This is a genomic window from Pseudomonas sp. PvP100 (assembly GCF_017833055.1).
Lineage (GTDB): Bacteria > Pseudomonadota > Gammaproteobacteria > Pseudomonadales > Pseudomonadaceae > Aquipseudomonas > Aquipseudomonas syringae.
Genome location: NZ_JAFIBO010000001.1, coordinates 461,373 through 519,043, shown reverse-complemented (window position 1 = coordinate 519,043; position 57,671 = coordinate 461,373). Strand labels below are relative to the sequence as shown.

The window sequence follows — 57,671 nt, the reverse complement described above, 5'->3', positions numbered from 1 at the left end:
CAAGCCAATAAGGTCGATGTCGAAGACCTGCAACGCTGGAACAAGCTGACCGGCAAAAAGCTCAAGGTCGGCCAGACGCTGGTCATGCAGGACACCAGCAAGCCTGCCGGCAAAGCGGCCAGCAAGGCGGTCGCCAGCACCGGTGGCAAGGACAGCGAAAAGAAATCCATGCAGTACAAGATCCAGAAAGGCGACTCGATGTACCTGGTCGCCAAGCGCTTCAACGTCGAGATGCAACATCTCAAGCGCTGGAATCCGCGTAGCGGTCAGGCTCTCAAACCCGGCCAGACCCTGACCGTTTACCTGCCACATTGATGAGCGCGGCCACTTGCCCTTCAACAACCTTGGGGCGGGTGGCCGACGCAGCCCTGGCAGCGCCATCACCTGCAGTCTTTTTCCAGCTGGAACAAGCTGTTACTGTTAGCGACCCGAAAGCCCAAGCCGCCTGGATCGTGATACGTCCCTTCCTGCTAACCCTCAGCCTGGCCTTGAGCTTCTGCGCCAACGCATCCATCACTGAAAGTCATGGTTACGCGCAGTTTGGTGTTCTCAAGTACCCGGCCAGCTTCACTCATTTCGACTGGGTCAATCCCGAGGCGCCGAAAGGTGGCACCCTGAGAATGATGGCCTTCGGCACGTTCGACACGCTCAACCCCTACACATTCAAGGGCAGTAGCCCGGTCTCGACCGGCAACTTCCTGCAGTATGGCGTCAACGAGCTGAACGAACCGCTGATGGTCGGCACAGGCCAGTACGACCCGTCCGGCGATGAACCAACCTCCAGTTACGGGCTGATCGCCCAGTCCGTGGAATATAGCGAGGACCGCAGCTGGGTGGTGTTCAACCTGCGCCCGCAGGCGCGCTTCCATGACGGCAAGCCGATCACCGCCTACGACGTGGCGTTTTCCTACCGGACACTGCTTAAGGACGGTCACCCTCAATACCGCACCGCCTTGCAGGAAGTGCAGCGCGTCGACATCCTTAATCGTCATCGCATCCGGTTTGTCTTCAAGCGCTCCGGCAACCCGCTGCTGATCCTGCGCCTGGGCGAACTGCCGGTGTTGCCGCAGCACTACTGGAAGGACAGGGACTTCAAGGCGACCACCTTCGAACCGCCGCTGGGCAGTGGCCCCTACCGCATCACCCGCGTGCAGCCGGGTCGGCAACTGGTGTTCGAGCGGGTCAAGGATTACTGGGGCAAGGACTTGCCGGTCAACCGCGGCAAATACAATTTCGATCGGGTCGAGGTCGAGTTCTACCGCGACAGCGACGTGGCGTTCGAAGCGTTCAAGGCGGGTGAATTCGACATCTACATCGAGCATCAGGCCAAGAACTGGGCCAATGGCTATGACTTCCCCGCAGTCGCCAGCGGTCAGGTGATCAAGGCGCAGATTCCGCACCGCATACCAACCCAGACCCAGGGCCTGTTCATGAACACCCGGCGCGCCGCCTTCGCCGACATCCGCGTGCGCGAGGCCTTAGGGCTGCTGTTCAATTTCGAATGGACCAACCGCACGCTGTTCAGCGACGCCTATGACCGTTCGACCAGTTACTACCCCAACAGCGAATTTTCCGCGACGGGCCTGCCGACCGGGGCCGAATGGCTGCTCTTGGCACCCTACCGCGATCAGTTGCCCGCCAGCCTGTTCACCCAGCCGTTCAGCCCGTCAAAAACCGATGGCGGCGGGATCCCGCGCGAAACCTTGCGCAAGGCCCTGAAGCTGCTTGCCGAGGCTGGCTGGACACTCTCGGACAAGGGTTTGCTCAATGCCGACAAGCAACCGTTGCGCTTCGAGATCCTGCTGGTCAACCCCAACCTCGAACGCATTCTGCAGCCCTACATCGAAGACCTGCGCCGCCTGGGGATCATTGCAGGGCTGCGCACCGTCGACCGCGCCCAGTACAAGCAACGTCTGGACCGTTTCGATTTCGACATGATTCTGATGACCCTGCAGCAGACCCTGAGCCCCGGTCTGGAGCAGTGGCAGTACTTCCATTCCAGTCAGGCCGCGATCAACGGCAGCAAGAACTACGCGGGTATCGCCAACCCGGTGGTCGATGTCCTGCTGAACAAGCTGCTGGCCGCGCAGACCCGGGACGACCAGGTCGCCGCAGCGCGGGCGCTGGACCGTGTCCTGCTGTCTCAGCACTACAGCATTCCCAACTGGTACCTGAACAATCATCGGCTTGCCTATCGCAACCGATTCGCCATGGTCACTACCCCGCCCTACACCCTGGGGCTGCGTGCGTGGTGGCTCAAGACTCTGGAGAAGCCCCGATGAACCCTCTGCACTCCCTGCGCTCGCAGGCAGTCGGCCTGCTGCTGGCCAGCCTCGCCTGCACGGTACAGGCTGCGCCTCAGCATGGCGTGACACTGTATGACGAAGCGCCGAAGTACCCGGCTGATTTCAAACATTTCGACTACGTGAACCCGGATGCCCCCAAGGGCGGCACGCTGCGCCAGGCAGGCTTCGGCGGCTTCGACAGTCTCAACCCGTTCATCAACAAAGGTGTACCGGCAGACGACATTGGTCTGATCTACGACACCCTGGCCCGCTCGAGCCTGGATGAACCGTTCACCGAATACGGACTCGTCGCCGGCAAGATCGAGAAATCCCCGGACAACAGCTGGGTGCGTTTCTATCTGCGCCCCGAGGCGCGTTTTCATGACGGTCACCCGATCCGCGCCGACGATGTCGAGTTCAGCTTCAAGACCCTCATGGAGCACGGCTCGCCCATGTACAAGGGCTACTACGCCGACGTCGATCAGGTCATCGTCGAAGATCCGTTGCGCGTGCTGTTCAAATTCAAGCACAAGGGCAGCCGCGAGTTACCGTTGATCCTTGGTCAGTTGCCAGTGCTGCCCAAGCATTTCTGGGCTGATCGCGACTTCAGCAAGGGCAACCTGGACTTCCCGCTGGGCAGCGGACCTTACAAGGTCGCCGACGTGAAGGCCGGTCGTTCGGTGAGTTATGAGCGGGTCAAGGATTACTGGGCAAAGGACTTGCCGATCAACAAGGGCTTCTACAACTTCGACGTACTGACGACCGACTACTACCGCGACAATACGGTAGCGCTGGAGGCCGGCAAGGCCGGGCAATTCGACTATTGGATCGAAACCAGTGCCAAGAACTGGGCGACCGCCTACGACACGCCCGCAGTGCGCGACGGCAGGCTGATCAAGGAAGAGCTGCCCAACGGCAACCCGACCGGCATGCAGGGTTTTGTCTTCAACCTGCGCAAACCTGTGTTTCAGGACGTCAGGGTCCGCGAGGCGCTGACTCTGCTGCTGGACTTCGAGTGGACCAACAAACAGCTGTTCAACGGCTCGTACAGCCGCACCAAAAGCTATTTCGACAACTCGGAAATGGCCGCCAGCGGCCTGCCGTCTGCGGAAGAACTCAAGCTTCTCGAGCCATTGCGCGGCAAGATTCCGGATCGCGTGTTCAGCGAACCCTTCACCCTGCCGGTTACCGATGGCAGCGGCATGATCCGGCCGCAGCAGCGTCGGGCCTTCCAGCTGTTGCAGGAAGCGGGCTGGAAGATCGTCGACGACAAGATGGTCGACGCGCAGGGCAACCCGATAAAAATCGAGTTTCTGATTGCCCAGACCGAGTTCGAGCGCATTCTGCTGCCTTACAAGCGCAACCTGAGCGACCTGGGTATCGAACTGGTGATTCGTCGTGCCGACGTGTCGCAATACATCAACCGCCTGCGCTCGCGCGACTACGACATGATCGTCACGGGCTATCCGCAGTCCAGCTCGCCCGGTAACGAGCAGCGCGTGTACTTCGACTCGTCCAGCGCCGACAACCCGGGCAGCCGCAACTTCATGGGCCTCAAGGACCCTGCGGTGGACTCGCTGGTCAACGGCCTGATCAACGCCGACTCACGGCAAAGCCTGATCACCCATACCAAGGCGCTGGATCGTGTGCTGCTGTGGGGCTTTTACGTTGTCCCGAACTGGCACATCAAGACCTGGCGCGTGGCTTACTGGAACCACCTTGACCATCCGAAGGCCAAAGCGCTTTCCGATATCGGTCTGATGACCTGGTGGGCCAGGCCGGATGTCAAACCGGCGACCGCGACCCCGTCAGCCCCTGATCAGGCCAAGCCTGCGAACGCGGAGCAATAACATGCTGGCTTATATTCTGCGACGGCTGCTGCTGATCATCCCTACCCTGCTTGGCATCCTGATCATCAACTTCGTCATCATTCAGGCTGCGCCCGGTGGCCCGGTCGAACAGATGATCGCCAAGATCGAAGGCTTCGATGGCGCCACCAGCCGGATTGCCGGAGGCGGCGCCGAAGTATCAGTGGCCGGCTCCAACTACCGCGGCGCGCAAGGCCTGGACCCGGCACTGGTCAAGGAAATCGAACGCATGTACGGTTTCGACAAGTCGGCGCCGGAACGTCTGTGGATCATGATCAAGAACTACGCCACGCTGGATTTCGGCGACAGCTTCTTTCGCGATGCCAAGGTCATCGACCTGATTGTCGAGAAGATGCCGGTGTCCATTTCCCTCGGGTTATGGAGCACCCTGATCATGTACCTGGTGTCGATCCCGCTGGGGATTGCCAAGGCCACGCGCCACGGCAGCCAGTTCGACGTATGGACCAGTTCGGCAATCATTGTCGGCTACGCCATTCCAGCGTTCCTGTTCGCGATTCTACTGATCGTGGTGTTTGCCGGGGGCAGCTACTTCAATTGGTTTCCACTGCGCGGGCTGACCTCCAACAACTACGACGAGCTGAGCACGCTGGGCAAGCTGTTCGATTACTTCTGGCATCTGGTGTTGCCCGTCACCGCGCTGGTGATTGGCAACTTTGCCACCATGACGCTGCTGACCAAGAACAGCTTTCTCGACGAAATCAGCAAGCAATACGTGACCACGGCCAAAGCCAAGGGCCTGAGCAACCACAAGGTGCTCTACGGCCATGTGTTTCGCAACGCAATGCTGCTGGTGATCGCCGGCTTCCCGTCAGCGTTCATCGGCATCTTCTTCACCGGCTCGCTGCTGGTGGAAGTGATCTTCTCGCTGGACGGCCTGGGCCTGATGAGCTTTGAAGCCGCGATCAACCGCGACTATCCGGTGGTGTTCGGTACGCTGTTCATCTTCACCCTGCTGGGGCTGGTGGTGAAGCTGATCGGTGATATCACCTACACACTCGTGGACCCGCGCATCGACTTCGAAAGCAGGAAGCATTGATATGAAGCTGTCTCCTCTCAATCGCCGTCGCTTCGAACGCTTCAAGGCCAACAGGCGTGGCTGGTGGTCATTGTGGCTGTTCCTGATTCTGTTCGGCCTGAGCCTGGGCGCCGAACTGATCGCCAACGACAAACCGCTGGCCGTGCGTTATGACGGCAGTTGGTACTTCCCGGTATTCGAGCGTTACCCGGAAACCACCTTCGGCGGTGAGTTCCCGCTGGAAGCCAACTACAAGAGCCCGTACATCAAGGAACTGCTCGCCGCGAAGGATGGCTGGACCCTGTGGGCGCCCATCCCGTTCAGCTACCAGAGCATCAACTACGACCTGAAAGTCCCTGCCCCGGCGCCGCCTTCGCGGGAGAACCTGCTGGGCACCGATGATCAAGGCCGTGACGTGCTGGCACGGGTGATCTACGGTTTCAGGATTTCGGTACTGTTCGCCCTGACCCTGACCATCCTCAGCTCGATCATCGGCGTCATCGCCGGTGCCTTGCAGGGCTTCTATGGCGGCTGGGTCGACCTGCTGGGCCAGCGCTTCCTCGAGGTCTGGTCGGGTCTGCCGGTGCTGTATCTGCTGATCATCCTCGCCAGCTTCGTACAACCCAACTTCTGGTGGTTGCTGGGCATCATGCTGCTGTTTTCCTGGATGAGCCTGGTGGACGTGGTGCGCGCCGAGTTCCTGCGTGGCCGCAATCTGGAATACGTAAGGGCCGCGCGGGCGCTGGGCATGGAGAACGGCGCGATCATGTTCCGCCACATCCTGCCCAACGCCATGGTGTCGACCATGACCTTTCTGCCGTTCATTCTCACCGGCGCCATCGGCACCCTGACGGCGTTGGACTTTCTGGGCTTCGGCCTGCCCGCCGGCTCGCCGTCTCTGGGCGAGCTGGTAGCGCAGGGTAAGTCCAACCTGCAGGCACCCTGGCTGGGCATCAGCGCCTTCGCTGTGCTGGCCATCATGCTGAGCCTGCTGGTGTTCATCGGCGAATCCGCCCGCGATGCTTTCGACCCAAGGAAATAAGATGAACAATGACAATCTGATCGAAATCCGCGATCTGGCGGTCGAGTTCGTGACGGGCGACTCACGGCAACGCGTGGTCGAGAACATCAGCTTCGATATTCGCCGCGGTGAAACGCTTGCGCTGGTCGGCGAAAGCGGTTCGGGCAAGTCAGTGACCGCGCACTCGATCCTGCGCCTGCTGCCCTACCCCATCGCCAGCCACCCGAGCGGCACGATCCGCTACGCGGGTGAAGACCTGCTGAAAGTGGAAGAGAAAAAACTGCGCACGATCCGTGGCAACCGGATCGCCATGATCTTCCAGGAGCCGATGACCTCGCTCAACCCGCTGCACTCGGTGGAAAAACAGATCAACGAGGTACTGGGCCTGCACAAGGGCCTGACCGGCAAGGCGGCCACCGAGCGCACGCTGGAGCTGCTTGAACTGGTTGGCATCCCTGAGCCACACAAGCGCCTCAAAGCGCTGCCACACGAGCTGTCAGGTGGCCAGCGTCAGCGCGTGATGATCGCCATGGCCCTGGCCAACGAACCCGAGCTGCTGATTGCCGATGAACCGACCACCGCGCTGGATGTGACGGTACAGCTGAAGATCCTCGAATTGCTCAAGCAGTTGCAGGCTCGCCTGGGTATGGCACTGCTGCTTATCAGCCACGATCTGAACGTCGTAAGGCAAATAGCCAATCGAGTATGTGTCATGCAGCGCGGTTGCATCGTCGAACAGGCATCGTGCGAAGAATTGTTCCGTTCGCCGCAACATCCTTACACCAAAGTGTTGCTCAGCGCCGAGCCCAGCGGCGGTCCTTCGACCAACCCCGCGGGTGCTCCGCTGCTTGAAATCGAGGACCTGAAAGTCTGGTTCCCGATCAAAAAAGGCCTGCTCAAGCGCACGGTCGACCACGTCAAGGCGGTGGACGGCATACGTTTCAGCCTGCCGGAAGGGCAAACGCTGGGTATTGTGGGGGAAAGCGGTTCGGGCAAATCGACGCTGGGCCTGGCGATTCTCAGGCTGATCGGCAGTCAGGGCACCATACGGTTCAAGGGCAACGCGCTAGAATCCTTGTCGCAACAGCAGATCCGTCCGCTGCGCAGGCAGATGCAAGTGGTTTTTCAGGACCCGTTTGGCAGTTTGAGTCCGCGTATGTCGGTGTCTGAAATCGTTGGCGAAGGCTTGCGAATCCACGGCATGGGTACGGCCGCCGAACAGCAGACGGCGATCATCGAAGCGCTCAAAGAGGTTGGTCTGGACCCGGATACCCGGCACCGCTACCCTCACGAGTTCTCCGGTGGCCAGCGCCAGCGGATCGCCATTGCACGTGCGCTGGTCTTGAAGCCGGCGCTGATTTTGCTGGACGAGCCGACCTCGGCCCTCGACCGGACCGTACAGCGTCAGGTCGTCGAGTTGCTTCGCTCGCTGCAAACCAAGTACAACCTGACGTATTTGTTCATCAGCCATGACCTGGCTGTCGTCAAAGCGCTAAGCCACCAGTTGATGGTGGTCAAGCAAGGCCAAGTGGTCGAACAGGGTGCAGCGCAGGATATCTTCGCCGCACCGCAACATCCTTATACACAGCAGCTGCTGGAGGCCGCCTTTTTGGCGCCGGTAGCTGTCGATTAACCTGAAGAGGAACAACACATGGGTTTTCTCGCCGGTAAGCGCGTCCTGATCGTCGGTGTCGCCAGTAAACTGTCCATCGCATCCGGCATTGCCGCCGCCATGCATCGTGAAGGCGCAGAGCTTGCCTTCACCTACCAGAACGACAAACTCAAGGGTCGTGTGGAAGAGTTCGCCGCAGGCTGGGGTTCGGGTCCTGAGCTGTGCTTCCCTTGCGACGTGGCCAGCGACGAAGAGATCAACAAGGTCTTCGAAGAGCTGAGCAAGAAATGGGACGGCCTGGACGTGATCGTTCACTCGGTCGGCTTCGCGCCTGGCGATCAGCTCGATGGCGACTTCACCGAAGCCACCACGCGCGAAGGTTTCCGCATCGCTCATGACATCAGCGCCTACAGCTTCGTGGCCCTGGCCAAGGCCGGTCGCGAAATGATGAAGGGCCGTAATGGCAGCCTGCTGACCCTGTCCTACCTGGGCGCAGAGCGCACCATGCCCAACTACAACGTCATGGGCATGGCCAAGGCCAGCCTGGAAGCCGGCGTTCGTTACCTGGCCGGCAGCCTCGGCCCGGAAGGTACTCGCGTCAATGCTGTATCGGCCGGCCCGATCCGCACCCTGGCCGCGTCAGGCATCAAGAACTTCCGCAAGATGCTGGCTGCCAACGAAGCGCAGACTCCCCTGCGCCGCAACGTCACCATCGACGAAGTCGGCAACGCCGGCGCGTTCCTGTGCTCTGACCTGGCGTCGGGCATCAGCGGTGAAATCATGTACGTCGACGGCGGCTTCAACACCACCGCGATGGGCAGCATGGACGAGTGACACGGTAAACGCCGCTCCTCGCGAGCGGCACTTTCCCGGACTCGAAAAAAAGGCCGCTCAATGAGCGGCCTTCTTTATTTGCGCGTTTCGAGATTAGAACTTCTCGATCTTCGCCTTGCTTTCCAGCTGTGCACGGTACGCCGCGAAATCCTGTTGCCCCTCGCGGGAAGCAAGGAAGCGACGATATTGTGCCTTCTCGGCATCGGTCGGCGCAGCCGCCTGATTGACGCCATTGAGACGGACGATCACGAAGCTGCCATCCGACGCAGTGATGCTGGCGAACTCCGGCTTGTCCTTACCTGTCGGCTTGGGCATGCGGAACAGCGTCTGCAGCACTTGAGGGTCAACCCCTTCCTGACTGCGAGTGACCGCTTCCATCATCTTCCAGTCACGACCTTCCTGCTTGGCCGCCAACGGGATCTTGCCGTCACGCAGACCGGCCAGCAGCGCCTCGCCCTTGGCCTTGGCAGCGGCCGAAGCATGCTCCTTGACCAGTTGAGCGCGAATCGAGCTGGCAACGCTCTCAAGTGGCAACTGCTGCGGTTGCAAGTGCTCTTTGGAGCGCACCACCACAACGGTTTCCGGATCCAGCTCAAGCGTGTTGCTGTTTGCGCCTTCTTCCAGCACTTCAGGGCTGAATGCCGCCTGGATGACCGCGCGGTTGGCCGTCAGGCCTTCGCCGCCTTCACGACCGAACGGTGCAGTGGTCTGAACCTTCAGGCCCAGGTCCTGTGCCGGCTGGGACAAGTCCGACGATTCAAACGCCGAGTCTTCCAGTTGCTTGGTCACTTCGACAAACTTCTGCTCGACCAGCTGCGATTTCAAATCGTTGGTCAGCTTGCCTTTCAGACTGGCAAAGGTCGGCACCGAAGGTGCTTCAACGCCCAGCAGCTTGATCAGGTGCCAGCCGAAGTCGGTACGCACCGGCTGCGAAACCTGGTCCTTGTTCAAGGCATACAGCGCCTCTTCGAAAGCCGGGTCATAGACACCCTTGCCTGCGTAGCCCAGATCACCGCCCTTGTTAGACGAACCAGGGTCCTGCGAGTATTCCTTGGCCAGTGCCGCGAAATCCTCACCCTTGGCCAGACGCTGCTGAATTTCTTCAATCTTCGCCTTGGCCTGCTCGTCATTCAGCTTGTCGTTCACTTCGATCAGGATGTGTGCCGCACGACGCTGTTCGGACAGATTGGCTATTTCCTTCTGATAAGCCGCCTGCAAGTCCTCGTCCTTGACCTGCACCTTGTCGAAGAAGGACGACTTCTTCAATTCGATGTAGTCGAGTACGACCTGCTCAGGGCTCATGAACTCCTTGGCATGCTCGTCGTAGTGAGCCTTGACTTCGTCATCGGTCACCTTGACCGCCGAGGTATCGGCAGGCAGGGTCAGCGACGCAAAATCACGGGTCTGCTTTTCGAGGCGTGCGAAGGCTTCAACCTGTGCGTCGGTTACAAAGGCACTGCCGGCAACACCTGCACGCACCTGACCAATGAGCATTTCCTGACCCAGCATCTGGCGGAACTGCAGACGGCTGTAACCCAACTGGCGAATGACCTGATCGAAACGGTCTGCGCTGAATTTGCCATCCACCTGAAACTCAGGCGTCTGCAAAAGCTGCTGATCCAGTGCCGCGTCGGAAAACGAGAACTTGGCATCCGCCGCGCCTTGCAGCAGCAGCTTGCGGTCGATCAGGCCCTTGAGCGCTGATTCGCGCAACAGCTTTTCATCCAGCATGGCAGGATCGAAATCCTTGCCCAACTGTTGCGAAAGCTGTTGAGCCAACTGGCGGCGCTGCATGTCGACGGCCTGGCTCAACTCATTCTGAGAGATGTCCTCGCCGTTGACTTCAGCCGCGTTCTGCTTGTTGCTGGTAGCGGTAAACATCGCTTCGATGCCGGTGAAGGCCATCAAGGCGATGATGAGTCCGATAATTGTCTTGGCAATCCAGCCTTGTGAATTGTCCCTGATGTTCTGCAGCATTGCGTCCCCCAAAACGGTTGTACTGACTAACCAACCGCGGAGCGTGGGTAGAAAGCGGATAGAAGAAAGGCGCATCCGAGGATGCGCCTTCTCGTAACTGACGAAGCGGTAGGGCTCGAACCCTTCGGTGTCGCAACCGAATGCACCACCGCTCCGCTACTGGATCAGGACAGGCCCGATCCAGCGGGCAAAGGCATCGAGAGGCTTAGTTGACAGCTTCTTTGAGAGCTTTACCGGCTTTGAAACCTGGTTTCTTGGCAGCAGCGATTTCCAGCGTCTTGCCGGTCTGAGGGTTGCGACCGATGCGAGCAGGACGATCAGTCACGGAGAACGTACCAAAGCCAACCAAAACAACCGAGTCGCCAGCCTTCAGAGCGCCAGTGACGGATTCGATCACTGCGTCCAGCGCACGGCCAGCAGCAGCTTTCGGGATATCAGCAGATGCAGCGATAGCATCAATCAGTTCCGACTTGTTCACTCTAAGTCCCCTTATCTCTATTTTGAGTATGTTTCTAAGTTTTAGGTGTTAAGCAAAACGAGCGCTGGAAGGCTTGCCGGTGATTGCTTTAAAGAGCCGCTTTATAACAAGGGCTCTAAAAAGCTGTCAAGGAAGCCTGCCCAGACTTAATGCGTGCTAATTCTGTCCTTAGAGTCAGACTCGCGCTTCTCTTCCTTGGCGACCAGATCTGTAGCCACGTCCGGCAAAGGCTCCGGCGCGTATTGCAGCGCAATTTGCAGGACTTCGTCAATCCATTTAACGGGCTTGATCTGCAGATCCTGCTTGATATTGTCAGGAATCTCCTTCAAATCACGCACGTTTTCTTCTGGAATGATCACCGTCTTGATTCCACCACGGTGTGCGGCCAGAAGTTTTTCCTTCAAACCACCAATCGCCAGCACTTGACCACGCAGGGTAATTTCGCCCGTCATTGCCACATCTGCCCGCACAGGAATCTGTGTAAGCGCCGAAACAAGTGCGGTGCACATGCCCACGCCAGCACTCGGTCCATCCTTCGGCGTGGCACCTTCCGGCATGTGGATATGCGTGTCGTGTTTCTCGTGGAAATCAGCGGGGATGCCCAGGCTACGGGCGCGGCTGCGAACCACTGTCTGGGCTGCGGTAATGGATTCGACCATGACATCACCCAGCGAACCGGTCTTGATCAACTGCCCCTTGCCCGATACGACCGCCGCTTCGATGGTCAGTAGTTCGCCGCCCACCTGAGTCCACGCCAGGCCGGTGACCTGACCGATCTGATCCTGCTGCTCTGCCAGCCCGTAGCGGAACTTGCGCACGCCCAGGAAGTGCTCGAGCATGTCGGCAGTGACCTGCACCGCGAAACGTTTTTCCATCGCGTGCTCTTTGACCGCCTTGCGGCAGACCTTGGCAATCTGCCGCTCAAGCCCGCGCACACCCGCTTCACGGGTGTAGTAACGGATGATGTCGCGGATCGCTTCCTCGTCAAAACTGATCTCGCCTTTCTTCAAGCCGTTGGCCTGAATCTGCTTGGGCGAGAGGTACTTGACGGCGATGTTGATCTTTTCGTCTTCGGTGTAGCCCGGCAGGCGAATGACTTCCATCCGGTCCAGCAGCGCTGGCGGAATGTTCATCGAGTTCGACGTGCAGAGAAACATCACGTCCGAAAGATCGTAGTCGACCTCAAGGTAGTGATCGTTGAAATTGTGGTTCTGCTCGGGATCAAGCACCTCGAGCAGTGCCGACGCCGGATCGCCACGCATGTCACTGCCCATCTTGTCGATTTCGTCAAGCAGGAACAGCGGGTTGCGAACGCCCACCTTTGTCATCTTTTGTATCAATCTTCCTGGCATCGAACCGATGTAAGTCCGGCGATGACCACGAATTTCAGCCTCGTCACGCACGCCACCCAGTGCCATACGCACAAATTTGCGATTGGTCGCGTTGGCGATGGACTCCGCCAGGGAGGTTTTACCTACACCTGGAGGACCTACCAGACACAGCACAGGGCCGCGAATCTTCTTCACGCGCTTTTGCACAGCGAGGTATTCGAGGATGCGTTCCTTGACCTCGTCCAGACCATAATGGTCGGCATCGAGAATCGCTTCAGCGCGCGCAAGGTCCAGACGTACTTTGCTTTGCGCCTTCCACGGCACCTGAACCAGCCAGTCGATATAGGAGCGAACCACAGTCGCTTCGGCCGACATCGGCGACATTTGCTTGAGCTTGTTCAGCTCGGCATTCGCCTTGGTCAGAGCGTCCTTGGGCAGGCCGGCAGCGTCGATGCGCTTTTTCAGCTCTTCGATCTCGTTGTGGCCTTCGTCGCCATCGCCCAGTTCCTTCTGAATGGCCTTCATCTGCTCATTCAGGTAGTACTCGCGCTGGCTGCGCTCCATTTGCTTCTTCACACGACCGCGAATGCGTTTTTCAACCTGCAGCAGGTCGATTTCGGCATCCAGCAAGGCGAGCACGTGCTCGACACGGGCTGACAGGTCGATAATCTCGAGGATTTCCTGCTTCTGCTCGATTTTGAGCGCCATGTGCGCTGCCATGGTGTCGACCAGGCGGCCAGGCTCATCGATGCTGTTAAGCGACGACAGGACCTCTGCCGGGACTTTCTTGCCCAGTTGCACGTATTGCTCGAACTGAGCCAGCAGGCTGCGCACGAACACTTCGGATTCACGATCCGGTGCGTCGACTTCTTCGATCAGCGCGACGTCTGCTCGGTAGTGACCATCGACTTCGATGAAACGCTCTACCGAACCACGCTGCTCACCTTCGACCAGCACCTTGACGGTGCCATCGGGCAGCTTGAGCAATTGCAATACGGTGGCAATGGTGCCGACGCTGTACAGAGCCTTTTCATCAGGATCGTCGTCAGCCGGATTTCTTTGCGCGAGCAGCAGGATCTGCTTGTCGCCTGTCATTGCCGCTTCAAGGGCTTCGATAGACTTCTCGCGCCCCACGAACAGCGGGATAACCATGTGCGGATAAACCACGACATCACGCAATGGCAAGAGAGGCAATTCAATAGTGGTCTTCATGATTTCGCCTCTACGGCGGCCAATTGGCCGGGACAGATGGAATTAGCTTGAAGCCAAGATGGGGGTAGCGTCCAAAAAAAACAAGCTCTAGAGGCGCGACCCGCCAAGATCAGTTTCTTCATACAAAACGAATGAGCGGCTTAAAAATGCAAAAGGGGACCAAAAAGGCCCCCTTCAGTATTACTTCACGCCTATGAACATGCGTTTATGCGTCGGGAGCAACCTTGGCAGGCGGCTCGCTGTTTTCGTAGATCAACAGCGGCTTGGACGTGCCATCGATAACGCTTTCGTCGATCACCACCTTGCTCACATCGCTCTGCGACGGGATTTCGTACATGGTGTCGAGCAGCACGCCCTCGAGAATCGAACGCAGGCCACGGGCACCGGTCTTGCGCTCCAGCGCGCGACGGGCAACCGATTTCAGCGCATCGGTACGGAACTCGAGGTCCACACCTTCCATCTCGAACAGCTTGGCATACTGCTTGGTCAGCGCGTTCTTCGGCTCGGTGAGGATCTGTATCAACGCAGCCTCATCCAGCTCGTCCAGCGTCGCAAGCACCGGCAGACGGCCCACGAACTCGGGGATCAGACCGAACTTGACGAGATCGTCAGGCTCGACTTCACGCAGCGACTCGCCAACCTTCTTGCCCTCCTCCTTGCTGCGAACCTCGGCGTTGAAGCCGATGCCGCCACGGGTGGAACGGTTCTGAATGACCTTTTCCAGGCCCGAGAAGGCGCCACCGCAGATAAAGAGGATATTACGCGTGTCCACCTGCAGGAATTCCTGCTGCGGGTGCTTGCGACCACCTTGAGGCGGAACGGAAGCCACGGTGCCCTCGATCAGTTTCAGCAAGGCTTGCTGCACGCCTTCACCGGACACGTCACGAGTGATTGAAGGGTTGTCGGATTTGCGCGAAATCTTGTCGATTTCGTCGATGTAGACAATACCCATCTGGGCCTTCTCGACATCGTAATCACATTTCTGCAACAGCTTCTGGATAATGTTTTCGACGTCCTCACCCACATAACCGGCTTCGGTCAGGGTGGTGGCGTCAGCAATGGTGAACGGCACGTTAAGCAGGCGAGCCAGTGTTTCGGCCAGCAGCGTCTTGCCGGAGCCCGTAGGGCCGATCAGCAGGATGTTGCTTTTGCCCAGTTCGACGTCGTCGTTCTTCTTGTCACGCTGATTCAAACGCTTGTAGTGGTTGTACACCGCTACTGCGAGAACCTTTTTGGCACGTTCCTGACCGATGACGTACTGGTCAAGGATGCCGCTGATTTCTTTAGGCGAAGGCAATTTATGCGCGCTGCTTTCGGCCTGGGCTTCCTGCACCTCCTCACGGATGATGTCATTGCACAGGTCGACGCACTCGTCGCAGATAAAGACCGAGGGGCCGGCAATCAATTTGCGCACTTCATGCTGGCTTTTGCCACAGAAGGAGCAATAGAGCAATTTGCCGTTGTCCTCGCCGTTGCGGGTGTCAGTCATTCGATCGATCCAATCCGGTAGGCTTGCAACACAAGATGAAGGCTATTGCGGGCTTTTTCAAGTCCGCAGGCGGTCGGTTGTGCCGACCCCCTACATTTTGAGCCGCTTAGGCAGGCATTTGACGCTTGTTGATCACCGAGTCGATCAGGCCGTATTCGGCTGCACGCTCTGCGCTCATGAAGTTGTCACGCTCGGTATCGCGCTCGATGGTTTCGAGGCTCTGGCCGGTGTGATGCGCCAGCAGCGAGTTGAGACGATGACGAATGTGCAGGATTTCCTTGGCATGGATGTCGATGTCCGACGCCTGGCCCTGGAAACCGCCCAGCGGCTGGTGAATCATCATCCGCGAGTTGGGCAGGCAATGACGCTTGCCTTCTGCACCGCCGGCCAGCAGGAATGCACCCATGCTGCAAGCCTGACCGATACAGATGGTCGAAACGTCCGGCTTGATGAACTGCATGGTGTCGTAGATCGACATGCCTGCAGTCACCGAACCGCCCGGCGAGTTGATGTAGAGATGGATATCCTTGTCCGGGTTTTCCGCTTCAAGGAAGAGCAGTTGTGCCGCGATAAGGTTGGCCATGTAGTCCTCTACCGGACCAACCATAAAGATGACTCGCTCCTTGAGAAGGCGCGAATAGATGTCATAGGCGCGTTCGCCACGGGCGGACTGCTCGATAACCATCGGGACCAGGCCGCCAGCGGCCTGGATGTCAGAGTTCTGCTGAATATAAGAATTGCGGGACATGTCCTGCATTCACTCCCAAATAGTCGAGTCTTGAATACGCACAAGCCAGCGCGAAGGCTGGCTTGTGGGTGTTTTCGCACGAAAAGAGAAATCAGTCGGCTTTTGGAGCTTCCACCGGCTTGACAGCTTCTTCGTAGGAGACCGATTTGTCGGTCACGCTAGCTTTCTGCAAAACAGTATCTACAACTTGCTCTTCAAGCACAACAGAACGTACCTCGTTCATTTGCTGCTCGTTCTTGTAGTACCAGGCAACGACCTGCTCAGGCTCCTGATAGGCGGAGGCCATTTCCTGAATCATTTCGCGAACGCGAGCGTCATCAGGCTTGAGGTCGAACTGCTTGACGACCTCGGCAACGATCAGACCCAGCTCGACGCGGCGCTTGGCCTGCTCTTCGAACAGCTCTGCCGGCAGCTGGTCAGGCTTGATGTTGCCGCCGAACTGCTGAACGGCCTGCACACGCAGACGGTTGACTTCGTTTTCCAGCAGCGCTTTAGGCACTTCGATCGGGTTGGCGGCCAGCAGACCGTCCATGACCTGATTCTTGACCTTGGACTTGATCGCCTGACGCAGCTCGCGCTCCATGTTCTTGCGAACTTCGGTGCGGAAGCCTTCGATACCGGTTTCCTTGATACCGAACTGCTTGAAGAACTCTTCGTTCAGCTCAGGCAGCTTTGGCTCGGAAACGGTGTTGACGGTCACGGTGAACTCGGCAGCCTTGCCGGCCAGCTCGAGGTTCTGATAGTCCTCAGGGAAGGTCACGTTCAGAACGCGCTCTTCACCGGCCTTGGCGCCAACCAGACCGTCTTCGAAACCAGGGATCATGCGGCCGGAACCCAGAACCAGCTGGGTGCCGGTAGCGGAACCGCCAGCGAACACTTCGCCGTCGACCTTGCCGACGAAATCGATGTTCAACTGGTCTTCGTTCTGGGCAGCACGATCAGCCACTTCGAAACGAACGTTCTGCTTGCGCAGCACTTCAAGCATGTTGTCCAGATCGCTGTCAGCCACGTCGGCAGACAGGCGCTCTACGGAGATGCTGTCGAAGCCGGCAACGGTGAATTCCGGGAATACTTCGAAAGTAGCCACGTATTCCAGATCTTTGCCTTTTTCGAACGACTTGGGCTCTACTGCAGGAGCACCGGCCGGGTTCAGCTTCTGCTCAACCACAGCTTCATAAAAAGTAGCCTGAATCAGATCGCCCAGTGCTTCCTGACGTGCGCCGTCCTCGTAACGCTGACGAATCACGCTCATAGGCACCTTGCCAGGGCGGAAGCCCGGGATCTTGGCTTTGCGCGCGGTCTGTTGCAGACGCTTGTTGACTTCAGTCTCGATGCGTTCGGCAGGCACGCCAATGGTCATGCGGCGCTCAAGAGCGGAAGTGTTTTCAACAGAAACTTGCATGGATATTCCTCGTTGCACAGACGTTAGCCGGCCGTTTCCGACCCCAGAATCAAGGGCATGCATTCTAGTGGGTCATACTCAAGAAGTCACCCTACTGAAAAAGGGCGGATTTATAGGACGAGAGCGGAGCGCAGCGGCGCAAGGAAGAACAGAGCCTTGCACCCTCGGCGACGCGTCTGGCACGGCTTCTATATAAAGAAGCATCAGCACCGGAGACGACCGACCCCGTCCATGTAGCGCGCCCCACTCGACCGACGGCGAAAAGGCCAGTCGACCAGCGAGACGGTAAAGCGAATACGCTGAAACAAAAAAACCGCTCGAGGCGGCTTTTTTCTCGCGACCCGAGCACTCACTCGACGTCACATGTGTCATGGCGAACGGAGAGTACAAAACGAAATCTCCAGAAACCTGCCACGCCAGGCTCCAGCCTTGACGCCTGAAATCAATGCATTTTTTGATGTACTGATTCAATGGCGCAAGGCAGCTTCCAGCCTGATTCAACCCGGCGCGCATCGTACACAACGTGGCGATGACGCGCCACCCATTGCAAGCATTTGACGGGACTGACAATTTTTTATGCAAATAAGTCCTTTGATCAACCGCCAGAAGGTGTGTATCGAATGCGACGTCAATGCGTAATCGAATGCCACCGCCAACCAGAGAAATCGTCTGTGTCTGCCAGGTTTTACACACGCCAAACGCAGCGATAGAAGCACCGCACGCTGTCGAAAGGAACGGCAGCATCCCAGAGCAGAGCGCCTGGCTGGATACGACTGCATGGGGAGAAGGAAGCGCCGGGGCGCCTCCTGTGCTCAAGGCAGCGCCTTGTACAGCACTGTCAACCGCTACATAATCCGGCCAGATTCCAGCAGCAAGGACAGAGACCCGCGCGATTGGCGAATCGTACAATTTCGCGCTGCGTCGATAGCGCGGTAGAGCGTTTAAATATTCAACAAATCAATGCCCTACACATTGATACCCCTCAGGAAAAACCATGTACAAGATGATTGCTGCATTCAGTTTTCTGGCTATAGCCTCAGCAACAATGACCGGGTGCAATGATAAAGAAGGAAGCCAGGGAAGCGCAGCAACCACCAAAACCAATTATTATTCATCAGACAAATGCAATATTGACTCAATTGCTGGACAGATTAGCGCAGGAACAGGAGCGAGCATTTATGTACCGCGAGGCGTCGCTGTGTTCAACGGCTGGGCGATCGACACTGCCAACCAGGACGCCCCAAAGGAAATGAGACTTCGCCTGACGGGCTACAAAGGAACTCCCACTGTATTCAAGGCCCCCGCCATCGTTGATCGCATTGACCTGGTAAAGACCTATAACAATGAAAAACTCTTGAAATCAGGCTTTTCATTCACGGCAGATTTATCCTCCATGGAGCCCGGCGGCTACAGCGTAGCCATCGAGATCCCTGGAGCGAATTCGTCTCTCCTGTGCCAAGGCAAGGTATTGCTGGTTATTGAATAATCAGAAAAACCGCTTCCTGCCTTGAGACAGCAGCACATCGCGGCGCGAGCAAGAGCATCCTGCTCACGCCGTTGCCGCTCAACAATCTTCAGACCACAGAAATACTAAACCCGAGACAACAAAAAGCCCGCACTTGGCGGGCTTCTCTTGGCTTTCGCGGTGCTCACTGGAACCCGGCGAAAGTACATCTGGTGCGGACGGAGAGACTCGAACTCTCACACCTTGCGGCGCTGGAACCTAAATCCAGTGTGTCTACCAATTCCACCACATCCGCATTTCAGACTTTTAAAGCAAAGGCGCCAGACTATGAATCTGGCGCCCTTCTTAATATGGGGTGGACGATGGGGTTCGAACCCACGACCGCAGGAGTCACAATCCTGTGCTCTACCAACTGAGCTACGCCCACCATATTGCGCGTGACGATACAACCTACTTGCTGTGCCAAAGCTGCCTTTAATGGCGCACCCGGCAGGACTCGAACCTGCGACCATCCGCTTAGAAGGCGGATGCTCTATCCAGCTGAGCTACGGGCACTTATATAATTTGTACTCTTGCGATAACAAACTAAAAGGCTTTCAATCAATCACACCGAGCTGATTTGCAACTCTGCCTGACCGAATCAACCAGTGCTAGCTTAACCAGTGCTGGGCTCTGCCCGGCAAGTGCGACGAATCTTATAGACGCCCCCTGGGGTCGTCAACCTTTTTTTGAAAAAAATTCAGCTAGATAAAGGAGTTAGCTGAATATGCAAAGCAATCGCCTTTGCCCTCGCGCCATGTCATGAGAGAATGCGCGCTCATTTTTTTCCTCTCGATGGTTAATCACGCGTCATGACTGCAAAACTAATCGACGGCAAGGCGATCGCCGCCAGCCTGCGCCAGCAGATCGCCAAACGTGTCGCCGAACGTAGCCAGCAAGGTCTGCGTACGCCGGGCCTCGCGGTGATTCTGGTCGGCAGCGACCCCGCCTCCCAGGTCTATGTCTCTCACAAGCGCAAGGACTGCGAGGAAGTCGGTTTTATCTCCCAGGCTTACGACTTGCCCGCTGATACCACTCAGGCAGCACTGACCGATCTGATCGACCGCCTCAATGAGGATGCCGCTGTCGACGGCGTCCTGCTGCAACTGCCCTTGCCCGCGCACCTTGACGCTTCGTTGCTGCTGGAGCGCATTCGCCCGGACAAGGACGTGGACGGTTTCCATCCTTATAACGTGGGTCGCCTCGCCCAGCGCATTCCGCTGCTGCGTCCGTGCACGCCCAAAGGCATCATGACCCTGCTCGAAAGCACCGGTGTCGACCTGTACGGTCTGGATGCCGTCGTCGTCGGCGCGTCCAACATCGTCGGCCGCCCGATGGCGATGGAACTGCTGCTGGCGGGCTGCACCGTCACGGTGACCCACCGTTTCACCAAGGATCTGGCAGGCCACGTGGGTCGTGCCGATCTTGTGGTGGTTGCCGCCGGCAAGCCGGGCCTCGTCAAAGGCGAATGGATCAAGCAGGGCGCGATCGTCATTGATGTCGGCATCAATCGCCAGGAAGACGGCAAGCTGGTAGGCGACGTGGTTTACGAGACCGCCCTGCCCCGCGCCGGCTGGATCACTCCGGTTCCGGGCGGCGTCGGCCCCATGACCCGCGCCTGCCTGCTGGAAAACACGCTGTACGCGGCAGAAACCCTGCACGACTGATCAGCCTGCGGCGATAAAAAACGGCACCTTGAAGGTGCCGTTTTTTTACCTCGACAAAACCTTACTTCTTGGCTGCCTCCCAGCTTTTCAGCAGGTCAGCGTAGGCGATGGTTTCACCCTTGGGTTTCTCGTTGGCCAGCTTACGCTGTGGCGCGAGGAACTTGCCGTTGCTCTCTTCGGCCTTCTTGTACCAGGCTTCTGCAGTGGTTTCCGGATTCATCTTCGGCGCACACTTGCTGGCTTCCTGAACCTTGGAACGCTCGATGCGCGTCATGATTGCATCCTGGTCCTTGGCCAGACCGTCGAGGGCCTCCTGCGCAGTCTTCTCGCCGGTGACCGCCTCGGCCACATGGCTCCACCACAGCTGTGCCAGCTTCGGATAGTCAGGCACATTGGTGCCGGTAGGCGACCATTGCACGCGTGCCGGGCTGCGATAGAACTCCACCAAACCACCCAGTTTAGGCGCCAGCTCGGTCATCTCCTTGGAATTGATATCCGACTCGCGAATCGGCGTCAGGCCGACGATGGTTTTCTTCAGCGAAACGCTTTTCGAGGTCACGAATTGCGCATACAGCCAGGCGGCCAGGCGCTTTTTCTCGTCGGACGACTTCAGGAACGTCCATGAACCGACGTCCTGATAGCCGAGCTTCATGCCTTCTTTCCAGTAAGGGCCTTTTGGCGAAGGCGCCATGCGCCACTTCGGCGTGCCGTCAGCATTCATCACCGGCAGGCCTGGCTTGGTCATGTCGGCAGTAAAGGCGGTATACCAGAAGATTTGTTGCGCGACGTTACCCTGCGAAGGCACTGGTCCGGATTCGGAGAAGGTCATGCCCGCCGCTTCCGGCGGCGCATAGGCTTTCAGCCAGTCGATGTATTTCTGTGTGGCGAACACTGCCGCCGGGCCGTTGGTGTCACCACCCCGGGTAATGCTGGAGCCGACCGGATGGCAGTCTTCGACGCGAATACCCCACTCGTCCACCGGCAGACCGTTAGGCAAACCCTTGTCGCCGCTGCCGGCCATGGAGAACCAGGCATCGGTGAAACGCCAGCCCAGTGACGGGTCTTTCTTGCCATAGTCCATGTGACCGAAGACTTTCTTGCCGTCGATCTCCTTGACGTCTTCGCTGAAGAACTTGGCAATGTCCTCGTAAGCCGACCAGTTGACCGGAACGCCCAGCTCATAGCCGTACTTGTCCTTGAATTTCTTTTTCAGGTCGGGACGTTCGAACCAGTCGGCACGGAACCAGTAAAGGTTGGCGAACTGCTGATCAGGCAGCTGATAAAGCTTGCCGTCTGGAGCGGTGGTAAATGAGATACCGATGAAGTCGTTCAGGTCCAGCGTCGGCGAGGTGACTTTACTGCCTTCCGGACTGGCCATCAGATCCGTCAGAGACAGGGCCTTACCGTAGCGAAAGTGCGTACCGATCAGGTCCGAGTCGTTGACCCAGCCGTCATAGATGCTCTTGTCCGACTGCATGGCGGTCTGCAGCTTTTCGATGACATCACCTTCCTGCAGCAAGTCATGGGTGACTTTGATACCGGTGATTTCAGTGAACGCCTTGGCCAGGGTCTTGGATTCGTATTCATGGGTGGTCAGGGTTTCCGACACCACCTTGATGTCCATGCCACGAAACGGCTTGGCAGCTTCGATGAACCACTTCAGCTCTTTCAACTGCTCGTCATCGGAAAGCGTACTCGGCTTGAATTCGCTGTCCGCCCACTTCTTCGCCGCATCTTCGTACTTATCCGCCCATGCCGACACACTCAACCCGCTGAGCATGATCATGGTTGCCAGCGTCACGCTATGTTGCAGCTTGTTTTTCTTATTGAACATAGTCATCTCCAGGTTGCTTTCATGTAGTCCCGCTTTTCCAATGCCGCCGACCGGATCACCCCGGCAACCGCGCCCGGCCGCTCTCTAACCCCAACGCATCACCACCAACAGCCACACCAGGGAAGCCCCAGAAGCGATCCATATGCTCCAGTCCGTCGCGCCGATCACCAGCAAATGCAGATAAGCGCTACCTAAAAGCCCAATGAAAAGACGGTCGCCACGCGTGGTGGCAATCGGCAGAAAACCGCGACGCTCGATACTTGCCGAGCGCAACTCCCATACGGTCATCCCTGCCAGCAGCAGCGCAATGCTGATGAAGAAGGCCGCAGTGGGCAGTGTCCAGGACATCCACTCCATTTTTTCGACTCCTCAGACACGACCAAGAGCAAAGCCCTTGACCACATGGTTGCGAACGAACCAGATCACCAGCATGCCCGGCAGAATGGTCAACACCCCTGCCGCCGCCAGCACCCCCCAATCGATACCCGATGCCGACACGGTGCGGGTCATCACCGCAGCGATCGGCTTGGCGTTCACCGACGTCAGGGTGCGCGCCAGCAACAGCTCGACCCAGGAGAACATGAAGCAGAAAAACGCGGTGACCCCGATACCCGAACCAATCAGTGGAATGAAAATCTTCACGAAAAACTTGGGAAAGCTGTAACCGTCGATGTAGGCCGTTTCATCGATTTCCTTGGGAACGCCGGACATGAAACCCTCCAGAATCCATACGGCCAGCGGAACGTTGAACAGACAGTGCGCCAGTGCCACGGCGATGTGCGTGTCAAACAGACCGATGGACGAATACAGCTGAAAAAACGGCAGCAGGAAGACTGCCGGTGGCGCCATGCGGTTGGTCAGCAGCCAGAAGAACAGGTGCTTGTCGCCGAGAAAACGATAGCGTGAAAACGCGTAGGCTGCCGGCAATGCGACGCTCAGCGATATCACGGTATTGAGGCACACGTAGTACAGCGAGTTGAGGTAACCGCTGTACCAGCTCTCGTCGGTGAAGATCACCTTGTAGTTGGCCAGGGTGAAATCCTGCGGCCACAGGGTCAGGCCACCGAGGATCTCGGTATTGGTCTTGAACGACATGTTGATCAACCAGTAGATCGGCACCAGCAGAAACAACAGGTAAATCCACAGCGGTATGATTTTGCGCAGACTCATGACCAGCCCCTCAATTCTTTTCGCTGTGAGTCATCGCGGTGTAGAACACCCATGACACCAACAGAATGATCAGGAAATACACCAGCGAGAACGCGGCCGCAGGCCCCAGGTCGAACTGCCCGAGCGCCATGGTGGTCAGCGTCTGACTGAGGAACGTGGTGGAGTTACCCGGCCCGCCACCGGTCAGCACGAACGGCTCGGTGTAGATCATGAAGCTGTCCATGAAGCGCAACATCACCGCAATCAGCAGCACGCTTTTCATCTTCGGCAACTGGATATGCCGGAAGATCGCCCAGCCGGACGCCCGATCGATGCGCGCCGCCTGGTAATACACATCCGGAATCGCCCGCAGTCCTGAATAGCAGAGCAAGGCCACCAGCGAGGTCCAGTGCCAGACGTCGATGACCAGCACCGTCACCCAGGCATCCGAGGCATTGGCGGCGTAGTTGTAGTTGATGCCCAGCACATTGTTCAGCGTGTACCCCAGCAAACCGATATCACCACGGCCGAAGATCTGCCAGATAGTGCCGACCACGTTCCACGGGATCAGCAGTGGAATGGTCATCACGATCAGACACAATGACGACCAGCGGCCCTTGGTCGGCATGGTCAGGGCAATCGCGATGCCCAGCGGGATCTCGATCAGCAGCACACAGCCCGAATAGATGAACTGGCGCAACAGCGAGTCGTGCAGACGCGGGTCCTGCAGAACCTGCCGGAACCAGTCGGTGCCGACGAAATAGCGGCTGGACTGGTCGAAGATATCCTGCACCGAATAGTTGACCACGGTCATCATCGGGATAATCGCGCTGAATGCCACCAGCAGAAACACCGGCATCACCAGCCACCAGGCCTTGTTGTTCTGAACCTTACGCATGGGACACCTCACTGGCAGGGCCGGCTTCGATCAGGTAATCATCTGCATAGAGCATCAGCCATTGACCCGGAAAGCTGATCCAGGCCTGGCCTTGCGGCACCGGTTTGTCTTCCTGCAGACGCACCTTCAGCAGTTGTCCGGCCAGTTTCAGGGTGATGATCTTGTAAGTGCCGAGGTCTTCCACATAGGTCACGTCGGCGCACATCGCATCGTCGTAAGGCCCGTCCCAGACATGCACGAACTCAGGACGAATACCCACTTTCAGCGTTTTCCACGGCGTATTGGCGAGCTTCTGCTGCAACGACTCAGGCAGCGGCAGGTGAATATCGGCAAAACCGACGCCGCCCGGCTGCGGCGTGACATCAATCAGATTCATCCCCGGGCTGCCGATGAAATAGCCGACAAAGGTATGCGACGGCTTCTCGAACAGCTCCCGCGGCGTGCCGAACTGGACGATCTGTCCGCCATACATCACGGCGATCTTGTCGGCAAAGGTCGACGCCTCCAGTTGATCGTGAGTGACGTAGACCATGGTGATATTGAACTGCTCGTGGATCTGCTTGAGCTTGCGCCGCAGTTTCCACTTAAGGTGCGGGTCGATCACGGTCAGCGGTTCGTCGAAGAGGATCGCCGACACGTCATCGCGCACCAGCCCGCGGCCCATGGAGACCTTCTGCTTTTCGTCCGCACTGAGGTTGCGCGCCTTCTTTTTCAGCAGCGGCTGCAGGTCCAGGACATCGGCAATTTCGTTGACCTTGATGAGAATCCGCGCCTCGTCCATGCCCTGATTGCGCAATGGAAAGGCCAGATTGTCGAACACCGTCATGGTGTCGTAGATCACCGGAAACTGGAAAACCTGAGCGATGTTACGGCGCTCAGGAGGCAGCTCATTGACCACTTTCGAGTCAAAAAGCACCTGCCCCTGCGACGGACTGAGCAGGCCGGAAATGATATTGAGCAGGGTTGACTTGCCACACCCGGAAGGCCCGAGCAGCGCATAAGCACCGCCCTGCTCCCAGACGTGACTCATCTCGCGAATTGCATAGTCGTCAGGACCAGGCTTGGCGCTGTAGCTGTGCGCGAGGTTCTGCAAGCGGATCTCGGCCATCAGGCAACCCTCGCCATACGCAGGCCCGGCGCCTGAATCAGGCCGCCCTGCTGATCGAATACAAACAATTTGTGGGTCGGGATGTACACCCGAATCGCCGCATCGACGTCGTAGGCATGCACGCCCGGCAGATGCAGGACCAGCGAGAACAGCTCGTTGCGCACATGCAGAAAGGTTTCAGAACCACTGATTTCCGCAAGCTCGACAGTAACCGCCAGCTCCAGATCGTCATCGTTGGACGGCACCAGGCTCAAATGGCTGGGGCGCACGCCGAAACGATACTCGCCATCGCCGACGGCGCGTAGGTCGACGTTGAGCGGGAAGTGCACGAAATTGGCGAAGCTGACTTCATTGCCCTCTATACGGCCCGGCATGAGGTTGATCGGCGGTTCGGAGAACAGCTCGGCGGCCAGCACAGTCGCAGGTCGATGATAGACCTCGGGGGTCTTGCCGCTCTGTACCACCCGCCCTTCATGCAGGATGGTGGTGGTGCCGCCCAGCGCCAGCGCTTCATTGGGCTCGGTGGTGGCGTAGATGGCGATGGTATGGCGAGCGGCAAACAGCTCGCGCATTTCCTGACGCAGCTCTTCGCGCAGCTTGTAATCGAGGTTGACCAGTGGTTCGTCGAAGAGGATCAGCTCGGCGTCCTTGACCAGCGCCCTGGCCATCGCGGTGCGCTGCTGCTGCCCACCGGACAGTTCGAGGGGATGGCGTTGCAGGAATTTTTCGATGCGTAGCATCTTCGCGGTTTCCTGCACCCGGCTGTGGATCACGTCTTTGGAAAGACCCGCCTGGCGCAGCGGCGAAGCGATGTTTTCGAACACCGTCATGCTCGGGTAATTGATGAACTGCTGATAAACCATCGAGACGTTGCGCAGGCGAACCGGACGATTGGTGACATCGACTCCGTTCATCAGCACTCGCCCGCTGTCCGGCTTGTCCAGCCCGGCCATCAGGCGCATGAGGCTGGTTTTGCCGGACAGGGTGCGCCCCAGCAGAACGTTGAATGATCCCGGCTCAAAGCTCAGGGAAGCGTCGTCGATCCAGACCTGGCCATCGACGGCGCGACTGACATGCTCCAGCGTGAGTGACATGGCGTGCCCTTTGTTGTTTTTTTCTTAAGGGTGAATGCGTGACTGTTTGCAGATAGCGACATTCGTGCCAGCTCAGGCAAATTGCCGGTGAAGCCCGAAACAGAGCGTTCGCCCGTAATCAGGGGACGAAACGCCTTTCACAGCTGAACAATAATGAACAGAAAATACTGAACACTTGAACAAAATGAACATTGACTTTGAACAAAACTGAACGACACTGGACGGACGTTGCGGGCAAGGATGGTCACGCCGACGGGACCTAAAAACAAAAACAATACGTCATATTCGCAGGCATCCTCATGTCTCAAACCAGCGCTTCGCTTGCTCACGACATCATCGTTCAGGATTCATGGACCCGTTGCCGGGACTTCGGCCTCAGTCATCAGACGCGCCCGTCATTCGGCCAATTACCGGGGGCGGAGGTTTCCAGGTTGCTGGAGCGCCATAACGGACTGGTACAGACCACCCATCAGGAGGTCCTGCCGGTCTACGAAAACATTCTCAGCAACTCCAGCTGTCTGATTCTGCTGGCCGACCCTCAAGGTCAGTTGCTCAAGTCATGGGGTGCGCAGCGCTTCGTCGAATCGTCCCAGGCTCAGGGCTTCATGCCAGGTGCCAGCTGGAGCGAGCGCGGCACGGGCACCAATGCCATCGGCACAGCGCTGGCCTGCGAGCAGGCCATTCATATCGAGCCGGACGAGCATTTCCTCAAGGCCAACCGCTTCATGACCGGTTCGGCCTCACCGATCTTCGATGCTGATAGGCGCATCATTGCCGTGCTGGATGTGTCCAGTGACAGCTTCCTGCCACCCTCGCACACGCTGGGCATGGTCAAGATGATGAGCCAGTCGGTGGAAAACCGCCTGATCCTAGACCAGTTTCGCGACTCCCACTTCCAGCTGATCTTCAATACCGGTCTGAACAACCTCGACAGCCAGTGGGCCGGCCTGCTGATTTTTGACGAAAGTGGCCAGATCCTGTGCGCCAATCGGCGTGCCGACACTTTGCTGGGGACGGCTCCGGCCGGTGCCAGCATCGAGACGCTGTTCAAATGTCCGATCCTGCAATTGCTCAGCGAAACCGAAGCGCGTCCGTTTGCGCTGCATGCATTTGGCAACAATCGCTTTCAATGCCTGCTCAAGCGTCCGACTCGAAAACCATTGAAGCTGCATTGCGTCCAGGCTGCGCAGGTGCCTGCTGCACCACGAAACCTTGATCTGCAGGCGATCAGCCTGGGCGATGCGAAGGTCGAGAAGGCTGTGCGTCAGGCGCAGCGGCTGCTGGAAAAAGACATCCCGCTGCTCATTCATGGTGAAACCGGGGTTGGCAAGGAAGTCTTTGTCAAAGCCCTGCATCAGGCCAGTGCGCGCGCCAGCCAGCCGCTAATCGCGGTCAACTGTGCAGCGATACCGGCCGAACTGGTCGAGGCCGAGCTGTTTGGCTATGAAAGAGGCGCCTTCACCGGGGCCAACCAGAAAGGCAGCATCGGCCTGATCCGCAAGGCCGACAAAGGCACGCTGTTTCTGGATGAGGTGGGCGACATGCCGATGCCGGTTCAGGCGCGACTGCTGCGTGTGCTGCAAGAGCGCTGCGTTCAGCCACTGGGCAGCAGCGAGTTGTATCCGGTCGATATACGCCTGATTTCAGCCACCAACCGAGGCCTGCGCGATCAGGTCCAGGCGGGGCTTTTTCGCCAGGATCTTTATTACCGGATCAGCGGCCTGAGCATCGAACTCCCACCCCTGCGCGAGCGGACGGATAAACATGCGCTTGTCCAGCGAATCTGGGAGCGGCACCGTGATGCTCATCAGCGCGCGGGCTTCTCCAGAGACGTGCTTGAGTTGTTCGAGCGTCACCCCTGGCCGGGCAACCTGCGCCAACTCAACAGTGTGATTCAGGTAGCACTGGCACTGGCCGACGAACAGCCGATCGGCACTGACCATCTGCCCGAGGACTTTCTGCTCGATGCTCACGCGGATGAGGAATGCCGTGCCCCGGTCAGGACTCAGGAGTCGGCCACGCGCCTTCACTCGAGCGAAGACCTCGGCCAAATGTTTCAAGCGGCAGGCGGGAATATTTCACAGCTGGCCAAACGTCTGGGCGTCAGCCGCAACACGCTGTACAAGCGGTTGCGGGAGCAGCGGATCGTTTAGTGTTTGACGCTCGGCAGGCAGCACATCATCGAGGACAGGACGCGGAGCGTCCAGAACAGCATGCCCACGCGGAGTGGGCACGATAGTGTTTCAGGGATAGTCCTTGATCAGTCCGCCAGACGCCAGGTGGTGCCGCCCTTGCCGTCTTCCAGCAGAACGCCCATGGCGGTGATCTGGTCGCGGATACGGTCGGACTCAGCCCAGTCTTTCGCGGCACGCGCAGCCAGCCGCGCCTGAATCAGCGCCTCCACTTCAGCCGCATCGACCCGCCCTTCCGCGCCAGCGCGCAAAAAGTCGTCGGCTTCGAGTTGCAGCACACCCAGCACGCTGGCCAGTTGCTTCAAGCGCGCCGCCAGACCCGCCGCTGCTGCGATATCGGATTCGCGCAGACGATTGATCTCGCGAACCATCTCGAACAGCACCGCACAGGCTTCAGGCGTACCGAAGTCATCGTTCATCGCCGTGCTGAAACGCTCGACGAACGCCTCGCCACCCGCAGGTTCGGCGACCGGCAGGCCCTTGAGCGCGTGATAGAACCGCTCCAGTGCCGCCTTCGACTCACGCAGGCTGTCTTCGGAATAGTTGATCGCGCTGCGGTAGTGGCTCGACACCAGCAGGTAACGCACCACTTCCGGGTGATATTTTTCCAGCACGTCGCGAATGGTAAAGAAGTTGTTCAGGGACTTGGACATCTTCTCGCCATTGATGCGAATCATGCCGCAGTGCAACCAGGCATTGGCGTAGGTCTTGCCGGTGGCCGCTTCGCTCTGGGCGATTTCGTTTTCATGGTGCGGAAACTCGAGGTCGCTGCCGCCGCCATGAATATCGAAGGTCTCGCCCAGGCAGCAGGTCGACATCACCGAGCACTCGATATGCCAGCCTGGACGTCCTGCACCCCAGGGCGACTCCCAGCTCGGCTCGCCCGGCTTGACGCCTTTCCAGAGCACGAAGTCCAGCGGATCTTCCTTGGACTCGTCCACTTCGATGCGTGCGCCGATGCGCAGGTCTTCGATCTTCTTGCGCGACAGTTTGCCGTAACCCTGAAACTTGCCGACCCGGTAATACACATCGCCGTTACCCGGCGCGTAGGCATAACCCTTGTCGATCAGGGTCTGGATCATGGCGTGCATGCCAGGGATATGATCGGTGGCACGCGGCTCCATGTCCGGCTTGAGGATATTGAGGCGCGCCTCGTCCTCGTGCATGGCCTCGATCATGCGCGCGGTCAGTGCGTCGAACGACTCACCGTTTTCCCGCGCCCGGTTGATGATCTTGTCGTCGATATCGGTGATGTTGCGCACATAGGTCAGTTCATAACCGCTGAAGCGCAGCCAGCGCGTCACCAGATCGAACGCAACCATGCTGCGGCCATGGCCCAGGTGGCAGTAGTCGTACACGGTCATCCCGCAGACGTACATGCGCACCTTGTTGCCATCCAGCGGCTTGAAAACTTCTTTGCTCTTGGTGAGCGTGTTGTAGATAGAAAGCACGTGCTCCCCCTCAAACGTACAGCATCAGGTCCAGGAATCCCGCAACGTCACGGTGCGGTTGAAGACAGGTCGACCAGGTTTGGAGTCCTTGATGTCCGCGCAGAAATAACCTTCGCGTTCGAACTGGAAACGGTCTTCCGGTTGCGCTTGGCCCAACGAGGGCTCGGCGCGACAACCGGTCAGTACTTGCAGGGAGTCCGGGTTGATGTTGTCCAGAAAGCTTGCGCCCTCTTCGGCTTTTTCCGGGTTCGGCGAACGGAACAGGCGATCGTACAGACGCACTTCGCACTCTACGCTCTCGGCTGCGGGCACCCAGTGCACGACGCCCTTGACCTTGCGGCCCTCTGGGTTCTTGCCCAACGTTTCCGGGTCGTAGGAGCAACGCAGCTCGACGATGTTGCCGTCGGCATCCTTGATCGCTTCGTCGGCACGAATCACATAGCTGCCACGCAAGCGCACTTCACCGTTCGGCTCCAGACGCTTGTAGCCTTTCGGCGGCTCTTCCATGTAATCGTCGCGGTCGATGTAGATCTCCCGCGAGAACGGCAGCTCGCGTACACCGAGGTCTTCTTTCGGATGGCGCGGCAACTCCAGCTTCTCGACCTGGCCTTCCGGATAATTGGTGATCACAACTTTCAGCGGGCGCAGTACACACATGGCGCGCGGCGCGCTGTGGTCCAGGTCGTCGCGGATGCTGAATTCGAGCATGCCGAAATCGACCACGCCGTCAGAGCGGTTGGTGCCGATCATTTCGCAGAAATTGCGAATCGATTTCGGCGTGTAGCCACGGCGACGGAAGCCCGACAGCGTCGACATGCGCGGGTCATCCCAACCACTGACGTGTTTCTCGTCAACCAGTTGCTTGAGCTTGCGCTTGCTGGTGATGGTGTAGTTCAGGTTCAGGCGCGAGAACTCATACTGACGAGGCTTGCACGGCACCGGCAGGTTATCGAGGAACCAGTCGTACAGCGGGCGATGGCTTTCGAACTCCAGGGTGCAGATCGAGTGGGTGATGCCTTCGAGGGCATCCGACTGACCGTGGGTGAAGTCATAGATCGGGTAGATGCACCACTTGTCACCCGTCTGATGGTGATGCGCATGACGAATGCGGTAGATGATCGGGTCACGCAGGTTCATGTTCGGCGAGGCCATGTCGATCTTGGCGCGCAGTACACGCGCGCCATCCTCGAATTCGCCGGCTTTCATACGCGCGAACAGGTCGAGGTTTTCCTCGACGCCACGCTCGCGGAACGGACTGTTCTTGCCCGGCTCGGTCAGGGTGCCGCGATATTCGCGCGCCTGCTCGGGGGTCAGATCGTCCACATAGGCCTTGCCTGCCTTGATCAGCTCGACCGCCCAGTCGTGCAACTGGTCGAAATACTGCGAGGCGTAGCGCACTTCGCCCGCCCACTCGAAGCCCAGCCACTTGACGTCACTCATGATGGCGTCGATGTATTCCTGGTCTTCCTTGGCCGGGTTGGTGTCATCGAAACGCAGGTGCGTATCGCCACCGAACTCCTTGGCCAGACCGAAGTTCACGCAGATCGACTTGGCGTGACCGATGTGCAGGTAGCCATTGGGCTCCGGCGGAAAGCGGGTCACGATTTTGCTGTGCTTGCCCGAGTCCAGGTCTGCCTGCACGATAGGACGCAGGAAATTGGTCGGTACGGCTGGACCTGCCTTTGAATGGGCAGCGGGTTCTGGAGTGGGCTTGCTCATAGGATCCTTGGACATACGTGCGCGGCCAGGGTAGGCCGACTAAATCAAAGCGCTTATCATAGCCGAAGCTGTCAAGTCCCTGACAACAGACTGCGTATTTGAAGGCATAAAAGCTGCAAAAGCGCTGAAAAATGTAACCTCGTCTGTAAACTGCGCGTCAGGGTCATAATCTGCCCATTCATGCATGACTAGAGAGCGACTTCCCAAATGCCTAATGTAAAGCTGACTACCAACCACGGCGACATCGTGCTGCAACTGAACGAAGAAAAGGCGCCGCAGACCGTTGCCAATTTCATCGAATACGTTAAAGCCGGCCACTACGAAAACACGGTTTTCCACCGTGTGATCGGTAATTTCATGGTCCAGGGCGGCGGTTTCGAGCCTGGCATGAAAGAAAAGAAAGACAAGCGCCCGAGCATCCAGAACGAAGCCGACAACGGTCTGCCGAACAAGAAGTACAGCGTCGCCATGGCCCGCACCATGGAGCCGCATTCGGCCTCTGCGCAGTTCTTCATCAACGTCGCTGACAACGCCTTCCTGAACCACAGCGCCAAGACCGTTCAGGGCTGGGGTTACGCTGTATTCGGTGAAGTGATCGAAGGCACTGACGTGGTCGACAAGATCAAAGGCGTGGCGACTTCCAGCAAGGCCGGCCATCAGGACGTCCCGGTAGAAGACGTGATCATCGAGAAAGCCGAGATCGTTGAGTGATACTGCTGATCTCCGATCTGCACCTTGAACAGGAGCGCCCGGACATTACCCGGGCGTTTCTGGATCTGCTCGCAGGACGCGCTCGCGAAGCCGAGTCGCTGTACATCCTCGGGGATTTCTTTGAAGTCTGGATCGGTGACGATGCGATGTCGCCGTTCCAGCTTTCGATCTGCAAGGCCCTGCGCGAATTGAGCGACAGCGGCACACGAATTTTTCTGATGCACGGCAACCGTGATTTCATGCTCGGCAAGGGTTTCTGCAAGGCAGCGGGCTGCACGCTGCTGAGTGACCCCAGCGTCGTGCAGTTGAACGGTGAGCCGGTGCTGCTGATGCACGGCGACAGTCTGTGCACGCGCGATGAAGGCTATATCCGGATGCGTCGCTATCTGCGCCATCCGCTGACGCTGTTCATTCTGCGCCATTTGCCGCTGGGCACTCGGCACAAGCTGGCGCGCAAGTTGCGTAATGAGAGCCGTGCGCAAACCCGTATGAAAGCCAATGATATTGTCGATGTGACGCCGGACGAGGTGCCGCGGATCATGCAGCAGTTCGGTGTGCGTACGTTGGTCCACGGTCACACTCATCGTCCGGCGATTCATAAGTTGCAGATTGGCGATCAGGCGGCCAGACGCATTGTGTTGGGTGACTGGGATCGTCAGGGCTGGGTGTTGCAGGTGGATGAGCAGGGTTTCAATCTGAGTTCGTTCGACTTTGTGCCCGAGACGGTTGCGCTGTTGAATTGATTGCGCGGGAACGTGGCTGAGAGCACAGCGGTTCTGCGACTTGAGGTGGATTGGGGCTCGACACAGACTCTCGTTCCCACGCTCCGCGTGGTAATGCCTTTCGTGACGCTCTGCGTCACACGGCGGTTCTGCGATGTCAGGTAGATTGGGGCACGTCTCAGATCACCTTTTCGCCCCTCGGCGAGTCACTTTGAAGGGGCCAAAGTGACCAAAGCCCCAAGCTCCGTTTCCGGCCCGACTTCGTCGGGTTCCTTCGCCCTGACACTGATCCGGGGGTCGCTGCAACGGGCCATCCCTGGCCCGGTGCAGCTAACTCGGCATCCTTGCCGAGTTCCCCCCGGATCAGCGTCAGGACTCAGCCGTCACTTACGTCGCACTCTGCGTCGTCAGTGCCATCGTGATAGAAAAGCACATCTAAAGCAGTTGAATCAGTCACGAACTGCATGCCATCCCATTGGCACGAGAAACCCATCTCAATGCCCGCCCCCTGCCGCAGGCCCGGCCTTGGCGGCGAATGGGGGTTTGGCCAGCCAGACGAGCAGGATCAGTCCTGCGAATATCCAGCCCAGCAGGTAGAAGTAATCCACGGTGGACATCATGTAGGCCTGGGCGTTGAGGGTCTGCTCCAGTTGCGCGTAGGCTTGCGGGCTGGCGCCGCCCAGGCTGTCGAGGGCGTGGCGGGTGGCGGGGTCGAAGGTGCTGATGTTTTCGCTCAGGTAGGCATGATGCTGGTTGGCGCGGCGGATCCAGATCCAGGTGGTCAGCGAGGCTGCGAAGCTGCCGCCCAGGGTGCGCAGGAAGGTTGCCAGTCCAGATCCATCGGCGATCTGATTGGGCGGCAGGTCGGACAGCAGAATACTCAGAGTGGGCATGAAGAACAGCGCCACGCCGATGCCCATGAACAGTTGCACCATCGCCACGTGTTCGAAATCCACGTCGGTGTTGAAGCCTGCACGCATGAAGCAGCTCAGCCCCATCGCCAGGAACGCCAGCCCGGCCAGTAGACGCAAGTCGAACTTGTGCGCGTACTTGCCGACAAAGGGCGACATCAGTACCGGCAGAATGCCAATCGGGGCGACGGCCAGCCCCGCCCAGGTCGCGGTATAGCCCATCTGGGTCTGCAACCACTGCGGCAAGATCAGGTTGATGCCGAAGAAGCCGGAATAGCCGCCGATCATGACCAGCGTGCCGATGCGGAAATTGCGGTAGGCAAACAGGCGCAGGTTGACGATCGGGTGCTTGTCGGTCATTTCCCAGATGACGAAGAAGGTCAGCGCGACCAGCGAAATCAGCGAACCGAAGATGATGAAGTTCGACTCGAACCAGTCCAGATCATTACCCTTGTCGAGCACTATCTGCAGCGCGCCCACACCGATAATCAGCGCCAGCAGGCCAATGTAGTCCAGCGGTTGGCGGGCTGTGCTGACCGGCCTTTTGGCCATTTGGCTACGTACCACCAACACGGCGAACAGGCCGATGGGGATGTTGATGAAGAAGATCCACGGCCAGCTATAGCTGTCGGTGATCCAGCCACCGAGGATCGGCCCGGCAATGGGCGCCACCACCGTCACCATCGCCAGCAATGCCAGGGCCATGCCCCTTTTGGCGGGCGGGTACACCGCAATCAGCAGGGTCTGGCTCATCGGATACAGCGGACCGGCGACCATCCCCTGCAGCGCCCGGAAGCCCACCAGTTCCGGCATGGACTGGGAAATGCCGCACAGAAACGAAGCGATCACGAACAGAATGGTGGCCCACAGGAACAGCTTGACCTCACCGAAGCGACGACTGAGCCAGCCGGTCAGCGGCAAGGCAATCGCGTTGCTGACCGCAAACGAGGTGATCACCCAGGTACTCTGCTCCGAACTGACCCCCAGGTTGCCGGCGATGGTCGGCAGCGCCACGTTGGCAATCGTGGTATCGAGCACCTGCATAAAGGTCGCCAGCGACAGACCGATGGTGCACAGCAGCAGGCTTGGCGGGGTAAAAGAAGCGGGGGCGTTGTTGCTCATCGCGAATCCCTGGAGACGAATGCGACACCCCGACCGGCGGCCGGGGCTCACGGATTAGCGGTTCAGCGCTGAACGGCAGTCTTGCCACCGGGCGCACTGTTCTCGTGAATCAGGCGGGCGATCAGCGCGTCGGCGTCAGCCAGTTGCTCGGTGTACACCTGAGTGCTGAAAGCGGCCTGCTTGCGCGGCTGTTGCGCCAGGACCGGGCCGCTCTGGTCGTGCAGGTTGACCTCAACCGTGGTCGACAGGCCGATGCGCAATGGGTACTTCGCCAGCTCTTCAGGATTGATGTGCACCCGCACCGGCACACGCTGGACAATCTTGATCCAGTTGCCAGTGGCGTTCTGCGCAGGCAGCAATGCAAAGGCACTGCCGGTGCCGGCCCCCAGACTGTCGATGGTGCCGTTGTACTTCACATCGCTGCCATACAGGTCGGAGCTGATCTCCACCGGCTGACCAATGCGCATCTTGCCCAGTTGGGTTTCCTTGAAGTTGGCATCGATCCACAACTGGTCCAGCGGAATGACCGCCATGGTTGCAGTGCCCGGTTGAATGCGCTGCCCCAACTGCACGGTGCGCTTGGCGACGTAACCGGTGACCGGTGCCACCAGCGTCGAACGCGCGTTGGCCAGGTAGGCCTGACGCAACTGCGCGGCGGCGGCCTTGACGTCCGGGTGCGAGGACACCACGGTGTCATCGACCAGTGCCACGCTAGTGCTCAACTGCTGCTGAATGTTGTTCAGGGCGCTCTGCGCGCTGGTCAGGCTGTCTCTGGCGTGCGACAGCTCTTCCTGGGAAATCGCCCCGCCGGCTGCGAGGCTGCGACGACGGTTGTAGTTGTCCTGAGCGGTCTGCACCGCAGCACGCTGTGCGGCCAACTGCGCTTTCATGCCATCGACGTTGCTGTAGAGGCCGCGCACCTGGCGCACAACCTTGCCCAGATTGGCCTCGGCGCTTTGCAGCGAAACTTCGGCCTCGCTCGGGTCGAACTTGAGCAGAACCTGCCCTGCGTGCACCAGATCACCGTCGTCCGCACCAATACTGATGACGGTTCCGGTGACCAGCGGGGTGATTTCGACCACGTTGCCATTGACATAGGCGTCGTCGGTCTCTTCGCTCCATTGGCCGTAGATCTCGTACCAGGCCCAGATGCCCAGTGCGAGGATGACCACGACAATGGCAAGCCCGATCAGCATGAACTTGCGCTTGCCGGACTTCGGCTCCTGTTCAGGGGCCGGGGCAGATGTGTTTTCAGCGGCAGCAGTGGCCATGGCAGTTACCTTTAATCAGCGAAGCGACGGAACGACGGCGATCAGGCTCACGCCTGCCAATGCGTCGGCCGCTCAGCGTTTAGCTTTGGGGTTGAAGCTCAAACGAGTCAGGGTGATGTGGTCATCAGCCGCCACCAGCACCTTGGTGAGAATTCTTTTCAGGCTCTCGACCTCGTCACTGTCGAGCGCCGCGAACGTGTCGTTCATCGCGTCCGCGCCAATCTGCGGCAGCAGATCGCAGAGCGCCTGCCCCTGCTCGGTCAGTGCCAGACGCACCTGACGACGATCGGTCGCGGAGCGCTGGCGCACCACCAGCCCTTTCTGTTCCAGGCGATCGAGCATGCGGGTCATCGAACCGCTGTCCAGCGACAGGTGCCGACACAATGCCACAGGGGTATCGGTAGAAAACTGGGCAATGATGATCAGCACCTTGAACTGCGCGAACGTCACGTCATAGGGCAGCAGGTACTTGTCGAGCATGCGGTCTTTGAGCGCATTGGTACGACCGACCAGCAGCCCGATAAGGCTGGATTCAAAATTGTCGGGGCTGAAATGTTTCATGAATTGACCAAGATAGCTGCCTAAACAGTGATTGCAAAATATTACTGCCTAGGCAGCCGTTGTCAAAGCATTTATTAGCTTGCTTACTAAATGCCCATAAAAAAACGACCGCTGGCAAGACGGTCGTTTTTGGAGGGAACGCGAGAGGAATCAGGCGGCGACAGGTACGCCACTGTGAAAACGGAACTCTTCGTCAGGGCTTTCGATCAGCTCACGCTCGGCCAGACGGATCTCCTCGATCTTGGCATCGACATCAGCCTTGTCGCCGTAGCTGTAAGCCAGCTTGAGGTAGTCCTGAAAGTGCCGCGCTTCGGACTTCAGCAAACCGCCATAGAATTTGGCCAGCTCTTCGTCCAGATGCGGCACCAGCGCGGCAAAGCGCTCACAAGAACGAGCCTCGACAATGGAACCGACGATCAGCGCATCGGTGAGCCGGTACGGGTTGTGATTGCGCACCAGCTTGCGCAGCGCTCCGGCATAGCGGGCCGAGCTGATGTTGGCCATGGGGATCTGGCGCTTTCTGATGATGCTGATGACTTGCTCGAAATGGCGCAGCTCTTCCCGGGCCAGACGTGACATCTTGCTCAACAGGTCGAACTTGTCGTTGTACTGAAACATGAACTGGAACGCAGCCCCGGCGGCCTTCTTCTCGTTGTTCGCATGGTCGATCAGCAGGATGTCCAGATTGCGCAGCGCGGCCTGGACCCAGCTGTCGGGTGTGCGGCAAAGCAGAAAGGCTTCGATTTCAGGGATCGGGTACATAGGCTCACAGAATGACGGAGAGGCACGGCCGCGCATTATACGAGCAGTAACGATGCCTCGCGACACAAAAGCATGCCGGGTTTGTCAGGCGCCGAATGCGTCGCGCAGAAACCCTGGCGCGATATAGCGCTGATAGTGCGCCTCGGACAGCAGGAAAAACTCGCGGTCGATCGCATCGCGCAGTTCCGGCAGCGTCCAGTCGCGAAACTCCGGCAACAGCACGAAACCGTAGGCCTCGACCTGGCTGATGACCCGCGCGCCACGGGCGATCAACTGGTAAGCCCAGCAATATTCGGACTGGTGCGGCACAAAGCGGATCTTGCGCTGGGTGAGCTGCGCACGCAGCTTGTCGGCATCGAAGACTTCGAGCTTGGCAGTCATCACCTGGACCAGCAGTTGCTCCAGGCGCAGCCAGACGGCTCTTTTTTCGTCTTCGTTGTAGCCGTTCCAGTGGATGACCTCGTGGTGGAAGCGCTTGCAGCCACGGCACACCAGATCCCCGTAAACAGTGGAGCAAAGGCCGACGCAGGGGGTTTTGATAATGTAATCGGGCATGTCAGGCAGGACTGGGGAAGGCGAAACAAGGGCTCATGTTAGCCCTTTGTCTAAGCAAGTTCACCCCCGAAGATGTAGGGGCTAACTTACCTTTGGCAAAGTTTTGGCGTAGAATCAGCGAGCCTTTTAAGGCGCCAATGTCCGTTGGAAGCTGTTTTCAAAGCGTCACGAGCACAGTCAAGTTAATCCCGCAGTGCGGCGTCGACAGGCCATTCCCTCATCACGAATGGCCGTGTCGACCGCCACTCCCCCCGCCCTGCAGGCGTAAAACTTTGAAAACAGCTTCTGTTAGGAATCACCGACACCCTGCCAACAAGGCTCAATAAGCCTTGCGTGGGTACGGGCGATTTCTGGATGAGCGTCCCGGACACCCATTTGGGACCACTGATGAGGGTTAATACTGTGCTTGAAGCCTACCGTAAACATATCGAAGAGCGTGCCGCCCAGGGCATCGTGCCCCAGCCGCTTAACGCCGAACAAACTGCAGGCCTGGTCGAGCTGCTGAAGAATCCCCCGGCTGGCGAAGAAGCTTTCCTTGTCGATCTGATCACCAATCGCGTTCCGCCAGGCGTTGACGAAGCTGCCTACGTAAAGGCCGGTTTCCTGTCTGCCCTGGCCAAGGGCGAAGCCACTTCTCCCCTGATCGACAGAAAACGCGCTACCGAACTGCTCGGCACCATGCAAGGTGGCTACAACATCGTCACCCTGGTTGAACTGCTCGACGACGCCACCCTCGCGCCGGTCGCTGCCGAACAACTCAAGCACACCCTGCTGATGTTCGACGCCTTTCACGATGTGGCCGAAAAAGCCAAGAGCGGCAATGCCCACGCCAAGGCTGTTCTGCAGTCCTGGGCTGACGGCGAGTGGTTCAAGAAGCGCCCGACGCTGGCCGACAAGATCAGCCTGCGCGTCTTCAAGGTTACCGGCGAAACCAATACCGACGACCTGTCCCCTGCCCCTGATGCCTGGTCGCGTCCAGACATCCCGCTGCACGCACTGGCCATGCTGAAAATGGCCCGTGACGGCATCGTTCCTGACGTTCAGGGCGCCATCGGCCCGATGAAGCAGATTGAAGAAATGCGCGGTCAGGGCTTCCCGATTGCCTACGTCGGTGACGTGGTCGGTACCGGTTCCTCGCGTAAATCGGCAACCAACTCGGTACTCTGGTTCTTCGGCGACGACGTCCCTTACGTCCCGAACAAGCGTGCCGGTGGTTTCTGCTTCGGCAGCAAAATTGCCCCGATCTTCTACAACACCATGGAAGATGCTGGCGCTCTGCCAATCGAATTCGATGTCTCGAACATCAACATGGGTGACGTGATCGACGTCTATCCCTACGCTGGCAAGGTCTGCAAACACGACAGCGACGAAGTCATCACCACCTTCGAAATGAAGACCCCGGTGCTGCTCGACGAAGTCCGCGCTGGCGGCCGTATTCCACTGATCATCGGCCGTGGCCTGACCAGCAAGGCTCGCGCCGAACTGGGCCTGCCGGAGTTCGACCTGTTCAAGACACCTGACCAGCCAGCCGAAAGCACCAAGGGCTACACCCTGGCGCAGAAGATGGTCGGCAAGGCATGCGGCGTAGCGGGCGTTCGTCCGGGTACCTATTGCGAACCGAAGATGACCACCGTCGGTTCCCAGGACACCACTGGCCCGATGACTCGCGACGAACTGAAAGACCTGGCATGCCTGGGCTTCTCGACCGATCTGGTCATGCAGTCGTTCTGTCACACCGCGGCCTATCCGAAGCCGATCGACGTCAAGACGCACCACACGCTGCCTGACTTCATCATGACCCGCGGCGGCGTTTCCCTGCGTCCGGGCGACGGCATCATCCACAGCTGGCTGAACCGCATGCTGCTGCCCGACACCGTCGGCACCGGTGGCGACTCGCACACCCGCTTCCCGATCGGTATCTCCTTCCCGGCCGGTTCCGGCCTGGTGGCGTTCGCTGCTGCAACGGGTGTAATGCCGCTGGACATGCCTGAATCGATCCTGGTTCGCTTCAAGGGCAAGATGCAACCTGGCATCACCCTGCGCGACCTGGTTCACGCCATTCCTTACTACGCGATTCAGGCTGGCCTGCTGACCGTAGAGAAGAAAGGCAAGAAGAACGCATTCTCCGGTCGTATTCTGGAGATCGAAGGCCTCGACAACCTGAGCATCGAACAGGCTTTCGAGCTGTCCGACGCCTCTGCCGAACGTTCGGCTGCCGGTTGCACCATCAAGCTGGCCAAAGAGCCGATCATCGAATACCTGAATTCGAACATCACCCTGCTGCGCTGGATGATCGAACAGGGTTACGGTGATCCTCGCACCCTGGAGCGTCGTGCTCAGGCGATGGAAGCCTGGGTTGCCAACCCGGAGCTGCTGGAAGCCGACAAGGACGCCGAGTACGCCGAAATCATCGAAATCGATCTGGCCGACGTCAAGGAGCCTGTGCTCTGCGCGCCGAACGATCCGGACGATGCGCGCCTGCTGTCTTCGGTACAGGGCGAGAAGATCGACGAAGTGTTCATCGGCTCCTGCATGACCAACATCGGCCACTTCCGCGCTGCGGGCAAGTTGCTGGATCAGGTCAAGGGCCAGCTTCCGACGCGTCTGTGGCTGTCGCCGCCGACCAAGATGGACGCTCACCAGTTGACCGAAGAAGGCTACTACGGCATCTACGGCAAGGCTGGCGCACGCATGGAAATGCCGGGCTGCTCGCTGTGCATGGGTAACCAGGCACGCGTGGAACCGAACGCGACCGTGGTGTCGACGTCGACCCGTAACTTCCCGAACCGCCTGGGTGACGGCGCGAACGTCTACCTGGCCTCGGCCGAGCTGGCGTCCGTTGCCTCGATTCTGGGTCGTCTGCCGACGGTCGAAGAGTACATGGGCTACGCCAACCAGATCGACACCATGGCAGCGGACGTGTACCGCTACCTGAGCTTCGATCAGATCGCCGAGTTCCGTGAAGCCGCTGCGAACGCCAACATCCCGGCTGTTCAAGTGTAAGCACGAAAGCAGGCATCAGAAGAACCCCATCCTCGTGATGGGGTTTTTTTTGCCCTCACACTCGGCCTCGTACATATATTTTTCACATTCACATGGCTATAGTGGCGGCCCTTGTTGGGGAGTAGCCTGCTCTTGACTCCGGTCACAGAGCGTTCGTATCAACATTCTCGGCAGCATGCCGTGGTGCGAACACCTTCTGGTTGGCGAGACCAACGATGCATCCATGCCTAAAGTCGGGCGTGTGGTTGCGTCGTTGACTCATAGCCCGACTGGATATAACCGTGAACCCGATTTCCCTCCTCTTTCTCGCGCTTGCCATGTCCACGGACGCCTTTGCTGCGGCCCTTGGTAAAGGAGCAAGCCTGCATAAACCGCGCTTTCTCGAAGCGTTGCGCACGGGCCTTATATTCGGCGCCATCGAAACCATCACGCCGGTCATCGGCTGGGGCATTGGCCAGGTGGCTGCGCGCTTCGCCGAGAGCTGGGATCACTGGATCGCCTTCACCCTGTTGCTGGTGCTCGGCCTGCACATGATCTACAACGGCATCAAGCACGACGATGACGAAGAGCAGGAAAAGCCGGGGCAGCATTCTTTCTGGATTCTCGCCGTTACCGCATTCGCCACCAGTATCGATGCACTGGCAGTCGGCGTAGGCCTGGCGTTTGTCGACGTCAATATCGTGGTTGCCGCCCTGGCCATCGGCCTCGCGACCACGGTCATGGTCACCATCGGCGTGATGCTGGGCCGGGTGCTGGGCACCATGGTCGGCAAACGCGCTGAAATCATTGGCGGTATCGTGTTGATCGTGGTGGGTGCGACGATTCTTTACGAGCACCTGTCGGCGGCGCAGTAAGCGGCTGATCGAACCTATCAGTCAGGCATAAAAAAACCCGCATCTTTCGATGCGGGTTTTTTATGGGTACAGCTTTTACAGCCTGGTTACACGGTAATGCCCTGCCCGCTCATGGCCAGGTCCAGCAGTTCGCGATTGGCAACGGCGTACATTGCGTAATCCGTGCCGCTTGCCGCACGCAGCTCGACCAGCATGGCACGCCAGCGCTCGACCATCAGTGTGTGCTGCTCCAGCCACAGGGCCAGACGCGCATCGATTTCCGAAGGACCATCGGCCATCTGCAGAACCGACACGGTGATTGCCCGCTGTTGCCAGTCGACATCGTCACGGAACGCTTCACGCGCCAGCGCCTGCCAGTTGTTTTCCACCGGCAGACTGCTGATCTGCTGCAGGTACCAGGTTATGTCCAGCGCACTACCGACGGCGAAGTATGCCTTGGCGACGTCGGCAGCATTCTGCCCGGTCACGTCGGAGGCTTCGATGATCGGCAACAGTGTGTACAGATGCGTCGTACCGGCGACCATGCGCGCCAGCAGTTCCGGCACACCGGCTTCGACATACGCCTGATAACGCGTTTGCCAGATCTCGCGGGTCGGACCTTCCAGCAGCTCGTCAAGCTTGAGGCCCAGTGCAGCGAGGTGCGGACCAAAGTGTGCCACGTCACGACCGGCGTCCAGCTCATTGCGACGGCTACGCAGGAACCAGCGCGTTGCACGACGCCCCAGACGCATCAACTCGTCCATCAGCGCCAGCTGGACTTCGGCCGAAACCTTGTAGTCCAGTGCCTCGATCTGACGGAACCAGTGCGGCAGGTGGAAGATGTCACGCACGATCACGTAGGCACCGGCCACCGCAGCAGCGCTCATGCCGGTCGACTCTTTGAGCCGCTGCACGAAGGTGATGCCCATGTGGTTGACCAGATCGTTGGCGATCTGCGTGCTGACGATCTCGCGCTTCAGGCGATGGCCGCGCATGGCCGTGGAAAACTTGGCGCCCAGCGAAGGCGGGAACGCGGTTTCCATATCACGCGCCAGATAGTCGTCATCCGGCACACGGGATTCCAGCAACGCTTCCTTGAGGTCGATCTTGCTGTACGAGATCAACACCGACAGCTCGGCACGACTCAAGCCCTGCTTGGCCGCAATCCGCTCGGCGATCTGCTCTTCAGCAGGCAGGAACTCGATGGCGCGATCAAGCTTGCCACGCGCCTCCAGGTCACTCATCAGGCGCTTGTATTCGGCAATCCGCTCGTAAGCGCGACGGGCTGCCAGCGACAACGCCTGAGTCTGCTTGTAGTTGTTGCCCAGCACCAGGTGGCCGACTTCGTCGGTCATGCTTTCGAGCAGCTGATTGCGCTGCTTCTCGGTCATGTCACCGGCCTGCACCACTTCGTTGAGCAGGATCTTGATGTTCACTTCGTGATCGGAGCAGTCCACACCGCCCGCGTTGTCGATGAAGTCGGTGTTGGTCGCGCCGCCATTGAGGCCGAACTCGACACGGCCCAGCTGGGTCATGCCCAGGTTGCCGCCCTCGCCCACCACCTTGCAACGCAGCTCGTTGCCGTCGACGCGCAGCGCATCGTTGGCCTTGTCGCCGACATCAGCGTGCGACTCATCGCTGGACTTCACGTAGGTGCCGATACCGCCGTTCCACAACAGATCTACCGGTGCCTTGAGCAAAGCGTTCAGCAGTTCGGTCGGGGTCAGCTTGTCAGCCTTGATGTCGAAGCGCGCCTTCATCTGTTCGGTGATGGCGATACTTTTCAGGCTGCGCGGGAAGATCCCGCCGCCAGCGGACATGATGCTGGTGTCGTAGTCGGTCCAGGACGAGCGCGGCAGATTGAACAGGCGCTGACGCTCTGCAAAGCTGGTGGCCGGGTCCGGATTCGGATCGATGAAGATGTGCAGGTGATTGAACGCTGCGACCAGTTGCAGCTTGTCAGACATCAGCAGGCCGTTGCCGAACACGTCACCGGCCATGTCGCCGATACCGATCACGCTGATGCTGTCCTGCTGCACATTGATGTCGCGTTCACGGAAGTGACGCTGCACGCCCACCCATGCGCCCTTGGCGGTGATGCCCATCTTCTTGTGATCGTAACCGGCAGAACCACCGGAAGCGAAGGCGTCGCCCAGCCAGAAGCCGTAGTCGATGGCAATGCCGTTGGCGATGTCGGAGAACGTTGCCGTGCCCTTGTCGGCGGCCACCACCAGATAAGGGTCATCATCGTCATGACGCACGACGTTGACCGGAGGCACCAGCGCGCCTTCCTTAAGGTTGTCGGTGATGTCCAGCAGCCCGGAGATGAAGATGCGGTAGCAAGCGATTGCCTCGGCCTGCACTTCGTCGCGGTTGCCGGTGGTCGGCAGGCGACGCGGCACGAAGCCGCCCTTGGCACCTACCGGCACAATGACCGAGTTCTTAACCTGCTGGGCTTTTACCAGGCCCAGCACTTCGGTACGGAAGTCTTCCTCGCGGTCCGACCAGCGCAGGCCGCCACGCGCCACGTTGCCGAAGCGCAGATGCACGCCTTCGACACGCGGCGAATAAACGAAGATTTCAAACTTGGGCACCGGCTTGGGCAGTTCGGGAATCAGGCGCGGGTTGAACTTGAAGCTGAAATAGCTCTTGCTCTGCCCGTTGGCATCGGCCTGATAGAAGTTGGTCCGCAGCGTGGCTTTGATAAGGTCCAGATAACGACGCAGGATGCGGTCTTCGTTGAGCACCTGCACGTCGTCCAGCGCAGTCAGAATGGCCTGTTCCAGACGCAGCTGCTTGTCGTCGAGATCGTCGGAACCCAGCTTGCGCGCCAGATAGAAGCGGGTCTTGAACAGACGCGTCAGCTCGCGGGCGATGTCGGTGTGGTTGTTCAGCGTGGTGGCGATGTAACCCAGGTCAAAGCCCAGACGAATCTGCTTCAGATAACGCGCATAGGCACGCAGCAGCGCCACATCGCGCCACGGCAGGCCGGCGGTGAGCACCAGACGGTTGAAAGCATCGTTTTCGGCATCGCCGCGCACGATGTGCACGAACGCATCCTGAAGGGTGTCATTGAGCTGCTGGATATCGAGGTTCAGTCCTTCGCCGTAGGTGAAGGCGAAATCGTGAATCCAGAACTCGCGACCGTTGGCATGGTGCAGGCGGTACGGGAATTCGCCCAGCACGCGCAGGCCAAGGTTTTCCAGAATCGGCAACACGTCGGACAACGCCAGCGGTGTGTCGGCGTGATACAGCTTGCAATGCAATTGCTGGCGGCCACCGGCCAGCGGCTGGTAGAAGCTCATCACCAGCGGATTGGCTTCGCTGAGGCTCAGTACGTGCTGCATGTCGACGACTGCCGAATGCGCCGCAAAGCGCTCGCGGTAGCCCGCCGGGAAGCCTTTCGGGAAGTCGGCCAGCACGTTGGTGCCGTGGGCTTCACCGAAGCTTTCGACCACCAGACTGGCGTAGTCGTCCTTCCACGAACGGCACGCCTGAATAACTTCGTTTTCCAGTTGGGCGACGTCGATGTCCAGGTTGATCTTCGGGTCTACGCGCAGAATCAACTGCACACGCGCCAGCACCGATTCAGAGAAGAACGTCCAGAACTCGCAATCGCTGGCCTTGAGGCGGTCCATCAGGACCTGCTGGATCTTCTGGCGTACTTCGGTGGAATACACGTCGCGCGGCACATAAGCCAGGCAGTAGCAGAAACGGCCGTACGGGTCCTTGCGCAGGAACACGCGAATCTTGTTGCGCTCCTGAATCTGCACGATGGACATGACCGTGGTGAACAATTCGTCCACCGGCGTCTGGAAAAGGTCGTCACGCGGCAGTACTTCGACCACCTGCGCCAGTTCCTTGCCCAGGTGCGCCTTGGCGTCGAAACCGGAGCGACGCTCGACCTCGGCGACCTTGCGACGGATGTACGGAATCTGCCGCACGCTCTCGCCATACACCGACGAGGTGTACAGGCCCATGAAACGACATTCCTTGATGACCTTGCCCGACGCGTCGATCTGACGGATCGAAACGTAATCCGGGTACGCCGGACGGTGCACGCGGCTTGGATGCGCCGCCTTGGCAAACGACAGCAACACCGGTTCCTGCAGGTATTTCACCGCGTAATCTTCGATGTGCAGTTCTTCGCGGGTCAGGCCGGGGCGCAGCAGGCGGGTCAGCCCGAGGAAGGACGACTCGTCGTAGACCAACTGGCCGCCTTCGGCGTCGTTGCGCACTTCGAACTCTTCGTAACCGAGGAAGGTGAAGTGGTTGTCCACCAGCCATTGCAGGAAGACCTTGATCTCGGCCTTTTCCTCGACATCGGTGTTGGACTCGTTGGCATCGATACTGGCCAGCAACTCATGCAGACGCGCTTTCATCGGCCCGAAATCTTCGACGACAGCGCGTACTTCGCCAAGTACCTGCTCCAGCTCGCGCGCCAGCACGTTCAACTCGCTGACGTTGGCGCAGCGGTCGATCTCCAGGTACATCAGCGATTCCTGCAGCACGTCGTCGCCAGTGGTGCCCTTGGGCAGCAGCTCAAGCAATTCGCCAGCAGCCCCGCGACGCACGCTCAGCACGGTGGTCTGCAGGGTGTGGATGCTATAGCCGCGGCGGTTCAGCTCGGTACGTACGGAGTCGACCAGAAACGGAAGATCATGATGCAGCACTTCAACGGCAGTATGAGTCGATTGCCAGCCGTGGCGCTCGTAATCGGGGTTGTAGACCCGGACCTGCGGGTGAGCATGTTCGAAACGCTCCAGCAGGCGCCACGCGGACAAGGTGCAGCCTGCCAGGTCGGAGAGCCGCCGCTGGGTGAGTTCGTCGAGAGAAATGATGCCGAAGAATTGCTCGGCAAACAGCGCCACTTGTGGCAGTGCCTGTTCGCTGATGTGCTGAGCCAGTGCCGCTTGCAGTTGATGCTGGAAGTCGGCCTTGCTGGCTGCGGTGAAGAACGCCATCTGTGGTACTCCGCTTTGGCTTTTATTGGGGAGGCTTGAAGAAGGTGTTGAAACCAGGGTGCCCTTGCAGTCAATCGCGTGGGCATCACCTGATCGAGTGTAAAGCTAAAGTAGTAACGCGCGCTGTGTCAGGGTAGTCACATTTGTATAGCGCGGTGAAAAAACGCTACGCGCACCCGACACCGTACACCACTTGTCCGTCATGCAGCTTAACGAGAGCTGAGCGCACACTGCTTACGAGGCTGCGACATATTCGGTCATCAGGTCGCGATACACTGCGTACGATGGTGCCAATATCGCCCGACATTATTTGCCCGGGACTGGCAAAATTCACTCACGCCTTACCTGGACAGACCCGGAGCCACCCATGCAAATCAAGACCGCCAGCCTCATCGCCAACCCGTGCGACGACGAATACGACGATATGGCGCTGCTCTGCTGCCACGCAGAAAACGGCATGCTGTTTTCCCTGACCCGTTTCCCGGACGAGAACGAAGTGGAAATCACCGTCAGCGACGACAAGTCACTGAACGTGTCCAGCCTGAAGGTCACCTTCAGTGCCAAGCGCCTGTTGGTGGAAATCGACGCGCAGGACGCCAAGCAGCTCGATGGCCACCATCAGTACGAAATTCTCCACGCCACCGATGCAGGCGAGTTGCAGGACGTTCACCAGACGTTACAGATCATTCTCGAAAACGTCGGTGAGTACACCAGCACACTCAGCTGATGATCAAAAAAGCGCTAGGCTCTGTACGAAAAGTGGCTGCGCTCGGTGATGCTTCGTTAAAAACAGGCTCGGATGCGAGTCCAATCGGAATGCTCATTTACAACACGTAGAGTCGAACGCGACCCCGGCCGTTCCTGGCCTGTTTTTGCCTCGCCTGACCTTCGCTCGCCGACTTTTCGTACAGAGCCTAGAGTGAGCACTTCGCCGAACAGGAGTCCGTCATGAACCGCATTTTCGACGCCCACTGCCACATCATCGACCCGCATTTCCCGCTGATCGCCAATAACGGCTATCTGCCGGAGCCGTTCGGTGTCGCTGACTACCTTGCGAAGGTCCAGCCGCTGGGCGTTCAGGGTGGCGCGGTGGTGTCCGGTTCCTTTCAGGGCTTTGATCAGGGCTATCTGCTTCAGGCGCTGCGCCTGCTGGGACCGGGTTTCGTCGGTGTCACGCAATTGCCCGCCAGCGTCACCGATGCAGAGCTGGACACCCTGAACGCGGCAGGCGTGCGCGCCTTGCGCTTCAACCTCAAGCGCGGCGGCTCGGAGCAGCTCGACCAGTTGGAGGCACTGGCCGTGCGTGTCCATGAACGCGTAGGCTGGCACTCCGAGCTGTACATCGACTCGCGGGAACTGGCACCCATCGAAACACGCCTGCGCAAACTCCCGGCCATCAGCATCGATCACCTGGGGCTGAGTGCCGAAGGGCTGCCCGTGGTCCTGCGCCTTGCCGAGCGCGGTGTGCGGATCAAGGCCTGTGGTTTCGGGCGAGTGGACTTTCCGGTGCGCGAGGCCCTCAGGGATATCCACGCCGCCAACCCGAATGCCCTGATGTTCGGCACCGACCTGCCGTCGACCCGTGCCCCCCGCCCCTTCCGGCCCGACGATATCGAACTGTTGATCGACGCACTGGGCGAAAGCGGCGCTCGTCAGGCGCTGTGGGAGAACGCGGCGAGCTTCTATCGACTCTGACGCCGTGGCTCCGGGAGCCAGAGCCAACCTTCCTACATGGACCCCCATAGATCACGTAGGACAATACCTGCATAAATGACAGGCACTTCTCTAAATGCAATAAAAAACGCGGGAGTCGTTAGTCGATACCTGCCCGGATGGATTAAAGTATCGCCCCCAGCTCAGCAGTCGTCAGACACAGCTGTTCGCCCTGCCAGGAACCGTCACCGATGGAACATCGTGAAGCGCTGATTGCGCTGCGAACTTTTCTTTCAACGCAGATCCTTGGCCAGGAAAAGCTGATCGAACGTCTGCTCATTGCCCTGCTTGCCGATGGCCACATGCTGGTCGAAGGCGCTCCCGGCCTGGCCAAGACCAAGGCCATCAAGGAGCTGGCAGAAGGCATCGAAGCCCAGTTCCACCGCATTCAGTTCACCCCCGACCTGCTGCCTGCCGACATCACCGGTACGGAAATCTATCGCCCGGAAACCGGCAGCTTCGTGTTCCAGCAAGGGCCGATCTTCCACAACCTGGTGCTGGCCGACGAAATCAACCGTGCGCCGGCCAAGGTCCAGTCGGCGCTGCTCGAAGCCATGGCCGAGCGCCAGGTCAGTGTCGGGCGCAGCACCTACGACCTGTCTCCGCTGTTTCTGGTCATGGCGACCCAGAACCCTATCGAGCAGGAAGGCACCTACCCGCTGCCCGAAGCCCAGCTCGACCGTTTTTTGATGCACGTCAAGATCGGCTTCCCGGATGCCGCCGTCGAACGCAAGATCCTTCAACAGGCGCGTGGCGAAGCCCTGAATGGCGAAACCAAGCCGGAGCGCCGCGTCAGCCAGCAGGCGATTTTTGCCGCACGCAAGGAAATCCTTGGCCTTTACATGGCCGATGCGGTCGAGGAATACTTGGTGCAACTGGTCATGGCCACCCGTACCCCGGCCAAGTTCGACCCGGAACTGGCCGAATGGATTGCCTACGGCGCCAGCCCGCGGGGCTCCATCTCGCTGGACCGCTGCGCCCGTGCGCATGCCTGGCTGGCCGGACGCGACTTCGTCAGCCCCGAAGACATTCAGGCAGTGCTGTTCGATGTCTTGCGCCACCGGGTCATTCTGTCGTTCGAGGCCGAAGCTGCCGGTATCGATCAGGATCGCGTGATTCAGCGCATCCTCGACGTCGTGGCCGTCGCCTGACCCCATGCAACCCTACCTGATCCCCCAGCCGGGCATCCGCGTCAGCCTCAGCGAGCTGATCGAGATGCGTCATCGGGTGCGGGAAGTGCAGCTGTTTTCCACCCCAAGCCAGCGCAGCCCGCTGATCGGCCTGCACCATTCCAAGCTGCGCGGACGTGGCGTGGACTTCGATCAGGTAAGGGTCTATCAGGCCGGTGACGACGTGCGCAGCATCGACTGGCGCGTGACGGCACGCACGCAAGAGCCGCACACCAAACTGTTCCATGAGGAACGCGAACGGCCCATTTTCATTCTTGTGGAACAGAGCCGACGGCTGTTCTTCGGCTCCGGCCTGATGTTCAAGTCGGTACTCGCGGCTCAGGCGGCCGCGCTGATCGGCTGGGCGGCGCTGGAACACAACGACCGGGTCGGCGGGTTGGTGTTCGGCGATAACGAACACTACGAGATCAAGCCGCGACGCAGCAAACAAAGCCTGCTGCAGTTGCTCAACCGGCTGGTACGGGTCAATCAGTCGCTGCATACCGAGATTCCGCCAGACCGCGATGCGTTCGGTACTGCGCTGCGTCGCGCGCGGGAAGTGCTGCGCCCCGGCAGTCTGGTCATCGTCCTGTGCGACGAGCGCGCCCTGTCCGATGCCGCAGAACAACAACTGAGCCTGCTGTCTCGCCACAGCGACCTGCTGTTGCTGCCGCTGTCCGACCCGCTGGACCGCGCCCTGCCCGCTGCCGGTTTGCTGCGTTTTGCCGAACGCGGCGCGCAACTGGAGATCGACACCCTCAACCCCGAACTGCGCCGCGCCTACCGGCAACAGGGCGAGGAGCGCACGGCGCGTTGGGAGTTGCTGGCGCAGAAGCTGCGGGTATTGCTCATGCCCTTGAGCACCCAGGCGGAGCTCGTCGAACAACTGCGCGAATACCTCAATGCGCGTCGTCCGGTGAAGCGCAAATGAATCCCCTCGATCAGCTGGAGCCGCTGATTGCGCCCGAAGCCGTCGGCTTCTGGCCGCTTGCGCCGGGCTGGTGGCTGCTGCTGTTGCTAATCCCCATGGCAGGCTGGGGCCTGTGGCGCTTGCGCAAACTGCTGCCGGTCAAGGCCCGCAAAGTGCGCAGCGAACAGCCGCTGGACCCGGTTCGCCTCGCCGCGCTGGCTGAACTGGCCAGCCTGCCGAAACCCTACGACGGCGCGCCGGCCGGTGCCTGGCTGCAGCAGATCAACGGCCTGCTCAAACGCCTGTGCCGTAACCATTACCCGCACAGCCAGAGCCATACCCTCAACGGCCGCAAATGGCTGGCGTTCCTCGACAACCGCTGCCCGGCTGCCGGCCTGACGCGCTGGATGATTCTGGTCGAAGGCGCGTACAAGCCCGAGTGCAAACTGGACGACAAGGCCATCACTGGCCTGACTCAGGCGGTCGATACCTGGATCCGCAAACATGTTTGAGTTCGCCTGGCCGTGGGTCTTCGCCCTGCTGCCATTGCCATGGCTGATGCGCGCCCTGCTGCCCATGGCCGACAGTGGCGAGCCGGCGCTCAAGGTCAGCTTTCTCAGTGAACTCGAAGGCCTGAGCGGTCGCCGCGCCAAAGCCAACCTACCGGTGTGGAGACAGCGTGCGCCGTTTCTGTTGATCTGGCTGTTGCTGCTGATCGCCACAGCGCGACCGCAATGGCTGGGCGAGCCACTGCCGGTAGCTGCCAGTGGCCGCGACCTGCTGGTGGCGGTCGACGTGTCCGGCTCTATGGACTACCCGGACATGCAATGGAAAAGCGATGAGGTCAGCCGGCTGGTGCTGGTGCAACAACTGCTCGGTGACTTTCTCGAAGGCCGCAAGGGCGACAGGGTCGGCCTGATCCTGTTCGGCACCCAGGCGTTTGTCCAGGCGCCACTGACCTATGACCGCCGCACTGTGCGGGTCTGGCTCGACGAGGCGAGGATAGGCATTGCCGGCAAGAACACCGCACTGGGCGATGCCATCGGCCTGGCCCTGAAACGTCTGCGTATGCGTCCGGCCACCAGTCGTGCGCTGGTGCTGGTCACCGATGGCGCCAACAACGCCGGTCAGATCGATCCGATCACCGCCGCACGGCTGGCTGCCGAAGAAGGCGTAAAAATCTACCCCATCGGTATCGGTTCGGACCCGGACAAGGACGCGCTGCAAAGCGTGCTGGGCCTCAACCCCAGCCTTGATCTGGACGAACCGACGCTCAAGGAAATCGCCAGCCTCAGCGGTGGCCAGTATTTCCGCGCGCGCGATGGCGACCAGCTGGAAAAAATCCGCGCCACCCTCGATGCCCTGGAGCCGGTCGCACAGCAGCCCACCCAGGCGCGCCCGGCGCAAGCACTTTATCAATGGCCACTGGCGACAGCGCTGCTATTGAGTGTGCTGCTGGTGCTGCGTGAGTTGTGGCCGAACAACGCAGTGCAACGCCTGCTGACGGCGGTGCGTTCTATTAACTGGCGAGAGCGCTGCAAAAGCCTGTGGAGGTCGCGATGATCAGCGGGCTCTGGCCGCACTGGTTTCGCCCGGAATGGCTGCTGATCACGCCCTTGCTGGCGCTGCTGATCTGGCGACTCTGGCACCGGCAGAAACGCGCCGGACGCTGGCAAATGCTGCTGCCCACTCACTTTCATGAGGTGTTGCTCAACGGTGGGCGCGGCAGCAACAGCAAACTGCCATGGGTCGCGCTGGGGCTCGCCTGGTTGCTGGCCCTTTTCGCCTTGCTGGGCCCCAGTTGGCAGCGCGTCGAACAGATCAGCCAGAAGCCGGTCGATCCGCTGGTGGTCATTCTCGAACTCACCCCGCAGATGCTCGCCACCGATACGCCCCCTACCCGCCTGGAACAGGCTAGACGCAAGCTGCTGGACCTGTTGCAAAAACGCAGCGATGCGCAGACCGCCATCGTTGTCTATGCAGGCAGCGCACACACGCTGGTGCCGCTGTCCGATGATCTGGTCACCAGCCACAACCTGCTGGAAGCCATCAGACCGTCGATCATGCCGGTGACCGGCCAGCGCGCCGATCTGGCTGTGCAGAAAGCGCTGCACCTGCTCAAACAGGGCGCATTGGGTCAGGGGCGGATACTGTTGATCACCTCGTCGCTGAGCGAACAGGAACGTCAGGGCATCCGCGCCGCATTGCGCGGAAAATCGCCGCCGCTGTTGATTCTCGGGGTCGGCACGGCCGAAGGCGCGCCGGTCACGCAGGAAAACGGCAGCCTGCTCAAGGATGATCAGGGTGCGATTCTGGTGCCGCGTCTGGACAGTACCAGCCTCAACGACTTCGCCGATCAGGTCGGCGGCAGCTATCGTCAGGCACGCGGCGATGAAGAAGACTTGCGCAGCCTCGGTCTGCTGGCCAGCCCTCGACACATGAGCCGCGACGGCCAAGTCGTGCAACTCGACACCTGGGCTGACCAGGGCCACTGGTTGCTGCTGCCGCTGTTGCTGATCGCGGCACTGGCCGGTCGGCGCGGCTGGCTGTTCTGCCTGCCGCTAATGTTCATGTTTCCGCAGAACAGCCAGGCGTTCGAGTTTCAGGACCTGTGGCTGCGTCCCGATCAACAGGGCCAGCGGCTGCTGGAACAGCATCGGCCAGCCGAGGCAGCGCAGCGCTTCGAAGACTCGCGCTGGAAAGGCGTGGCGTTGTACCAGGCGCAAGACTACGCCAGCGCCGCCCGGCAGTTTGCCGAAGGCAACAGCGCCGCCGACCACTACAATCGTGGCAATGCCCTGGCCCGCAGCGGCGAGCTGGCAGCGGCACTGGATGCCTACGAGCAGGCCCTGGACCGACAGCCCGATTTCCCTGCAGCGCAAACCAATCGGGCGCTGGTGCAAAGCCTGCTGGATCAGGCCGATGAGCAGAAGCCTGCCCAGGACGAACAGAACAAGGCCGATCAGGGCGAAGAAGGTCAGCAGGCGTCGCAAGACCCCAATAGCAGCGCATCGCCTGCCGAGCAGAACCCGTCCCGATCGGATCAACCCGGCACCAGCGAAAGCCTGCCGCCGGACAACAGCGGCAAGGCCGCCTCGGGCGAGTCGACCGACGACGAACAGACTACCCGCCCTGCGCTGCAGTCCGCCGACAGCCCCATGACCGGTGAGCGACGTCAGGAACTGGAGCAGTGGCTGAGGCAGATTCCGGATGACCCGGGCGAACTGTTGCGGCGCAAATTTCGCTACGAACAGCAACATCAGGAAAAGACCCGATGAGTCGCGTGTACACCTTATTGATCGGCCTGCTGCTGAGCCTGATCACCTTGTCGCTGCAGGCTGCGCAACTGACCGCCAGCGTTGACCGCACGCGCCTCAACGCCGGGGAGACCGTCGAGCTGACGCTGGAAACCGACGATGTGACGCAGTTCGGCAAGCCGGACATGAGCGCGCTGGAAAGCAGTTTCGAGGTGCGTGACACGCGTCAGCTCAACAGCCTGAAAACCCTGGATGGCAGCAGCCAGGCCACCACGCGCTGGATCGTGACCCTGCTGCCCCGCGAGACCGGAAGCGTGTTGATTCCGTCGCTGCAACTGGGCGAGCTGAAAAGCCAGCCGCTGACCCTGCAGGTCCTGCAGAGCGAGCCCCAGGAACAAAGCAACCATCTGGCATCGATCTTCATCGAAGCGAGCCTGGATCAGGACAGCGTGTATGTTCAGGCTCAGGCCGTGCTGACCCTGCGCGTTTACCACTCGGTGTCACTGTTCGACGACAGTAGCCTGAGCCCGCTGCAAGTGCCGGACGCGCGGGTCGAAAAACTGGGTGATTCGCGCACCTACGAAAAGCTGATCAACGGCGTGCGCCACGGAGTGATCGAGACACGCTACGCGATCTACCCGCAGCAGAGCGGCGTGCTGAAGATACCGGCGCAAGTGTTCAGTGCAACGCTGGTGCAGACGCCTGCCGAGGGTTCGCAAGCCCAGGACACCAATCCGTTCGGCCCGCAGCCGGGCCGGTCGGTGCGGGTCAAGTCCGCCGAAGTGCCGTTGACCGTCAAGCCCAAGCCTGCCGACTACCCGGCCGATGTCGCCTGGCTGCCGGCACGCAGTATCAATCTGGAAGAAAACTGGAGCCCGGAACCCGGCACTACGCAGGTCGGCGATTCGCTGACCCGCACCCTGACGCTCAAGGCCGAAGGGCTGGCCGGCGCGCAGCTGCCGCCCTTGCCGCCCACAGAAGTACCCGGCCTGCGGCGTTACCCGGATCAGCCACAACTGCGCAACCTGCCCAGCGAACGCGGCCTGATCGGCACGCGCGAAGAACGCGAGGCCCTGGTGCCCGCCCGCGCCGGCGCAATCGACCTGCCTGCGGTTGAAGTGACCTGGTGGAATACCCGCGAAGATCATCTGGAGCACAGCAGCCTGCCCGCGCGCACCCTGCAGATCAGCGTCAACCCGGGTCTGGCGGTGGACACGCCGGTGAACAACGACACAAACGGCGTGACCGTAATCGGCCCGCCAGTCTGGCCGTGGCAGATGAGCACCTTGCTGCTGGTCTGCACAACATTGCTCGGTTTCGGCCTGTGGTGGCGCGCCCGTGGACAGCCGGCAATCGCCCGGGCCGTGCAGACCGGGCCCAGCCCGCGTACCGTACTCGATGACCTCAAGCGCGCCTGCCTGGCCAACGACCCGCAGGGCACCCGTCAGGCGCTCGACGCCTGGGCACGTCAGCAGCCGGAAACCCTGGCCGAAATGGCCGCGCGTTTCGTGCCGCTGTCCGATGCTCTGGACGGTCTCAACGGTGCGCTTTACAGCGAAACCGGCAAGCTGTGGCTGGGCGAGGACCTCTGGCGCGCGGTGCGCAAGCTGCCCGCCGCCGAACATATTCAGGACCCGGCAGGTGATGCCGGGTTGCCGCCGCTGTATCCCAAATGATGTAGCTCAGGCAACACCCCTATACGACAAGGTAAACCAATGCGTCTGTTTCACACCTCTGACTGGCACCTGGGTCAGAACCTGCACGGCCAGGAGCGGGATTTCGAACACGCCTGCTTTCTGACCTGGCTGCTGGCCCGTCTGGCCGACCGTAAACCGGATGTACTGTTGATCGCGGGCGACATCTTCGACACCGTCAACCCGCCGGTCAAAGCGCAGGAGCGCCTGTACGACTTCATCGTCAACGCCCACGAACAGCAACCCTTGCTGACCATCGTGATGATCGCCGGCAACCACGACTCCGGCTCGCGTATCGAACTTCCCGCCCCGCTGATGCGCCGCTTGCGCACTCATGCGCTGGGCAGAGTGATGTGGCTGGACGATGGCGTGCTGGATGCCGAACGCCTGCTGTTGCCATTGCCGGACGCCAATGGCGAAATCAAGGCCTGGTGCCTGGCGCTGCCCTTTCTGCGTCCCGCCGAGGTCACCGGCCCGACCCTGGGCGATGACTACCTGCGTGGCATCGGCCGGGTTCATGAGCTGCTGATCGCGGCGGCTGACCTCAAGCGCCAGCCCGGTCAGGCATTGATCGCCATCAGTCACGCCCACATGGCAGGTGGCTCGGTCTCGGAAGACTCCGAGCGCAGCCTGATCATCGGCAACGCCGAAGCGCTGCCGGCCAGCCTGTTCGGGCCGAGCATCACCTATGTTGCGCTGGGCCATCTGCACAAACCGCAGCGTGTCAACGGCGAAGAGCGCATTCGCTACAGCGGCTCGCCGATCCCGCTGTCCTTTTCGGAAATCAGCTATCAGCACCAGATTCTCGAGATCAATTGCGACGGCGAGACGCTGGCCAGTGTGGAGCCGTTGCTGATTCCTCGCGCCGTCAACCTGCAACGCCTCGGGCCTGCGCCATTGGCCGACCTGCTGGTGCAGCTCAAGGCGTTGCCGGACATCGACCTGCTTGCCGACCCGGACCGCCAGCCGTGGCTGGAAGTGCGTGTGCGTCTGGATGAACCCCAGCCGGACCTGCGCAACCAGATCGAAAACGCCCTACAGGGCAAGGCCGTGCGGCTGGTGCGCATCGGTGCCGAATACGCCGGCAAAGGCAGCGCGGACGGAACCGAGGGTGACGCCACGCTGATCGAACTGGACCAACTCACGCCTCAGGAACTGTTCAGCCGTGCCTGGCAGGACAACTTCGGCAGCGAGGTCGACGAACAGACGCTGACCGATTTCGCCACGCTGCTGCGTGAAGTCCAGCAGGAGAGCGAGCAACCATGAAAATCCTCGCCATTCGCCTGAAAAACCTGGCCTCGCTGGCCGGCCCCTTTGAAATCGATTTCACTGCCGAGCCGCTGGCCAGCGCCGGACTGTTTGCCATCACCGGCCCTACCGGCGCGGGCAAAAGCACGCTGCTCGATGCCCTGTGCCTGGCGCTGTTCGGCGCGATTCCGCGGCTTAGCAATATCGGTCAGTCCAAGGTCCCGGACATCGACGGCGACATCACCACCAGCGACCCACGTACCCTGCTGCGCCGTGGCACGGGCAGCGGTTACGCCGAGGTGGACTTCATCGGCATCGATCAGCGGCGTTATCGCGCGCGCTGGGAAACCAATCGC

Annotated in this window: 45 protein-coding genes and 3 tRNA genes (2 of these 48 cut by a window edge); 25 read left to right on the top strand and 23 right to left on the bottom strand. The window is 59.6% G+C overall.

Going from position 1 to position 57,671, the window contains the following annotated elements; genetic code table 11:
• The 7 genes from JOE39_RS02380 to fabI all read left to right on the top strand — a co-directional run.
• On the top strand, nucleotides 1-315 hold the end of the coding sequence (locus JOE39_RS02380) for a LysM peptidoglycan-binding domain-containing protein (protein ID WP_024662022.1). It extends 1,290 nt beyond the left edge of the window; only the last 315 of its 1,605 coding nucleotides appear in the window; its start codon lies beyond the left edge, outside the window; its stop codon occupies nucleotides 313-315.
• 137 nt (nucleotides 316-452) lie between these two features.
• Nucleotides 453-2,282 carry an extracellular solute-binding protein gene (locus tag JOE39_RS02375; protein WP_024664900.1) on the top strand — a complete coding sequence of 610 codons (1,830 nt, stop codon included), beginning with the start codon at nucleotides 453-455 and terminating at the stop codon, nucleotides 2,280-2,282.
• Nucleotides 2,279-4,135: an extracellular solute-binding protein gene (locus JOE39_RS02370; protein ID WP_210077957.1), complete on the top strand. Its 1,857-nt coding sequence runs from the start codon at nucleotides 2,279-2,281 to the stop codon at nucleotides 4,133-4,135. The genes JOE39_RS02375 and JOE39_RS02370 overlap by 4 nt, the downstream gene beginning before the upstream one ends.
• Nucleotide 4,136: 1 nt before the next feature.
• Nucleotides 4,137-5,210 (top strand): microcin C ABC transporter permease YejB, encoded by a 1,074-nt coding sequence (locus JOE39_RS02365; RefSeq protein WP_003409733.1) that lies wholly within the window; start codon nucleotides 4,137-4,139, stop codon nucleotides 5,208-5,210.
• 1 nt (nucleotide 5,211) lies between these two features.
• Nucleotides 5,212-6,231 carry an ABC transporter permease gene (locus tag JOE39_RS02360; protein WP_003315267.1) on the top strand — a complete coding sequence of 340 codons (1,020 nt, stop codon included), beginning with the start codon at nucleotides 5,212-5,214 and terminating at the stop codon, nucleotides 6,229-6,231.
• Nucleotide 6,232: 1 nt separating this feature from the next.
• Nucleotides 6,233-7,843: an ABC transporter ATP-binding protein gene (locus JOE39_RS02355; protein WP_016567612.1), complete on the top strand. Its 1,611-nt coding sequence runs from the start codon at nucleotides 6,233-6,235 to the stop codon at nucleotides 7,841-7,843.
• Between the two features lie 18 nt (nucleotides 7,844-7,861).
• Nucleotides 7,862-8,656, top strand: a complete 795-nt coding sequence (gene fabI / locus JOE39_RS02350; RefSeq protein WP_003368564.1) for an enoyl-ACP reductase FabI — start codon at nucleotides 7,862-7,864, stop codon at nucleotides 8,654-8,656.
• 93 nt (nucleotides 8,657-8,749) lie between these two features.
• Here the strand turns inward: fabI and JOE39_RS02345 are convergent, their stop codons facing one another.
• A complete protein-coding gene (locus tag JOE39_RS02345) occupies nucleotides 8,750-10,633 on the bottom strand; it encodes a SurA N-terminal domain-containing protein (protein WP_003315271.1) in 1,884 nt (627 codons plus the stop codon).
• An 81-nt stretch (nucleotides 10,634-10,714) separates the two neighbouring features.
• On the opposite strand from JOE39_RS02345, the gene JOE39_RS26460 reads away from it, so the two are divergent.
• Nucleotides 10,715-10,846: a hypothetical protein gene (locus JOE39_RS26460; protein WP_010425731.1), complete on the top strand. Its 132-nt coding sequence runs from the start codon at nucleotides 10,715-10,717 to the stop codon at nucleotides 10,844-10,846.
• Here JOE39_RS26460 and JOE39_RS02340 read toward each other — a convergent pair.
• The 5 genes from JOE39_RS02340 to tig all read right to left on the bottom strand — a co-directional run bounded on the left by JOE39_RS02340 (nucleotide 10,839) and on the right by tig (nucleotide 17,293).
• On the bottom strand, nucleotides 10,839-11,111 hold the full coding sequence (locus tag JOE39_RS02340; protein WP_002552737.1) for an HU family DNA-binding protein: 273 nt from the start codon (nucleotides 11,109-11,111) through the stop codon (nucleotides 10,839-10,841). The two genes, JOE39_RS26460 and JOE39_RS02340, sit on opposite strands and share 8 nt — an antisense overlap.
• 146 nt (nucleotides 11,112-11,257) lie before the next feature.
• A complete protein-coding gene (gene lon, locus JOE39_RS02335; protein WP_003423227.1) occupies nucleotides 11,258-13,654 on the bottom strand; it encodes an endopeptidase La in 2,397 nt (798 codons plus the stop codon).
• Between the two features lie 205 nt (nucleotides 13,655-13,859).
• Entirely contained in the window at nucleotides 13,860-15,143 is a 1,284-nt protein-coding gene (clpX, locus tag JOE39_RS02330) for an ATP-dependent Clp protease ATP-binding subunit ClpX (protein ID WP_002552735.1), read from the bottom strand.
• A gap of 106 nt (nucleotides 15,144-15,249) precedes the next feature.
• Nucleotides 15,250-15,891 carry an ATP-dependent Clp endopeptidase proteolytic subunit ClpP gene (clpP, locus tag JOE39_RS02325; RefSeq protein WP_002552734.1) on the bottom strand — a complete coding sequence of 214 codons (642 nt, stop codon included), beginning with the start codon at nucleotides 15,889-15,891 and terminating at the stop codon, nucleotides 15,250-15,252.
• Between the two features lie 91 nt (nucleotides 15,892-15,982).
• Nucleotides 15,983-17,293, bottom strand: coding sequence for a trigger factor (tig, locus tag JOE39_RS02320; RefSeq protein WP_003315274.1), 1,311 nt, complete (start codon nucleotides 17,291-17,293; stop codon nucleotides 15,983-15,985).
• A 994-nt stretch (nucleotides 17,294-18,287) separates the two neighbouring features.
• On the opposite strand from tig, the gene JOE39_RS02315 reads away from it, so the two are divergent.
• Entirely contained in the window at nucleotides 18,288-18,779 is a 492-nt protein-coding gene (locus JOE39_RS02315) for a hypothetical protein (protein WP_003342837.1), read from the top strand.
• 189 nt (nucleotides 18,780-18,968) lie between these two features.
• Here the strand turns inward: JOE39_RS02315 and JOE39_RS02310 are convergent.
• The 3 genes from JOE39_RS02310 to JOE39_RS02300 form a co-directional block, all read right to left on the bottom strand.
• A tRNA-Leu gene (locus JOE39_RS02310) sits at nucleotides 18,969-19,053 on the bottom strand.
• A gap of 56 nt (nucleotides 19,054-19,109) precedes the next feature.
• Nucleotides 19,110-19,185, bottom strand: a tRNA-His gene (locus tag JOE39_RS02305).
• A gap of 51 nt (nucleotides 19,186-19,236) precedes the next feature.
• Nucleotides 19,237-19,313, bottom strand: a tRNA-Arg gene (locus tag JOE39_RS02300).
• Between the two features lie 296 nt (nucleotides 19,314-19,609).
• On the opposite strand from JOE39_RS02300, the gene folD reads away from it, so the two are divergent.
• Nucleotides 19,610-20,464, top strand: coding sequence for a bifunctional methylenetetrahydrofolate dehydrogenase/methenyltetrahydrofolate cyclohydrolase FolD (folD, locus tag JOE39_RS02295; RefSeq protein WP_003304374.1), 855 nt, complete (start codon nucleotides 19,610-19,612; stop codon nucleotides 20,462-20,464).
• 61 nt (nucleotides 20,465-20,525) lie between these two features.
• Here folD and JOE39_RS02290 read toward each other — a convergent pair whose 3' ends face one another.
• The 6 genes from JOE39_RS02290 to JOE39_RS02265 all read right to left on the bottom strand — a co-directional run bounded on the left by JOE39_RS02290 (nucleotide 20,526) and on the right by JOE39_RS02265 (nucleotide 26,547).
• Complete coding sequence (locus tag JOE39_RS02290; RefSeq protein WP_096116276.1) at nucleotides 20,526-22,298, bottom strand: ABC transporter substrate-binding protein; 1,773 nt, start codon at nucleotides 22,296-22,298, stop codon at nucleotides 20,526-20,528.
• A gap of 84 nt (nucleotides 22,299-22,382) precedes the next feature.
• A complete protein-coding gene (locus JOE39_RS02285; protein ID WP_003415748.1) occupies nucleotides 22,383-22,655 on the bottom strand; it encodes a DUF2160 domain-containing protein in 273 nt (90 codons plus the stop codon).
• A 12-nt stretch (nucleotides 22,656-22,667) separates the two neighbouring features.
• Nucleotides 22,668-23,468: a carbohydrate ABC transporter permease gene (locus JOE39_RS02280; RefSeq protein ID WP_003315280.1), complete on the bottom strand. Its 801-nt coding sequence runs from the start codon at nucleotides 23,466-23,468 to the stop codon at nucleotides 22,668-22,670.
• A 10-nt stretch (nucleotides 23,469-23,478) separates the two neighbouring features.
• Nucleotides 23,479-24,345 (bottom strand): sugar ABC transporter permease, encoded by an 867-nt coding sequence (locus tag JOE39_RS02275; protein ID WP_002552729.1) that lies wholly within the window; start codon nucleotides 24,343-24,345, stop codon nucleotides 23,479-23,481.
• Nucleotides 24,338-25,453, bottom strand: coding sequence for an ABC transporter ATP-binding protein (locus JOE39_RS02270; RefSeq protein WP_003390667.1), 1,116 nt, complete (start codon nucleotides 25,451-25,453; stop codon nucleotides 24,338-24,340). The genes JOE39_RS02275 and JOE39_RS02270 overlap by 8 nt, the downstream gene beginning before the upstream one ends.
• Nucleotides 25,453-26,547, bottom strand: a complete 1,095-nt coding sequence (locus tag JOE39_RS02265) for an ABC transporter ATP-binding protein (RefSeq protein ID WP_003315283.1) — start codon at nucleotides 26,545-26,547, stop codon at nucleotides 25,453-25,455. The genes JOE39_RS02270 and JOE39_RS02265 overlap by 1 nt, the downstream gene beginning before the upstream one ends.
• A 299-nt stretch (nucleotides 26,548-26,846) precedes the next feature.
• Here JOE39_RS02265 and JOE39_RS02260 point away from each other — a divergent pair, with 299 nt between their 5' ends.
• On the top strand, nucleotides 26,847-28,700 hold the full coding sequence (locus tag JOE39_RS02260; RefSeq protein WP_198699884.1) for a sigma-54-dependent Fis family transcriptional regulator: 1,854 nt from the start codon (nucleotides 26,847-26,849) through the stop codon (nucleotides 28,698-28,700).
• Nucleotides 28,701-28,807: 107 nt separating this feature from the next.
• Here JOE39_RS02260 and cysS read toward each other — a convergent pair whose 3' ends face one another.
• Together cysS and JOE39_RS02250 are read right to left on the bottom strand one after the other, a co-directional pair.
• Complete coding sequence (cysS, locus tag JOE39_RS02255; RefSeq protein WP_003423213.1) at nucleotides 28,808-30,190, bottom strand: cysteine--tRNA ligase; 1,383 nt, start codon at nucleotides 30,188-30,190, stop codon at nucleotides 28,808-28,810.
• 24 nt (nucleotides 30,191-30,214) lie between these two features.
• The gene (locus tag JOE39_RS02250) at nucleotides 30,215-31,909 is read right to left on the bottom strand and encodes a glutamine--tRNA ligase/YqeY domain fusion protein (protein WP_004418525.1); all 1,695 of its coding nucleotides are present in this window, start codon (nucleotides 31,907-31,909) and stop codon (nucleotides 30,215-30,217) included.
• A gap of 207 nt (nucleotides 31,910-32,116) precedes the next feature.
• Here JOE39_RS02250 and JOE39_RS02245 point away from each other — a divergent pair, with 207 nt between their 5' ends.
• Together JOE39_RS02245 and lpxH are read left to right on the top strand one after the other, a co-directional pair.
• Entirely contained in the window at nucleotides 32,117-32,620 is a 504-nt protein-coding gene (locus JOE39_RS02245; RefSeq protein ID WP_003390678.1) for a peptidylprolyl isomerase, read from the top strand.
• Nucleotides 32,617-33,363, top strand: a complete 747-nt coding sequence (lpxH, locus tag JOE39_RS02240) for a UDP-2,3-diacylglucosamine diphosphatase (RefSeq protein WP_011267205.1) — start codon at nucleotides 32,617-32,619, stop codon at nucleotides 33,361-33,363. Before JOE39_RS02245 ends, lpxH begins: the two co-directional genes overlap by 4 nt.
• A 473-nt stretch (nucleotides 33,364-33,836) precedes the next feature.
• On the opposite strand, the gene JOE39_RS02235 is transcribed toward lpxH, so the two are convergent.
• The 5 genes from JOE39_RS02235 to JOE39_RS02215 form a co-directional block, all read right to left on the bottom strand.
• Entirely contained in the window at nucleotides 33,837-35,396 is a 1,560-nt protein-coding gene (locus tag JOE39_RS02235) for a DHA2 family efflux MFS transporter permease subunit (RefSeq protein ID WP_348529907.1), read from the bottom strand.
• Nucleotides 35,397-35,437: 41 nt separating this feature from the next.
• Complete coding sequence (locus tag JOE39_RS02230) at nucleotides 35,438-36,646, bottom strand: HlyD family efflux transporter periplasmic adaptor subunit (protein WP_210077960.1); 1,209 nt, start codon at nucleotides 36,644-36,646, stop codon at nucleotides 35,438-35,440.
• A 72-nt stretch (nucleotides 36,647-36,718) separates the two neighbouring features.
• Nucleotides 36,719-37,207: a MarR family transcriptional regulator gene (locus JOE39_RS02225; RefSeq protein WP_210077963.1), complete on the bottom strand. Its 489-nt coding sequence runs from the start codon at nucleotides 37,205-37,207 to the stop codon at nucleotides 36,719-36,721.
• Nucleotides 37,208-37,357: 150 nt separating this feature from the next.
• Nucleotides 37,358-37,969 (bottom strand): tRNA isopentenyl-2-thiomethyl-A-37 hydroxylase MiaE, encoded by a 612-nt coding sequence (miaE, locus tag JOE39_RS02220; RefSeq protein ID WP_210077965.1) that lies wholly within the window; start codon nucleotides 37,967-37,969, stop codon nucleotides 37,358-37,360.
• An 84-nt stretch (nucleotides 37,970-38,053) separates the two neighbouring features.
• Nucleotides 38,054-38,524: a DUF1289 domain-containing protein gene (locus JOE39_RS02215; RefSeq protein ID WP_002554470.1), complete on the bottom strand. Its 471-nt coding sequence runs from the start codon at nucleotides 38,522-38,524 to the stop codon at nucleotides 38,054-38,056.
• A gap of 402 nt (nucleotides 38,525-38,926) precedes the next feature.
• Here JOE39_RS02215 and acnB point away from each other — a divergent pair, with 402 nt between their 5' ends.
• A complete protein-coding gene (gene acnB, locus JOE39_RS02210; protein ID WP_024661529.1) occupies nucleotides 38,927-41,527 on the top strand; it encodes a bifunctional aconitate hydratase 2/2-methylisocitrate dehydratase in 2,601 nt (866 codons plus the stop codon).
• A 281-nt stretch (nucleotides 41,528-41,808) separates the two neighbouring features.
• Complete coding sequence (gene mntP / locus JOE39_RS02205) at nucleotides 41,809-42,381, top strand: manganese efflux pump MntP (RefSeq protein ID WP_003318883.1); 573 nt, start codon at nucleotides 41,809-41,811, stop codon at nucleotides 42,379-42,381.
• A gap of 86 nt (nucleotides 42,382-42,467) precedes the next feature.
• On the opposite strand, the gene JOE39_RS02200 is transcribed toward mntP, so the two are convergent.
• Nucleotides 42,468-47,324 carry an NAD-glutamate dehydrogenase gene (locus tag JOE39_RS02200; protein ID WP_016567604.1) on the bottom strand — a complete coding sequence of 1,619 codons (4,857 nt, stop codon included), beginning with the start codon at nucleotides 47,322-47,324 and terminating at the stop codon, nucleotides 42,468-42,470.
• A 367-nt stretch (nucleotides 47,325-47,691) separates the two neighbouring features.
• Between JOE39_RS02200 and JOE39_RS02195 the strand changes: the two genes are divergently transcribed.
• From JOE39_RS02195 to JOE39_RS02150, 10 genes are all read left to right on the top strand, one after another.
• Nucleotides 47,692-48,051 (top strand): hypothetical protein, encoded by a 360-nt coding sequence (locus JOE39_RS02195; protein WP_161420803.1) that lies wholly within the window; start codon nucleotides 47,692-47,694, stop codon nucleotides 48,049-48,051.
• A gap of 221 nt (nucleotides 48,052-48,272) precedes the next feature.
• Complete coding sequence (locus JOE39_RS02190; RefSeq protein ID WP_057445222.1) at nucleotides 48,273-49,019, top strand: amidohydrolase family protein; 747 nt, start codon at nucleotides 48,273-48,275, stop codon at nucleotides 49,017-49,019.
• A gap of 209 nt (nucleotides 49,020-49,228) precedes the next feature.
• On the top strand, nucleotides 49,229-50,188 hold the full coding sequence (locus tag JOE39_RS02185) for a MoxR family ATPase (RefSeq protein WP_003342804.1): 960 nt from the start codon (nucleotides 49,229-49,231) through the stop codon (nucleotides 50,186-50,188).
• Between the two features lie 4 nt (nucleotides 50,189-50,192).
• Nucleotides 50,193-51,137 carry a DUF58 domain-containing protein gene (locus JOE39_RS02180; protein WP_003318876.1) on the top strand — a complete coding sequence of 315 codons (945 nt, stop codon included), beginning with the start codon at nucleotides 50,193-50,195 and terminating at the stop codon, nucleotides 51,135-51,137.
• Nucleotides 51,134-51,628 carry a DUF4381 domain-containing protein gene (locus tag JOE39_RS02175; protein WP_046267068.1) on the top strand — a complete coding sequence of 165 codons (495 nt, stop codon included), beginning with the start codon at nucleotides 51,134-51,136 and terminating at the stop codon, nucleotides 51,626-51,628. The genes JOE39_RS02180 and JOE39_RS02175 overlap by 4 nt, the downstream gene beginning before the upstream one ends.
• The gene (locus JOE39_RS02170; RefSeq protein WP_003390707.1) at nucleotides 51,621-52,679 is read left to right on the top strand and encodes a VWA domain-containing protein; all 1,059 of its coding nucleotides are present in this window, start codon (nucleotides 51,621-51,623) and stop codon (nucleotides 52,677-52,679) included. The genes JOE39_RS02175 and JOE39_RS02170 overlap by 8 nt, the downstream gene beginning before the upstream one ends.
• The gene (locus JOE39_RS02165) at nucleotides 52,676-54,394 is read left to right on the top strand and encodes a VWA domain-containing protein (protein WP_003423195.1); all 1,719 of its coding nucleotides are present in this window, start codon (nucleotides 52,676-52,678) and stop codon (nucleotides 54,392-54,394) included. The genes JOE39_RS02170 and JOE39_RS02165 overlap by 4 nt, the downstream gene beginning before the upstream one ends.
• The gene (locus tag JOE39_RS02160; RefSeq protein ID WP_003390716.1) at nucleotides 54,391-56,049 is read left to right on the top strand and encodes a BatD family protein; all 1,659 of its coding nucleotides are present in this window, start codon (nucleotides 54,391-54,393) and stop codon (nucleotides 56,047-56,049) included. Before JOE39_RS02165 ends, JOE39_RS02160 begins: the two co-directional genes overlap by 4 nt.
• A gap of 39 nt (nucleotides 56,050-56,088) precedes the next feature.
• A complete protein-coding gene (locus JOE39_RS02155) occupies nucleotides 56,089-57,333 on the top strand; it encodes an exonuclease SbcCD subunit D C-terminal domain-containing protein (RefSeq protein WP_003423194.1) in 1,245 nt (414 codons plus the stop codon).
• Nucleotides 57,330-57,671, top strand: partial view of an AAA family ATPase gene (locus tag JOE39_RS02150; protein ID WP_210077968.1) — the start only. The gene runs 3,303 nt beyond the window's last position; the window shows 342 of its 3,645 coding nt (coding positions 1-342); it begins with the start codon at nucleotides 57,330-57,332; the stop codon falls past the right edge of the window. Before JOE39_RS02155 ends, JOE39_RS02150 begins: the two co-directional genes overlap by 4 nt.

Excerpts from the sequence above, each read along its gene's own strand:
- JOE39_RS02370 (WP_210077957.1), top strand. The coding sequence starts at position 2,279 with ATGAACCCTCTGCACTCCCTGCGCTCGCAGGCAGTCGGCCTGCTGCTG.
- JOE39_RS02365 (WP_003409733.1), top strand. The coding sequence starts at position 4,137 with ATGCTGGCTTATATTCTGCGACGGCTGCTGCTGATCATCCCTACCCTG.
- JOE39_RS02360 (WP_003315267.1), top strand. The coding sequence starts at position 5,212 with ATGAAGCTGTCTCCTCTCAATCGCCGTCGCTTCGAACGCTTCAAGGCC.
- JOE39_RS02355 (WP_016567612.1), top strand. The coding sequence starts at position 6,233 with ATGAACAATGACAATCTGATCGAAATCCGCGATCTGGCGGTCGAGTTC.
- fabI (WP_003368564.1), top strand. The coding sequence starts at position 7,862 with ATGGGTTTTCTCGCCGGTAAGCGCGTCCTGATCGTCGGTGTCGCCAGT.
- JOE39_RS02345 (WP_003315271.1), bottom strand. The coding sequence starts at position 10,633 with ATGCTGCAGAACATCAGGGACAATTCACAAGGCTGGATTGCCAAGACA.
- JOE39_RS26460 (WP_010425731.1), top strand. The coding sequence starts at position 10,715 with ATGCGCCTTCTCGTAACTGACGAAGCGGTAGGGCTCGAACCCTTCGGT.
- lon (WP_003423227.1), bottom strand. The coding sequence starts at position 13,654 with ATGAAGACCACTATTGAATTGCCTCTCTTGCCATTGCGTGATGTCGTG.
- clpX (WP_002552735.1), bottom strand. The coding sequence starts at position 15,143 with ATGACTGACACCCGCAACGGCGAGGACAACGGCAAATTGCTCTATTGC.
- clpP (WP_002552734.1), bottom strand. The coding sequence starts at position 15,891 with ATGTCCCGCAATTCTTATATTCAGCAGAACTCTGACATCCAGGCCGCT.
- tig (WP_003315274.1), bottom strand. The coding sequence starts at position 17,293 with ATGCAAGTTTCTGTTGAAAACACTTCCGCTCTTGAGCGCCGCATGACC.
- JOE39_RS02315 (WP_003342837.1), top strand. The coding sequence starts at position 18,288 with ATGTACAAGATGATTGCTGCATTCAGTTTTCTGGCTATAGCCTCAGCA.
- folD (WP_003304374.1), top strand. The coding sequence starts at position 19,610 with ATGACTGCAAAACTAATCGACGGCAAGGCGATCGCCGCCAGCCTGCGC.
- JOE39_RS02290 (WP_096116276.1), bottom strand. The coding sequence starts at position 22,298 with ATGTTCAATAAGAAAAACAAGCTGCAACATAGCGTGACGCTGGCAACC.
- JOE39_RS02285 (WP_003415748.1), bottom strand. The coding sequence starts at position 22,655 with ATGGAGTGGATGTCCTGGACACTGCCCACTGCGGCCTTCTTCATCAGC.
- JOE39_RS02280 (WP_003315280.1), bottom strand. The coding sequence starts at position 23,468 with ATGAGTCTGCGCAAAATCATACCGCTGTGGATTTACCTGTTGTTTCTG.
- JOE39_RS02275 (WP_002552729.1), bottom strand. The coding sequence starts at position 24,345 with ATGCGTAAGGTTCAGAACAACAAGGCCTGGTGGCTGGTGATGCCGGTG.
- JOE39_RS02270 (WP_003390667.1), bottom strand. The coding sequence starts at position 25,453 with ATGGCCGAGATCCGCTTGCAGAACCTCGCGCACAGCTACAGCGCCAAG.
- JOE39_RS02265 (WP_003315283.1), bottom strand. The coding sequence starts at position 26,547 with ATGTCACTCACGCTGGAGCATGTCAGTCGCGCCGTCGATGGCCAGGTC.
- JOE39_RS02260 (WP_198699884.1), top strand. The coding sequence starts at position 26,847 with ATGTCTCAAACCAGCGCTTCGCTTGCTCACGACATCATCGTTCAGGAT.
- JOE39_RS02250 (WP_004418525.1), bottom strand. The coding sequence starts at position 31,909 with ATGAGCAAGCCCACTCCAGAACCCGCTGCCCATTCAAAGGCAGGTCCA.
- JOE39_RS02245 (WP_003390678.1), top strand. The coding sequence starts at position 32,117 with ATGCCTAATGTAAAGCTGACTACCAACCACGGCGACATCGTGCTGCAA.
- JOE39_RS02230 (WP_210077960.1), bottom strand. The coding sequence starts at position 36,646 with ATGGCCACTGCTGCCGCTGAAAACACATCTGCCCCGGCCCCTGAACAG.
- JOE39_RS02225 (WP_210077963.1), bottom strand. The coding sequence starts at position 37,207 with ATGAAACATTTCAGCCCCGACAATTTTGAATCCAGCCTTATCGGGCTG.
- miaE (WP_210077965.1), bottom strand. The coding sequence starts at position 37,969 with ATGTACCCGATCCCTGAAATCGAAGCCTTTCTGCTTTGCCGCACACCC.
- JOE39_RS02215 (WP_002554470.1), bottom strand. The coding sequence starts at position 38,524 with ATGCCCGATTACATTATCAAAACCCCCTGCGTCGGCCTTTGCTCCACT.
- JOE39_RS02200 (WP_016567604.1), bottom strand. The coding sequence starts at position 47,324 with ATGGCGTTCTTCACCGCAGCCAGCAAGGCCGACTTCCAGCATCAACTG.
- JOE39_RS02195 (WP_161420803.1), top strand. The coding sequence starts at position 47,692 with ATGCAAATCAAGACCGCCAGCCTCATCGCCAACCCGTGCGACGACGAA.
- JOE39_RS02190 (WP_057445222.1), top strand. The coding sequence starts at position 48,273 with ATGAACCGCATTTTCGACGCCCACTGCCACATCATCGACCCGCATTTC.
- JOE39_RS02185 (WP_003342804.1), top strand. The coding sequence starts at position 49,229 with ATGGAACATCGTGAAGCGCTGATTGCGCTGCGAACTTTTCTTTCAACG.
- JOE39_RS02180 (WP_003318876.1), top strand. The coding sequence starts at position 50,193 with ATGCAACCCTACCTGATCCCCCAGCCGGGCATCCGCGTCAGCCTCAGC.
- JOE39_RS02175 (WP_046267068.1), top strand. The coding sequence starts at position 51,134 with ATGAATCCCCTCGATCAGCTGGAGCCGCTGATTGCGCCCGAAGCCGTC.
- JOE39_RS02170 (WP_003390707.1), top strand. The coding sequence starts at position 51,621 with ATGTTTGAGTTCGCCTGGCCGTGGGTCTTCGCCCTGCTGCCATTGCCA.
- JOE39_RS02165 (WP_003423195.1), top strand. The coding sequence starts at position 52,676 with ATGATCAGCGGGCTCTGGCCGCACTGGTTTCGCCCGGAATGGCTGCTG.
- JOE39_RS02160 (WP_003390716.1), top strand. The coding sequence starts at position 54,391 with ATGAGTCGCGTGTACACCTTATTGATCGGCCTGCTGCTGAGCCTGATC.
- JOE39_RS02155 (WP_003423194.1), top strand. The coding sequence starts at position 56,089 with ATGCGTCTGTTTCACACCTCTGACTGGCACCTGGGTCAGAACCTGCAC.